The 57,671-nt window shown below is 55.0% G+C and carries 45 protein-coding genes and 2 pseudogenes (2 of these 47 only partly in view); 25 read left to right on the forward strand and 22 right to left on the reverse strand.

Annotated elements, in window-relative coordinates; genetic code table 11:
• The 6 genes from PAE68_RS21195 to PAE68_RS21220 form a co-directional block, all read left to right on the forward strand.
• On the forward strand, positions 1–1,242 hold the 3' portion of the coding sequence (locus tag PAE68_RS21195) for a DEAD/DEAH box helicase (protein WP_281890274.1). It extends 675 nt beyond the left edge of the window; 1,242 of the gene's 1,917 nt are visible here — the last part of the coding sequence; its start codon lies off the left edge, out of view; it ends in the stop codon at positions 1,240–1,242.
• Positions 1,243–1,354: 112 nt separating this feature from the next.
• The gene (locus PAE68_RS21200) at positions 1,355–1,945 is read left to right on the forward strand and encodes a guanylate kinase (RefSeq protein WP_281890276.1); all 591 of its coding nucleotides are present in this window, start codon (positions 1,355–1,357) and stop codon (positions 1,943–1,945) included.
• Positions 1,946–2,054: 109 nt separating this feature from the next.
• Positions 2,055–3,221 (forward strand): virulence factor, encoded by a 1,167-nt coding sequence (locus tag PAE68_RS21205; protein ID WP_281890277.1) that lies wholly within the window; start codon positions 2,055–2,057, stop codon positions 3,219–3,221.
• Positions 3,222–3,465: 244 nt separating this feature from the next.
• Positions 3,466–5,616, forward strand: coding sequence for a stalk domain-containing protein (locus PAE68_RS21210; RefSeq protein WP_281890279.1), 2,151 nt, complete (start codon positions 3,466–3,468; stop codon positions 5,614–5,616).
• A gap of 10 nt (positions 5,617–5,626) precedes the next feature.
• Positions 5,627–7,582 (forward strand): S-layer homology domain-containing protein, encoded by a 1,956-nt coding sequence (locus PAE68_RS21215; protein WP_281890281.1) that lies wholly within the window; start codon positions 5,627–5,629, stop codon positions 7,580–7,582.
• Between the two features lie 265 nt (positions 7,583–7,847).
• Positions 7,848–8,156 (forward strand): helix-turn-helix domain-containing protein, encoded by a 309-nt coding sequence (locus tag PAE68_RS21220; protein ID WP_281890283.1) that lies wholly within the window; start codon positions 7,848–7,850, stop codon positions 8,154–8,156.
• A gap of 156 nt (positions 8,157–8,312) precedes the next feature.
• Here the strand turns inward: PAE68_RS21220 and PAE68_RS21225 are convergent, their stop codons facing one another.
• The 4 genes from PAE68_RS21225 to PAE68_RS21240 all read right to left on the reverse strand — a co-directional run bounded on the left by PAE68_RS21225 (position 8,313) and on the right by PAE68_RS21240 (position 14,147).
• Positions 8,313–10,565 (reverse strand): ABC transporter ATP-binding protein, encoded by a 2,253-nt coding sequence (locus PAE68_RS21225; protein WP_397379200.1) that lies wholly within the window; start codon positions 10,563–10,565, stop codon positions 8,313–8,315.
• Positions 10,566–10,644: 79 nt separating this feature from the next.
• Positions 10,645–12,396 carry an ABC transporter ATP-binding protein gene (locus tag PAE68_RS21230; RefSeq protein WP_281890285.1) on the reverse strand — a complete coding sequence of 584 codons (1,752 nt, stop codon included), beginning with the start codon at positions 12,394–12,396 and terminating at the stop codon, positions 10,645–10,647.
• Positions 12,397–12,572: 176 nt separating this feature from the next.
• A complete protein-coding gene (locus PAE68_RS21235; RefSeq protein ID WP_281890286.1) occupies positions 12,573–13,358 on the reverse strand; it encodes a hypothetical protein in 786 nt (261 codons plus the stop codon).
• Positions 13,359–13,382: 24 nt separating this feature from the next.
• A complete protein-coding gene (locus tag PAE68_RS21240; protein ID WP_281890287.1) occupies positions 13,383–14,147 on the reverse strand; it encodes a DUF554 domain-containing protein in 765 nt (254 codons plus the stop codon).
• Positions 14,148–14,386: 239 nt separating this feature from the next.
• Between PAE68_RS21240 and PAE68_RS21245 the strand changes: the two genes are divergently transcribed.
• Positions 14,387–14,659 carry a hypothetical protein gene (locus PAE68_RS21245; protein WP_281890288.1) on the forward strand — a complete coding sequence of 91 codons (273 nt, stop codon included), beginning with the start codon at positions 14,387–14,389 and terminating at the stop codon, positions 14,657–14,659.
• A gap of 94 nt (positions 14,660–14,753) precedes the next feature.
• On the opposite strand, the gene pyk is transcribed toward PAE68_RS21245, so the two are convergent.
• Complete coding sequence (gene pyk / locus PAE68_RS21250; RefSeq protein ID WP_281890289.1) at positions 14,754–16,172, reverse strand: pyruvate kinase; 1,419 nt, start codon at positions 16,170–16,172, stop codon at positions 14,754–14,756.
• Between the two features lie 131 nt (positions 16,173–16,303).
• Between pyk and PAE68_RS21255 the strand changes: the two genes are divergently transcribed.
• Together PAE68_RS21255 and PAE68_RS21260 are read left to right on the forward strand one after the other, a co-directional pair.
• Positions 16,304–17,086: a helix-turn-helix domain-containing protein gene (locus PAE68_RS21255; RefSeq protein ID WP_281890290.1), complete on the forward strand. Its 783-nt coding sequence runs from the start codon at positions 16,304–16,306 to the stop codon at positions 17,084–17,086.
• Between the two features lie 209 nt (positions 17,087–17,295).
• Positions 17,296–17,910 (forward strand): pyridoxamine 5'-phosphate oxidase family protein, encoded by a 615-nt coding sequence (locus PAE68_RS21260; protein WP_281890291.1) that lies wholly within the window; start codon positions 17,296–17,298, stop codon positions 17,908–17,910.
• Positions 17,911–17,982: 72 nt separating this feature from the next.
• On the opposite strand, the gene PAE68_RS21265 is transcribed toward PAE68_RS21260, so the two are convergent.
• The 3 genes from PAE68_RS21265 to PAE68_RS22870 all read right to left on the reverse strand — a co-directional run bounded on the left by PAE68_RS21265 (position 17,983) and on the right by PAE68_RS22870 (position 18,935).
• Positions 17,983–18,267 carry a putative collagen-binding domain-containing protein gene (locus PAE68_RS21265; RefSeq protein ID WP_281891177.1) on the reverse strand — a complete coding sequence of 95 codons (285 nt, stop codon included), beginning with the start codon at positions 18,265–18,267 and terminating at the stop codon, positions 17,983–17,985.
• A 115-nt stretch (positions 18,268–18,382) separates the two neighbouring features.
• Complete coding sequence (locus PAE68_RS22865) at positions 18,383–18,685, reverse strand: helix-turn-helix transcriptional regulator (RefSeq protein WP_397379538.1); 303 nt, start codon at positions 18,683–18,685, stop codon at positions 18,383–18,385.
• A gap of 1 nt (position 18,686) precedes the next feature.
• Positions 18,687–18,935: a type II toxin-antitoxin system RelE/ParE family toxin gene (locus tag PAE68_RS22870; protein ID WP_397379541.1), complete on the reverse strand. Its 249-nt coding sequence runs from the start codon at positions 18,933–18,935 to the stop codon at positions 18,687–18,689.
• A 271-nt stretch (positions 18,936–19,206) separates the two neighbouring features.
• On the opposite strand from PAE68_RS22870, the gene PAE68_RS21275 reads away from it, so the two are divergent.
• Complete coding sequence (locus PAE68_RS21275; RefSeq protein ID WP_281890293.1) at positions 19,207–20,349, forward strand: Fic family protein; 1,143 nt, start codon at positions 19,207–19,209, stop codon at positions 20,347–20,349.
• Between the two features lie 365 nt (positions 20,350–20,714).
• Positions 20,715–22,022, forward strand: coding sequence for an AAA family ATPase (locus tag PAE68_RS21280; protein WP_281890295.1), 1,308 nt, complete (start codon positions 20,715–20,717; stop codon positions 22,020–22,022).
• Positions 22,023–22,156: 134 nt separating this feature from the next.
• Here PAE68_RS21280 and PAE68_RS21285 read toward each other — a convergent pair whose 3' ends face one another.
• The 4 genes and pseudogenes from PAE68_RS21285 to PAE68_RS21300 all read right to left on the reverse strand — a co-directional run bounded on the left by PAE68_RS21285 (position 22,157) and on the right by PAE68_RS21300 (position 27,454).
• On the reverse strand, positions 22,157–23,029 hold the full coding sequence (locus tag PAE68_RS21285; RefSeq protein ID WP_281890297.1) for a DNA adenine methylase: 873 nt from the start codon (positions 23,027–23,029) through the stop codon (positions 22,157–22,159).
• Between the two features lie 26 nt (positions 23,030–23,055).
• A complete protein-coding gene (locus PAE68_RS21290) occupies positions 23,056–24,747 on the reverse strand; it encodes a hypothetical protein (protein WP_281890299.1) in 1,692 nt (563 codons plus the stop codon).
• A gap of 708 nt (positions 24,748–25,455) precedes the next feature.
• Positions 25,456–27,021 (reverse strand): annotated as a pseudogene (locus PAE68_RS21295) (IS3 family transposase).
• Positions 27,014–27,454 carry a hypothetical protein gene (locus PAE68_RS21300; protein WP_281890300.1) on the reverse strand — a complete coding sequence of 147 codons (441 nt, stop codon included), beginning with the start codon at positions 27,452–27,454 and terminating at the stop codon, positions 27,014–27,016. Before PAE68_RS21300 ends, PAE68_RS21295 begins: the two are co-directional and overlap by 8 nt.
• Before the next feature lie 16 nt (positions 27,455–27,470).
• Here PAE68_RS21300 and PAE68_RS21305 point away from each other — a divergent pair, with 16 nt between their 5' ends.
• The 5 genes and pseudogenes from PAE68_RS21305 (at position 27,471) to PAE68_RS21325 (ending at position 32,505) form a co-directional block, all read left to right on the forward strand.
• Positions 27,471–27,626: a hypothetical protein gene (locus PAE68_RS21305; protein WP_281890301.1), complete on the forward strand. Its 156-nt coding sequence runs from the start codon at positions 27,471–27,473 to the stop codon at positions 27,624–27,626.
• Positions 27,627–27,937: 311 nt separating this feature from the next.
• A pseudogene (locus PAE68_RS21310) lies at positions 27,938–29,094 on the forward strand (IS110 family RNA-guided transposase).
• A 611-nt stretch (positions 29,095–29,705) separates the two neighbouring features.
• Positions 29,706–30,260, forward strand: a complete 555-nt coding sequence (locus tag PAE68_RS21315) for a hypothetical protein (protein WP_281886586.1) — start codon at positions 29,706–29,708, stop codon at positions 30,258–30,260.
• Between the two features lie 71 nt (positions 30,261–30,331).
• Positions 30,332–31,717, forward strand: coding sequence for a DDE-type integrase/transposase/recombinase (locus PAE68_RS21320; protein WP_281889594.1), 1,386 nt, complete (start codon positions 30,332–30,334; stop codon positions 31,715–31,717).
• The gene (locus PAE68_RS21325; protein ID WP_281886590.1) at positions 31,714–32,505 is read left to right on the forward strand and encodes an ExeA family protein; all 792 of its coding nucleotides are present in this window, start codon (positions 31,714–31,716) and stop codon (positions 32,503–32,505) included. Before PAE68_RS21320 ends, PAE68_RS21325 begins: the two co-directional genes overlap by 4 nt.
• Before the next feature lie 498 nt (positions 32,506–33,003).
• Here the strand turns inward: PAE68_RS21325 and rnhA are convergent, their stop codons facing one another.
• The 4 genes from rnhA to PAE68_RS21345 all read right to left on the reverse strand — a co-directional run bounded on the left by rnhA (position 33,004) and on the right by PAE68_RS21345 (position 44,945).
• Positions 33,004–33,675: a ribonuclease H gene (rnhA, locus tag PAE68_RS21330; RefSeq protein WP_281890302.1), complete on the reverse strand. Its 672-nt coding sequence runs from the start codon at positions 33,673–33,675 to the stop codon at positions 33,004–33,006.
• A 42-nt stretch (positions 33,676–33,717) separates the two neighbouring features.
• Positions 33,718–35,499, reverse strand: coding sequence for a DNA helicase RecQ (gene recQ, locus PAE68_RS21335; RefSeq protein ID WP_281891179.1), 1,782 nt, complete (start codon positions 35,497–35,499; stop codon positions 33,718–33,720).
• A gap of 569 nt (positions 35,500–36,068) precedes the next feature.
• Positions 36,069–36,908, reverse strand: coding sequence for a glycosyltransferase family 2 protein (locus tag PAE68_RS21340; protein ID WP_281890303.1), 840 nt, complete (start codon positions 36,906–36,908; stop codon positions 36,069–36,071).
• Between the two features lie 174 nt (positions 36,909–37,082).
• Complete coding sequence (locus PAE68_RS21345) at positions 37,083–44,945, reverse strand: S-layer homology domain-containing protein (RefSeq protein ID WP_281890304.1); 7,863 nt, start codon at positions 44,943–44,945, stop codon at positions 37,083–37,085.
• A gap of 305 nt (positions 44,946–45,250) precedes the next feature.
• On the opposite strand from PAE68_RS21345, the gene PAE68_RS21350 reads away from it, so the two are divergent.
• Positions 45,251–46,240: a hypothetical protein gene (locus tag PAE68_RS21350; RefSeq protein WP_281890306.1), complete on the forward strand. Its 990-nt coding sequence runs from the start codon at positions 45,251–45,253 to the stop codon at positions 46,238–46,240.
• A 171-nt stretch (positions 46,241–46,411) separates the two neighbouring features.
• Here PAE68_RS21350 and PAE68_RS21355 read toward each other — a convergent pair whose 3' ends face one another.
• Positions 46,412–47,092: a GNAT family N-acetyltransferase gene (locus PAE68_RS21355; protein ID WP_281890307.1), complete on the reverse strand. Its 681-nt coding sequence runs from the start codon at positions 47,090–47,092 to the stop codon at positions 46,412–46,414.
• A gap of 175 nt (positions 47,093–47,267) precedes the next feature.
• On the opposite strand from PAE68_RS21355, the gene PAE68_RS21360 reads away from it, so the two are divergent.
• Together PAE68_RS21360 and PAE68_RS21365 are read left to right on the forward strand one after the other, a co-directional pair.
• Complete coding sequence (locus PAE68_RS21360; RefSeq protein ID WP_281890309.1) at positions 47,268–48,548, forward strand: erythromycin esterase family protein; 1,281 nt, start codon at positions 47,268–47,270, stop codon at positions 48,546–48,548.
• Between the two features lie 185 nt (positions 48,549–48,733).
• Complete coding sequence (locus PAE68_RS21365; RefSeq protein ID WP_281890311.1) at positions 48,734–49,231, forward strand: DnaJ family domain-containing protein; 498 nt, start codon at positions 48,734–48,736, stop codon at positions 49,229–49,231.
• A 120-nt stretch (positions 49,232–49,351) separates the two neighbouring features.
• Here PAE68_RS21365 and PAE68_RS21370 read toward each other — a convergent pair whose 3' ends face one another.
• A complete protein-coding gene (locus tag PAE68_RS21370) occupies positions 49,352–49,972 on the reverse strand; it encodes a nitroreductase family protein (RefSeq protein WP_281890312.1) in 621 nt (206 codons plus the stop codon).
• A gap of 338 nt (positions 49,973–50,310) precedes the next feature.
• Between PAE68_RS21370 and yhfH the strand changes: the two genes are divergently transcribed.
• Complete coding sequence (yhfH, locus tag PAE68_RS21375; RefSeq protein ID WP_281890314.1) at positions 50,311–50,496, forward strand: protein YhfH; 186 nt, start codon at positions 50,311–50,313, stop codon at positions 50,494–50,496.
• Between the two features lie 250 nt (positions 50,497–50,746).
• Here the strand turns inward: yhfH and PAE68_RS21380 are convergent, their stop codons facing one another.
• Positions 50,747–51,976, reverse strand: coding sequence for an MGDG synthase family glycosyltransferase (locus PAE68_RS21380; protein ID WP_281890316.1), 1,230 nt, complete (start codon positions 51,974–51,976; stop codon positions 50,747–50,749).
• Between the two features lie 195 nt (positions 51,977–52,171).
• On the opposite strand from PAE68_RS21380, the gene PAE68_RS21385 reads away from it, so the two are divergent.
• Complete coding sequence (locus PAE68_RS21385) at positions 52,172–52,858, forward strand: DUF1361 domain-containing protein (protein WP_281890318.1); 687 nt, start codon at positions 52,172–52,174, stop codon at positions 52,856–52,858.
• 38 nt (positions 52,859–52,896) lie between these two features.
• Here PAE68_RS21385 and PAE68_RS21390 read toward each other — a convergent pair whose 3' ends face one another.
• A complete protein-coding gene (locus tag PAE68_RS21390) occupies positions 52,897–53,871 on the reverse strand; it encodes a protein-glutamine gamma-glutamyltransferase (protein ID WP_281890320.1) in 975 nt (324 codons plus the stop codon).
• Between the two features lie 117 nt (positions 53,872–53,988).
• Entirely contained in the window at positions 53,989–55,308 is a 1,320-nt protein-coding gene (locus tag PAE68_RS21395; RefSeq protein ID WP_281890323.1) for a deoxyguanosinetriphosphate triphosphohydrolase family protein, read from the reverse strand.
• Between the two features lie 202 nt (positions 55,309–55,510).
• Here PAE68_RS21395 and PAE68_RS21400 point away from each other — a divergent pair, with 202 nt between their 5' ends.
• Positions 55,511–55,735 (forward strand): hypothetical protein, encoded by a 225-nt coding sequence (locus PAE68_RS21400; RefSeq protein ID WP_281891181.1) that lies wholly within the window; start codon positions 55,511–55,513, stop codon positions 55,733–55,735.
• Between the two features lie 69 nt (positions 55,736–55,804).
• Positions 55,805–55,996, forward strand: coding sequence for a hypothetical protein (locus PAE68_RS21405; protein WP_281890325.1), 192 nt, complete (start codon positions 55,805–55,807; stop codon positions 55,994–55,996).
• Between the two features lie 32 nt (positions 55,997–56,028).
• Here PAE68_RS21405 and PAE68_RS21410 read toward each other — a convergent pair whose 3' ends face one another.
• The gene (locus PAE68_RS21410; protein ID WP_281890327.1) at positions 56,029–56,883 is read right to left on the reverse strand and encodes a serine/threonine protein kinase; all 855 of its coding nucleotides are present in this window, start codon (positions 56,881–56,883) and stop codon (positions 56,029–56,031) included.
• A gap of 165 nt (positions 56,884–57,048) precedes the next feature.
• Between PAE68_RS21410 and PAE68_RS21415 the strand changes: the two genes are divergently transcribed.
• Together PAE68_RS21415 and PAE68_RS21420 are read left to right on the forward strand one after the other, a co-directional pair.
• The gene (locus PAE68_RS21415) at positions 57,049–57,519 is read left to right on the forward strand and encodes a hypothetical protein (protein ID WP_281890329.1); all 471 of its coding nucleotides are present in this window, start codon (positions 57,049–57,051) and stop codon (positions 57,517–57,519) included.
• An 86-nt stretch (positions 57,520–57,605) separates the two neighbouring features.
• On the forward strand, positions 57,606–57,671 hold the beginning of the coding sequence (locus PAE68_RS21420) for a spore germination protein (protein WP_281890331.1). It continues 1,449 nt past the right edge of the window; only the first 66 of its 1,515 coding nucleotides appear in the window; its start codon is at positions 57,606–57,608; its stop codon lies off the right edge, out of view.

Below are 57,671 nucleotides of genomic sequence, written 5' to 3' on the forward strand. Positions count from 1 at the left end.
GACCGCGGCAAGCTCGATGCGCTGTGCACGCTGATCGATAACGAGCAGCCTTATCTGGCGATGATCTTCTGCCGCACGAAGCTGCGCGCCTCGAAGCTGCGCGAGGAGCTTGCCGAGCGGGGCTACTCGTGTGACGAGCTGCACGGCGACTTGACCCAGGCGAAGCGCGAGCAGGTGATGAAGCGATTCCGCGATGCGAAAATTCAGCTGCTCGTCGCGACCGACGTCGCGGCTCGCGGTCTCGACGTCGAGGGTATTACGCATGTCATTAACTACGACATTCCGCATGACGTTGAGAGCTACATTCACCGCATCGGCCGGACAGGACGCGCTGGACAGACGGGCAAGGCGGTAACCTTCGCTGCGCCGCGTGACGCGAACTATCTCGAGTTGATCGAGAGAGGAATCAAGTCGACGCTGGCGAAGCGTCCTGGGAAGCCGGGAGCGGCGTTGCAGGCGGAGCGTGGTGAGAGTCGCGAGCGTACGGGCCGAGGCGAGAGCCGGGAGCGTGCGGGACGCGATGGTCGTGAGCGGGACGAGCGCTCAGGCGGAGCGCGGAATGAGCGCGGACGCGGCGCGCGTGGAGCCGCTGGCGGGCGCGGACGCAGTGACCGCGGCGCAGCTCCGCAGCGCGGGCGCGATGACCGCGGCGCAGGCGCTGGCCGCGATAGCCGCGGCGGCGCAGCTCCGCAGCGCGGGCGCGATGACCGCGGCCCAGGCGCTGGCCGCGACTCCCGCGGCGGCGCAGCTCCGCAGCGCGGGCGCGATGACCGCGGCCCGGGCGCTGGCCGCGATAGCCGCGGCGGCGCAGCTCCGCAGCGCGGACGCGATGACCGCAGCGCTGGCGCGGGACGCGACAACCGCGGCGGCGCAGCTCCGCAGCGCGGGCGCGATGACCGCGGCCCAGGCGCTGGCCGCGACTCCCGCGGCGGCGCAGCTCCGCAGCGCGGGCGCGATGACCGCGGCCCAGGCGCTGGCCGCGACTCCCGCGGCGGCGCAGCTCCGCAGCGCGGGCGCGATGACCGCGGCCCGAGCGCTGGCCGCGATAGCCGCGGCGGCGCAGCTCCGCAGCGCGGGCGCGATGACCGCGGCCCGAGCGCTGGACGCGACTCCCGCGGCGGCGCAGCTCCGCAGCGCGGGCGCGATGACCGCGGCCCGAGCGCTGGACGCGACTCCCGCGGCGGACGCGGCAATGCAGGTGCGCGGGACACGCGCAGCACCACCCCTCGGCGCGGGCGATAAGCTCGCCTGACGCCGTGCGGCGCAAGGCGCCTTTACCAAAATTACAAACTCATGTAAAATAGAGATAGGCAATCGGCAAGGAACTGCACTTCCCAAACGAAGGAGGGTTTCTATGTACGAACTCAAGGATACAGAAATTATATTCGTCTTCACAGGCCCGAACGGTGCTGGTCGTAGAACGGTAGCTCAGATGTCAGGCAGCACTCTCGGGATTAAGCAGATCGTCTCGTATACGACACGCCCACCACGTGCCATCGAGGTTGAAGGACAAGATTATTACTTCATAACGGCCGAAGCATTCGCTGATGCGGAGTCAAAGGACGAGTTCATCGAGGTGATGGAGATTGACGGCTACCACTACGGCATTAAGGAATCCGATGTTACGACACAGCTTCAGAAGTTCGGCGCAGTCTGTCTCATCCTGAACCGTTACGGTGCCGATGCGCTCAAGAGCGTGTACGGCGACCGCGTCGTGCGCATCTGTATTTATGCCGATCGGGATACCGTGATGAAGCGCGAGCAGCAGCGCGGCGACAGCCCGGAGCAGATCGAACGCTACATGTCCCATTATGATGAAGAGATGGAATACAAGGACTCCTGTGAGCACGCTTTCGAGAATATTGATCTGGCCCACACCGTGTTCGACTTGACGAAGACACTTGACGAGAACTACTTGCACCGTAACCTGCTCGATTTGGACTAATCGAATGTGCAAGTGAACCATAGATCGCACCGAAGAACCGATGGCGCAGGCCGTCGGTTTCTTCTTTGCATAAGAGCTAGGCGTACCTAAGGAGGAGGATTGTACCCGTATGATATTAATTCATATCGAACCGACGCCGAGCCCCAACTCGATGAAAATAACGGTGTCTGAGAAGCTACCAGACTCAATCCGATATACACTCACCAAGGAACAGGAACATACCGCGCCAGAGCCGTACCGCAGCCTGCTCGCGATCGAGGGCGTCCGAAGCCTGTATCGTGCCGGCGACTTCATCGCGCTCGATCGGACAGCGAAGGCGGATTGGCAGACGATCTTGACGACTGTACGAGTCGTACTTGGAGATCGTTCCGCTGCTGCTGCCGGATCGGAGCCAAGCTCGACCGCACCCGCTAGTCCTACCTCCGAAGCGTTCGGCGAGGTCATCGTGAAGCTGCAGCACTTCCGCGGTATTCCGTTACAGATCCGCGTGTCCGCAGGTGGTGAGGAGAAGCGTGCAGCGCTGCCGGAACGCTTCTCGGAGGCGGCCGTGAAGGCAGCCAGCGCCTCCCCGAACTTGATCAAGGAGCGGTCGCTGGACGATTGGGATACGCGCTACGGCGAGCTTAGCGATGTGCTCGAGGAGATCGTGCAGGAGCTAGATGCGGCCTACGACGACGCAAGACTGTCCGAGCTCGTCGTTCGCGCACAGCAAGGGCCGGTGACGGAAGGCGCCCAGGCGATCGCGGAGGCGGCAAGACGCACCTTCACTTACGAGGAGACCGAGCAGAAGCTCCAGTCCGAGGACTGGAAGGAGCGCTATGCGGCGCTCCAGCAGATTCAGCCCTCGGAGGAGACGCTGCCGCTGCTCGTGCAGGCACTTCAGGATGAACAGACGGCCATTCGCCGCCTCGCAACGGTCTATATCGGCGATCTGAAATCTCCCTCCGTCCTTCCGTACTTGTACGATGCGCTACAGGACCGATCTGCCGTCGTTCGGCGTACAGCTGGCGACACGTTATCGGACATCGGCGACCCGCTCGCTCAGGACGCGATGATCCGTGCGCTCGGCGACTCCAATAAGCTCGTCCGCTGGCGGGCTGCGCGTTTTCTATATGAGGCCGGGGACGAGCGCGCCATTCCAGCGCTTCAAGCGGCCGCGAACGACCCTGAATTCGAGGTCAGCATGCAGGCCCGCATGGCGCTTGCGCGCATCGAGGGCGGCCAGGCAGCGGAAGGCTCCGTATGGCAGCAGATGACGCGCCGCAACGACAGCTAGCATGAGTGCGACATAAGCTTCGCCACATAGCCACGAACGAACACAAGCAGGTCTCGCTGTACTTACATGCGGGACCTGCTTTTTTCCTATACTTGCCACGCTCTCTCCTTACTCCGCTATACTCTATTTCTTAGGCAGCTGGTATAATAGAACCAGTTCGACTCTATGCACCACTGCGTTCTGATCAATTCGACATACACAGCATGTTCGATCGCCACACAAGGAGACGAGGAGAGAGGATCTATTGCGACGACATAATTGGAAAATAGGCTCATTAACCGCCCTGCTGCTGTCTGCTTCCTATACCTTACCTGCCTACATCAATAGTCCGGTGCCTGCTATAGCCGCCGTTACCGGCACGCCGAAGCTGGTCGTGGACGGAAGCGTTGTACATACGGAGTCTCCATTGTTCTACGGCGGAGCAGACGGACGCACCGTCTATGCCCCTGCACGACTTGCACTGGAGCTGCTCGGCTATGAGGTGACCTGGAATACGGAGGAGAAAGCGCTGTACGTGGCGCTCGAGGGCACGTCATACAGCCACCATCCGGGCACATCGGTCTGGGTCAGCGAGGGACGTATGCTGCACATGGATTCGGCTTCGATTCTGAAGGATGGCTCCCTGTGGGTACCCGTACAGCCGCTGTTCGAGCTGCTCGGTCATCCAGCTTCATGGAGCACGATGACCTCAACGGTCTATATTAAGAACAGCTTGAGCGCCGATATACGGCGAACAGTCAGCTATGGGTACACCCGGCTAAGCTATGATGGCGAGACGAAGGACGGCTTGCGGCAAGGCTTCGGCAAGCTGTACGTGGACGGCGAGCTGTGGTATGAGGGACATTTTACAGGTAATCGCATGAATGGCTTCGGCAAGCTGTACGACAAGGGACGGCTCGTGTACGAGGGGGCGTTCGAGAACGACCTTCCGCACGGAGGCGGAAGCTACTACTATGCAGACGGGTCTGCTTACAAGGGCAGCATGACGAGAGGACGCCTGACCGGCACAGCCAAGCTGTATAACGCGAATGGCGAACATGTGTACGATGGCAATTGGTTCAACGGCGTGCGCGAAGGACAAGGCGTGCTATGGCTCGAGGATGGGTCCAGCTACAACGGCGAGTTTCACCGCAATGAACGTCAAGGCAGGGGGGCCCTGTTCAGCAAGGATAACGTGCTCGTCTATGACGGTGACTGGAAGGGTGGCAAGCGCTCCGGCTCCGGTAAGGAGTTCGACAAGAGCGGCAAGCTGATCTACCAAGGTCAGTGGGAGTCGGACCAGCGTCATGGAACCGGCTATACGTACAGCTTCAGCAAAATGGATTGGTACCAGACGAACGACCAAGGCAGCATTGTGTCCAAGACGTCAGAGGATACGACGATGATGCGCGAGGTGACGTACCATCGTAATGTGCTCCTCCTCGAAGGCAGCGAGCTCGCGTACATCGGCGACGATTACGAGGACGGCACGCCTCACGGCAAGGGTACGCTGCTGAAGGTCAAGTCCTCTGCTAAGAACAAGAGCTTGGAACAGTACTATACGTATTATGAGGGCGAGTTTGAGGAAGGGCGCATGACGGGGTCGGGTACTTTTTATAACGAGGATAAGAAGAAGCTGTATGAGGGGGACGTGCAGGACGGCAAGCGGAACGGACGCGGCAAGCTGTACGAGAACGGACTGCTCATCTATGATGGCGAATGGTCGCACGATCAGGAGAGCGGCATCGGACGTAAATATGCGTATGGCAAGTCGCACACCGGCGCCGAATTCGAGGGCAGCTCCACCCTGCTCATGTATGAGGGCAAGTATGCGGGCGGCAAGCTAGTCGACCCTACGGCCGTCTACAAATATTACGGAGCGTTCGTGAATGGCGAGCCGAATGGACTCGGCTCTGTCATGCTGATGCACGATTATAAGAGCGATACGGGGCCGAAGACGCTGGACCTCGAGCAAGGCACCGGCTATCTGGTGTATGAGGGCGAATTCAAGAGCGGTCTTCGCGAAGGCGCGGGCAAGCTGTATGCGAACAATATTCTCATCTATGAGGGCAGCTTCAAGAACGGTATTCGTGCTGGCAAGGGCATTGCCTACATCGATGGCTGGCTGTACGAAGGGGAGTTCGTGGACGATCAGCTCGAGGGCCTCGTGAAGGCGACCGACGCCTTCCGCACCGTACGCTTCGAGGGGCTGTACAAGAAGGGCAAGAAGAATGGCTACGGCAAGCTGTATTCGGAGAACGGTCTGCTCGTCTATGAGGGAGAGTACAAGAACGGCCTCCGACACGGCTTCGGCAAGCTGTACAGCGCTGACGGCAAGACGGTGTATTACCAGGGCGAATTCCGTGATGACAAGACGCTTAGCGAATATTTGAACAGCTTGAAGAACAGCCAATAAGGAGGCTCGAATGAGGACATTCCGACACGCAGTACCTGTATGGCTCATGCTTGTCCTGCTGCTTGCAGCGGGCCTCAGCGATATGGCGGGCAGCTCCCGAGCGGAGGCGGCAGTCGACGGAGGCGCAGCATACACGGTGAGCTCGGCCACCTACAGCACGCGACTGTCACAGCTGAACGTGTATCCGGCTGCAGGGGCGATCAGCTTCCACCCGGACACACTCGTCTATTCGACAACGGTCCCCCATGCCACATCGACGATCCGACTGCTGCCTCTGCTCGAGGATGAGACGGCGGTGCTGGAGATTAATGCCCGTATCATGAAGACCGGGGAAAATTACGACGGCTCGCTCAGCGTCGGCCCGAATGTATTCACGCTGACTGTGACAGCGGCGAACAAGCAGTACCGCACCTATACCGTAACCGTACATCGGGAGCAAGGCTCGACGGAGAGTCATCTCCGCTCGCTGACGTTCAGCACGGGCAGATTGTACCCGTCGTTCAGCTCGGACGAGACGAGCTACACGCTCTACGTTGAGCACCCGATTAAGACGGTCTATATGTCTGCGCTACTGGTCGATTCGAAGGCGACCCTGACGTACAACGGGTCAAAATTTCCCGAGGGCGTGTCTGTCTATAACGCGAAGCCTCTCGAGCCGGACAAGCCTGTGCTGTTCGACATCGTCGTTACGGCCGAGCACGGCAATACGAGGACGTACTCCGTTGTAATGAAGCGAGCGGCCTTGACGACGATCCCGACTCCGCGTGGGAGCGGCGGCTTCTATGAGATGATGCCGGTGACACGCGGGGTCACCGAGGTGACGAAGGAACGGTTCGGCCGTTCGGAGCTTACGATCGAGGTACCGCTTGACCCATACCGCGACGAGCTGGAGGACAAGAAGAAGACGGGTGTGATTCAGCTCGATGCCGTCAGTCACACGCCGCAGAGCCGGTATGACGTCAAGCTGCTGCCAGCGCTGTGGAAGAAGACGGCTGATACGGGCAAAACGCTGCAGCTTCAGACGCACGAGTTCGATCTGACGTTATCGCCTAGACCATTGCCTGCTGGAGCGGACGACACCGGCGTATTGCTCTCCATCGAAGCCGTAGCTGCCGAGCAGATGGCCGAGTGGGCGAGCATACCTCCCTCTGTGGACGATGCGGCAGCCGCCTACAGGCTGTCTCTCGATTCGTTCGGCGAGCATGACGCCACATGGAGCAAGCCGCTCGCCTTCTCCTTCAAGCTGTCGCATAAGCAGATAAGTCAAGCTGGACGTCTTGCAGCTTATCGGTACGACGAAGGCGGGCGCAGCTGGACGTTCGTCGGCGGCCAGCTTACGACGGGCAACCGGTTCGAGGTCGAGCTGACCTCGCCGGGGTTAATCGCCATCGTCGAGGACGAGCGTTCGTTCAGCGATACGGCTGGACATTGGGCGGAGGGAATTATCGCCGAGCTGACGACAAGACGCATCGCCAGCGGCGTCGGTGAAGGCCGCTTCGCGCCGGACACGCCTGTGACGCGAGCAGAGTTCGCGTCGATGCTGGCTCGTGCGCTGGAGCTCACGAGCAGCGGTCCGGTGCCGTTCACTGACGTGCCTGCGGATGCGTGGTACCGCGACGATCTGGGCAAAGCTGTCGCGGCGAAGCTGATCGAGGGCGTGAGCGAGTCGAGCTTCCAGCCGGGCGAGACGATCAAGCGCGAGCAGATGGCCGCCATGCTGATGCGGGCGCACAGCCTGCGAACAGGCATTCGGCAGGATGATATTTTGTTGCCTGCGAAGCTTACGTTCGCGGATGAGTCATCGGCTTCCGCATGGGCGGTGCGCAGCATCCGGCTTGTCGAAGCTGTAGGTATCATGAACGGTGCAGCAGGCGGAGCGTTCCTGCCCCAGCATACCGCGACGCGCGCGGAGGCTGTCGCTGTCGTGTACCGACTGATGAACCTGCACGTTCCAGCGAAGTCGTAAGTCGAGGAAGGCCGCTCATCTGGTGATGAGCGGCCTTCTGCTTGTTCACGAGACGAATCATCATGGATCACGATTGTTTCTTGCTGGCTAAAATCTGAACTTCCACTTCCATCTCTTCCCTTTTTTTATATCGCATATGATATATTTATATCACTGAAGATATAAATTCGACTCCTTGAAAACTGAATAAGCAAATAGAGAAAGGTTGTTCGCTATGGAAGCGGTATTCTACGAAACAGCCAAAGGAAAAAAGGAGGTGATAGGTATGGACAACAAAAGGGTGCCAAGGAAATGGGGTGACCTCCCGATCACTTCCCTTACAGCTGTTGAAAAAGAAGCCATATCGAACATGGCAAGATTGGTTAATGAAATCACGAATAGGCGAAAACAACTCGGATTGACGCAACAGCAGGTTTCTGAGCGTGCTGGAATCACCCAAGCGCAGGTTGCGCGACTTGAGAATTCACATTCGGTTCCTTCCATGGAAACGGTGATGAAGGTTGCAATCGCACTAGGTTTGAAGATCGGTTTCGAGGAAGCCGCCGCGGCGCAAACTAATTTGAGTTACGTTTAATGTTAAGTGGTTGCTCTTCCATAGCAAATTCAGAGGGCCATATAGGCCCTCTTTTTTTTCGTTTCCATCCTCTTTCTTGGCGTCCATTTGCCTGTTTGATACGCCGAAGTTCGCAGTCTCTCTCTTAAGCGGATACGTCACCTTACTTAGCCCCTATCAAGCAGGCGCAAGCGGCGGAGTACCGGCTCGCTCGAGCGAACCTTCATCTGCCGCAACAGCCTCATCTCCGCCGCCGACTCCTGTGCTGCCGCCGGACTGCAGCTGATACATCCGGTAATACTTGCCCTGAAGCTTCATCAGCTCCTCGTGATTGCCTCGCTCCGCAATACGTCCCTGATGAAGCACAAGTATGTGATCCGCCTCGCGGATCGTAGACAGCCGGTGAGCGATGACGAACGTCGTTCTACCTGCGCTGACGACGCGCAGCGCCTGTTGGATCAAGCTCTCCGTCTCGCTGTCGATGCTGGCCGTCGCCTCATCTAGGATGAGAATCGCAGGATTAAACGCCAGCGCCCTCGCGAACGAGATGAGCTGCCGCTGCCCTGCGGACAGCGTGCTGCCCCGTTCAATAACAGGCTCGTCATAGCCGCCAGGCAGCCGCTCGATGAACGAGGCGGCACCCACATCGGTAAGTGCCTTACGCACTTGATCCTGCGTAATGCTAGTATTGTACAGGCTGACGTTGAACTTAATGTCACCCGCGAACAGGAACGGGTCCTGTAGCACGATGCCCATATGCTTGCGCAGCGCCTGCTTCGACATCTCACGGATGTCCTGTCCGTCTATCGTAATCGTTCCGTCCGTCGGCTCATAGAAGCCGAGCAGCAGGTTCATGATCGAGCTCTTGCCCGAGCCGGTATGCCCGACAAGCGCAATCGTCTCACCCTGCTTCGCCTCGAACGATATGCTCTGAAGCACAGGCTCCCCCGCCTTGTAGCCGAACGATACGTCGCGGAAGACGATATGCCCTTGCGGTCGATCTACCTGCTGCTCCTCCGCAACGTCGACACCGGGCTCATCCAGCAGGTGAAACACTTTCTCAGCCGATACAACCGCCCGCTGTGCATTCAGCAGCTGATCGAATATGCCGATAATCGGCTGGAAGAACCGTCCGAGATAGTCAATATACGCATAGAACACACCGAACGAGATGGCCGTCTGCAGCGACTGACCCCCGAAGTGCCAGATCGTGACGGCAGTGAACAAGGCTCCGATCAGTCCGGTAAAATTACGGGACGACAGCGAGAACACGCGCATGTTCTTAATATTGCTCGTGTACCGATCCTCGTTCAGCACCTCGAACTCGCGCATCCGACGCTTCTCCTGCCGGAACGCCTGCAGGACGGGCATGACAGCGATCGATTCGCTGATCATCGCATTCATATCGCTGAGTCGCGCCCGCATGACGGATACATATTTCCTCGTATATTTCAGATGGACATACATGACGACCGTGAACAACGGAATGAATACGAGCGTAATAAGCGCAAGCTGCACATCGAGAATGAACAGCGCGACATAGATGCCGAGCAGCTGCACCGCGCTGACGACGAACGTCGCCATGAAGCTCATGAACAGGTCGCGCACCGCCTCTGTATCGTTCGAGATACGCGACACGACCTGTCCGATCGGCGTATTGTCGAAGTAGCGGATCGGAATACGCTGGATGTGCTGCATCAGCTCATTGCGCATCTGCTGAATGATGCGTACCGCCGTCGCCTGAAGCATATACGACTGCGTGTAATGCAGCACACCGCCTACGACCAAGAGGCCGACGAACAGTCCAATCAAGCCCAGCACAGGCTTCATATCGTGCGCATAGAACATCGCGGTCTCCGTCCCTGTCAGCCTGCGGGCAGGAATCTCGCTCTCACCGCTTCCCGGAGCGTTCGTTCTAATAACAACGTCTGCGCCAGACTGCTCGACCGCACCTACACGATCCTCACTGCCTGTAACGCCTGCACTGCCCGCACCTGCAGATACCGTCCAAGACGGCTGCTGCTCCGGAATGTCACCCGTAGTCAGATACAGACCCCGATCCAGCTGAATGATACGGGCCGGCTCCCCTTGCTCGAACGGGTCGCGCTCGAGCACCTTCCCCTTCGTGTAAGCCTCCATCCAATCATCTCGTACAAAACGCATCCCGTTAAAGGCAATAACCGGCACGTCCGCTGGCAGCACCTCAGAAGCGCTGAAGGACTTCCACGGCTTCGAGATGGCGCCAATGTGCCGATCGATCAACGTCTTCATTATGTAGGGTCCTGCGAGGTCGGCCGCAACGGCCAGAGCCAATACGAGAATTGCGGCCACAATCCGCAGCTTGAAGGCTAGCGCATAATGCAGAAGTCTGCGCAATACCGGCACCCTCTGCGACTCGTTCAGTTCTTGTGAAGCGTCACCTTGAGACAATCTTCTTCCCCCTTAAATAACAGGCTCCGAGGTTACTCGGGTTCTGATCTGGCAAGCCTCGAATGAGTCGAAGCACCGTCTACGCAGATGCATCCATTAGATGCGCCTCCAACTGCTGGCGCTCGAACTGCTCCCGATACCAGCCACCCAGCAGCATCAGCTGCTCGTGCGTGCCTTCCTCCACTATGCGGCCGTTGTCCAGAACGACGATCCAGTCGGCATGTGCGATGCCGGACAATCGGTGCGTCGCGATCAGCGTCGTCTTGCCCGCCCGCTCTCTGCGCAGATGGCCGATAATCGCACTCTCCGTGCGCGCATCGACCGCTGACAGCGAATCGTCGAGCAGCAGGACGTCCGGATTCGTCAGCAGCGCTCTCGCGATGCTGACGCGCTGCTTCTGCCCGCCTGACAGCATGACACCGTTCTCCCCAACGATTGTGGCTAAGCCGCTCGGAAGCTGCTGCACGTCCGCCTCGAAGGCCGCCATCTCAATGACACGGCGAATGCTCGCCTCGGAGGCGTCCGGTACGCCGAGCGCGATATTGTCGCGGATCGACTTGGACAGCAGCAGATGCTCCTGAGGCACATAGCCGATCCACCCTCGCACCGCCTCCACCGAGATCGACTCGATCGGAGTACCGGAGATCAACAGCTCGCCGCTCGTAATCGGATAAAAGCGAAGCAGCTGCTTCAGCAGCGTCGACTTCCCGCTGCCGGTCCGCCCGACGATGCCGATCGTCTGTCCCTGCACGATGTGCAGCGTTACTCCGCTCAAGCTATCCGTCTCCGAGCCCGGATAACGGAAGGTCAGCTGGCGCAGCTCGATCGACTCGGGCTTCACTACAGCTACAGGCTGCTCCGGCTCAGACACATCAGCCTGCTGCTCGAAGCTGCGGCTCAGACGGTCTACCGAGGCCGTGCCGCGCTGCAGCACGTTGATGAATTCGCCGAAGGCGATCATCGGCCAGATCAGCATGCCGAGGTATATATTGAACGTAATAAGCTGCCCCAGCGTCAGCTCGTTGTACATCACCTGATACGCGCCGAAGCCGTTGCCAATCGCGAAGCTGAGTCCGACGACCAGCGAGATCGCTGGATGGAACATCGCGTTGATGACGGCGACCTGGCGATTTTTCTCCATCACATCGGCAGTTACCTTCTCGAAGGAAGCAAGGTCATGCGACTCCTGCACATAGGAACGGATCACTCGCATGCCCGAGATCGACTCGAGCGCCTGATCGTTCATCTTGCCGAAGGCCGTCTGCGCGGCGACGAAGCGCTTGCGCATCCGCTTGCCGAGCATGCTGATCGCAAGCGTCACGAACGGCAGTGGGATGAGCGCAAGCACCATCAGCTTCCAGCTAATGAGCGTAATCATCGTCACAATGACGACGACGGTGCCGACGATCGTGTTAACGAGCGTCATGACGCCGTAACCGGCCGTCTGTCCGATCGCCACGATGTCGTTCGTCGCGAGCGCCATCAGCTCGCCTGTGCTGTTGCGATTGAAGAACGACGGCGTCATCCGCATCAGATGCCCGAGCAGCCTGCTTCTCAGCATTCGCTCCAGCAAGGACGAGTTGCCGAACAGCGTCGTAATCCAGATGTACGTCAAGCCATACAGCAGCAGCGCCAGTCCGACGAGCTTCCAGACGCTCTCCCGCAGCTGCGCCTCGGTCAACGCGCCCGTTCGAATCTGATCAATGACCGACCCGATCATCTGAGGCGGTACAATATTGAGCAAGCTTACAGTCGTCATCAACACGATCGCAATGGAGTACATCAGCCACCGCTGCCGGAAATACCAGGACAGCTGTCGAATAAAGCCCATCTTCTACACTTCGCCTCCCACACGATTCACAGCTGTATCGCCAGCCTGAATAGGTACATTTGTTCGCACCCTTCTACAATACCATATTGTGGAACGATTGCCATAGGAAAATTTGATTATAATGGACTTTCTTAAAAAAAGTTTAGAAATGGAAGGTCACCCTGCTCTCCCAGCACTTATATCGCCTGCCCCTCCAAGCCAAGCCTGCAGTCAGGTCGGAGCTCACACCGATCACACTTCGGATCACTGCCGCAAATATGGGCATAATCGACCGCACAATACAGCCACATGAGGTTATCCAAATACGTAAGGCTCACCCCGGCTTCCATCGCTAGAGCGCGCATCACATCGACAGCTTCAGCCTCCGTGGGATGGCCGCTGTGTAGCCTTAATCGCTCCTGACTGATGATGCGCCTAATATGTACATCCGGCTTGATCGCTTGAATGCCGACATTGCGTAAGTACTCGAGTGCGAGCGTGTAGCCGATCTGCTTCAGCTTGTACGTTCGCCCCCTGCCTAATTCCGATGCAATACGTTCCGGTACGTCACTTGTTACATAATGCTCCAAGCTGCCATAAGCAGCCTCGATCTGCTCCAGTATGCGAATATTGTCATCCAGACTCGCCATCTGCTTATCAATCGCGCGGTTCCCGCACTTCAGCTCCTTCACCTTACGGGCCAGCATCGACTTGTCCGCTCGCTTAATCCGCTCGAGGTCGAAGCCATAGAATACGTCCGTCAGCCTGTCCATATTGTCGATAATCGGACCCCAAGGCCTCTGGTTGCTCAGCATGGACAGTATAAGACCGCGGATATGCTCATCTCTAGTGAAGGCTTCCCCGCGATCTCTGCGCTCCGTTCTTACGACTTGCCCCAGCTGCGCGATCGCTGCATCCAGATCGTAGTCGATACGACGCAGCGTCGCCTTCATTCGTTGTACAAGCTCCTTGGCATGAATCATGCTTCGTTGGTGCACCTCCTGTGCCTACGTATGGAGCCCCACCGCGGCGGCCGCCGCGACGAGCAGAGCTGGCAGCAGGTTCGCCACCTGTATGCGGCGCAGCTCCAAGATGTTGATGCCGATGCCGATAATGAGCACTCCGCCGACCGCCGTCACCTGCTGGATGATCGCCTCAAGCAGCGCGTCGTCGAGCATAGCGGCGATACCGGAAGCACCGAGCGCAATCGCCCCTTGGTAGATCAACACAGGTACCGCCGAGAACAGCACGCCGATGCCCATCGTCGTCGCGAATACGACGGACAACAGTCCGTCCATAACGCTTTTCGTATACAAAATGACATGATCCCCGCGCAGCCCGCCGTCCATCGATCCGATAATCGCCATCGCACCGATGCAGTAGATTAGCGTTGCGTTCACGAATGCGGCGGCGATTCTCCCTTGTGAATCGGTGGCTGGCCCCTGAGTCGATTGCCCGACCCGTCTGAGCCGACTGACTCTGATACGTGCAGACATCGCGTTCACGAGCCGCTCCAGCCCTTGTCCGGCCTGCTCCAGTCGACGCTCGATGCCGATCGCCTCACCGAGCAACCCTCCGATAACAAGGCTCAAGACGATGAGCAGGAAGTTGTCCGACTTCAGCGCCATCGACACACCGAGCGCTAACAGCGCGAGGCCGATGCCCTGCATGAGCGTCCGCTTCATGCTCTCGCTCATTCGCCCGATCGCGACGCCGAGCAGACTGCCCGCGACGATCGCGGCTGCATTCACAATAGTTCCCCATAATGCCATGACTGATCGTTCCGCCCTTCAGTAGCTCACTGTAGCTTCATTCGATTCATCATACATCGCCATGCTGCAGGCGTACAACAATATGTTCTTTGCTCCTTGTGCCGCAGCTCGTTCTGCGCGTTCCGCGTCGCTTATTGGTACAGAGGCTACGATGACGCGGCATAGTTCGCCGCCTATCGGGCATACTAACGACCGTATCCTGCTGAGCAACTCAGCTTACAAGGGAGGCAACCGCACTTATGGCAACTGATAAAAGCATGGAGCCCGTAACAGGCGAAGAGGTAGAAACAGACGGCATCTACGCGAACGAGTGGGGCCGCGAGGAGACGCTGAAGCGCGGCGACGAATTCCCGTCCGACCCGGTGCTCGGTCATACCGAGTGGAAGCTGAAGAGCCTTGCGCTCGACAGCCAGGAGGACGACCTGTATCAAGACACGAAGCCGAACACGAAGAAGCGGATGCATCGCGACTTCGGCACGCAGTCGCCGAAGCGCAATGCGCCGCCGAACTAAGGCGAAGGAAGTCTTGGCAAGCAGAGCATATAGCAACAAGCGCCCTCCTGAGTGGAGAGCGCTTGTGTTATTTTCGACCGATCGAACAATACCGTTATTCCGCCTGCACGATCTTGATCAGGTTCGTCGAGCCCGCCTTGCCGACAGGAACTCCTGCCGACACGATGACGAGATCGCCGCTATCGACTAAGCCTGCCTTCTTGCCGCTTACGAGCGCACTGGCAAGCATCTCATCCATCGTGCTCACCGTTTCCGCCTGAACAGGCGTTACACCCCAGACGAGGCATAGACGGCGAACCATCTGCTCATCCGGTGCTGCCGCGATAATCGGAGCCTTCGGACGATACTTCGACACCATCCGCGCGGTGAAGCCGCTCATCGTCGGCGTCACAATCGCCTTCGCCGCAAGCTCCAGCGAAGCACTCACCACCGAACGGCTGATGACCTCCGTGATATTCGTCTTGTGCAGCTGCGCACGGCTTGTGAACCGCTCGACGAAGTCGATCGACGCCTCCGTCCGCGCGGCAATCGCCGCCATCGTCTGTACGGACTCCAGCGGATATTTGCCCGCTGCCGTCTCGCCCGACAGCATGATCGCATCCGAGCCGTCGAGTACGGCGTTCGCGACGTCACTGGATTCCGCCCGTGTCGGACGAGGATTCATCTGCATCGAGTCGAGCATGTGCGTGGCCGTAATGACCGGCTTGCCGGCGAGATTACATTTCTGAATCATCATCTTCTGCAGCAATGGCACTTCCTCAACCGGCACCTCGACACCGAGATCGCCGCGTGCGACCATCAGGCCATCGGACGCCTCAAGAATCGCGTCAAGCTCATCGACGCCTTCCTGGTTCTCGATCTTCGATATAATCTGCACATGTCCGGCCCCGAGCTCCTCCAGCAGGCTGCGAATCTCCAGCACATCCGCCGCCTTGCGCACGAACGACGCCGCCACAATGTCTACGCCTTCCTCCACTCCGAAGCGAATGTGCTCCACATCGCGAGCGGTCACGCCTGGCAGCGACGTGTGCGTGCCCGGCAGGTTCACACCCTTGCGCGGCTTGATCAGTCCGCCGTTCATAATGCGCGTATGGATCTCGGTCCCTTCGACCGACTCTACCTTCAGCTCAATGAGACCGTCGTCGAGCAGAATGCGCGAGCCCGGCTTCACATCGTTCGTCAGCTCCGGATAGTTCACCGCGATCCGCTTGCCGTCGCCCTCGATCTGCTCGGTCGTCAGTGTCAGCACTTCTCCCGTCTCGAGCATGTACGAGCTGTCCTTCAGCTTGCCGATCCGCACCTCAGGCCCCTTAATATCGAGCAGTATCGCCACAGGCATTCCCGTCTCCCGCTCCGCCTGACGCACCTTCTCGATACGCGCGCGCTGCTCGTCCAGATCGCCGTGCGCCATGTTCAATCTCGCCACGTTCATCCCGGCCTTGATCATGTCCTTCAACAGCGGCACCTGATCACAGGCAGGTCCCATCGTACATACAATTTTCGTTCTTGGCATTATGGTAGTCCCCTTTTCGATTCATGGTCACGTTCATCGATTCGGGTTCATTGTACAATTAAAGCTTCCAGCTGACTATGAACTATAGTACACTAGATGAAATATAGTATGACAATAGGAGGTACGGGTACATGCTTGATGTTCTCACGGTGAGTCATCATTCCGGTACGATGCCTTGGTTCGAGGAGCACGAGCAGGGGAGCCGCTCCTACACGTTCATCCTGGTCGGCTACGGCAGGTGCGTCTATTGGATCGAGGAGAGCAAGACGGTGCTGGACAAGGGCGATGTGCTGCTCATCCCGCCGCGCACCCGCTTCTACGGCAAGAGCATCCCTTCCCTCTCGCATGAGAAATATGTCATCACCTTCAACGTCTCGATCGACGTGCCGCTCCCTCTGCTGCATCAGAGCGAGACGCTGCACATGAACCCCGGCATCGCCGACCTGCTGCTCTCTCGCCTGCAGACAATGCACGAGGAATGGGGCGAGCGGCTGCCTTATCGCGAGGTGATGGCCGCGGCGCTACTGCTCGAAGCGCTCACCCGGCTGACGCGGGAATGGGAGCAAGGCCCCCATTCCTCAGCGAAGCATCGCCAGGCCGAGCAGCTGAAGGCGTATATCAAGAACCATTACCGCGAGAAGGTGACGAAGGACGAGCTCGGCGCCGTCATCGACAGAAGCCCGAACTACACAGCCTCCCTGTTCAAGGAGGTCACAGGGCAGACGATCAGCGACTATGTGCACGCGACTAGAGTGAAGACGGCGATCTACATGCTGCGTCATTCCGCGCTCACGGTGAGCGACATCGCCGATTATCTCGGCTACAGCGACCCGTCGTATTTTCACCGGACGTTCCGCAAGCTAACAGGCGCCTCGCCATCGGTGTACATGAAGGAGCGTGTAGAGGTGCAGTAGGAAGCAGCAGAAGGGCGGCTCAGGGACTACTCGAAAGCTGATCAGGGGATTTGCTACACGGAAGCGCCACAGTATTGTCAATACGAGTTGTCGATTCACGTCGAAGAATGTGCTAACCTATTCGTATAGGCGTCTGTGTTAAGCTCTAGCGATGCGGTCTGCCTTGTATACCAACCTGTACATCATCACCAGAAAGGAGCGTGCTCCGCATGCTAGGGTCCCAGGGAGAACGAGAGCTTCAAAGGCTTTACAATACGGAGAATCGCGCGCTCTCCTTCTATAACAATCAGATGCTCACATCGTTGAACCCGATGATGCAGCAATTTATAGCCGAGCAGGAGATGGTATTCGTCTCCACCTCGGATCAGGCAGGCAACTGCGACTCCACCTTCCGTGCCGGCGAGCGCGGCTTCGTCCGCGTCATGAACGAGGAGACGCTCATCTATCCCGAATACCGCGGCAACGGCGTCTTCGCCAGCCTCGGCAACATGCACGAGAACCCGCATATCGGACTGCTGTTCATCGACTTCTTCAAGCATCATATCGGGCTTCATGTGAATGGCAAGGCGTTCGTGATGACGCACGACGAGCTCGCGAGCCAGCCCTTCATCGAGGACAGTCTCGCCGAGAAGCTGCAGGCCGAGGAGAATGGCCGAGCTGAGCGCTGGGTCGTCGTCCAGATCGAGGAGGCGTACATTCATTGCTCCAAGCACATTCCGCACTTCGACAAGCGGGAGAAGGAGATCGACTGGGGTACGGATGACGAGGTCAAGAAGGGCGGCGACTTCTTCAAGGTGAGGGAGCGGCAGCGTGTTGGAAGGTAGACTAGTTAGAGGTTGTGAGGGAGAAGGAGCACCGGCTGCGGGATGCAGAGGGGTGCTCCTTCTTGAGCTTCCTTAATTCCCAAACGGCGTCGGAACATCGGATTGTTGATCCACCCCTTGAATGACAAGGACCCAATCCTGACCTCGCCCAGAGGTCGGAGGCGTATAGGTCTGGAACGTCTGCCCATCCCACGCACGAGGAGACAGTCGGAATTCGTAGCTGACACCATAGCGGGGATCATACCACGATTGACGGACATAGGCGGCTTTTACAACACTTTGGTCTATAGTAAACGGCTCTCCTGTTGGGGTATACACGATGAGCTTCGAGTCGTCCACCGCACGCATGGCTCGTATCTTGGACGCTGACGGTTCCTAATGCGTACGGCTCGCCACCATTGATCGACAACGTCCCATCCTCGCAAATGAAACATCAGCAATCTTAATGTCACCTAGGCTGACGCCCCGCATTTCAACCACCTACACTTACCGCCGCTGCCTCTTCCTGACCATGTATGCTTAGTTTCATTCCTAAAGCAAGGGCCAGTCGAAATACAGTATCTAAGCGAGGGATCGACCCACCATTTTCTATACGTGCAATAGATTCTTGATGAAGACCTACTTTGTCCGCTAGCTCCTTTTGAGTCCATCCTAGTTCAATTCGCCTTTGATGAATGGCATTTACCAACTGAGCGACCGCTTCAAGCTCATTCATTCGCATCGGATCTATGGACTTAAGTTCCTTCTTTTTCTCGCTCCAGCTTTTCATATCCATATCACTCCTTTGCCATTCTGGATAGCCAGTTATCCATACGCCGTTCAGCAATTGCAATCTCCCGCGGCGGTGTTTTCTGCGTCGTTTTAGAAAAATGGTGCAACAATACGAAATGATTTCCGTTCCAACCAAAGAAAAAAATTCGATTATTGCCTGGTCGTAGTTCCCATATGTCGCCAGAGATTCGTTTGGTGAACTTTTCACCTGCTCTCGTTCCTTTATCTTCAAGCCGATTTAAGTAATATATAATTTGCTCTAGTTGATGCTGGAATCGTTCTTAGAAACAGCTTCGTTCATAAATTCTAAAATCCCTCCTTCAAGCGTCTATTCCCGCGCTACTTCATATGCAGGAGTATAAACAGATAACGAACTTACAATTATGATGGCAACTTTCCAAAAGATAAACGAGGGCTAGTTTATTAGCATGAAAAAATGTACATATTAGGTGTAATTGAGTATAATAAAAATAAGATTAATCCATTGATTTCATTGGATTTTTATGTGTAAAAGGTGGTGTAAACATGACTTATATATTTGCATATGAACACTTCGATAATTCGGAAGATCGATTATTCTTTCATCCGAATATAAATCCCTTTGATTATGAAATACAACAACTCATTCTAGAGGCAGAGAGAAATATAGGGGCATTAGCAAGACTCGGTTTGAAAAGCCATCCCTTAACGCCTATTATTTTACGTAACTCTCTGGTTAGAACAGCACATTTTACTACCAAAATTGAGCAGAATAAACTGGAGTTCAAAGAGGTCGTACAACTTTATCAGAATTACAAAAAAAATCCACTGACCATTAAACAAAAAGCACAAATCGAAGTTAAAAACGTCTTTGAAACTTATGAGTATATTTACAGCTTAAATCCAAACAAAGATTTTTCAGACATGGATGAACCTGTACTAAAAAAAATACAATATATTTTAATGAACGACTTGACCGGTTATCCAGAAGGGTATAGAAATATTCCGGTAGCTCTTCAAGATGGTGATGGGCATATCAGTTACCAGCCTCCAGCATTTAATGAAGTTCCACGCCTCATGCGGGCATATTTTTCTTGGCTTTACACTAGTGTAACCGGATACACAAACCCATATGACACAACAAGCTCCAATAACGATAAAAAAATCCACCCTCTCATTATTTCTGGAATTACTCATCATTTAATAGGTTACATCCATCCATTTCCCGATGGTAATGGAAGAACAGCTCGAGCATTTTCTACTTTGGTTGGTTTAATACACAACGACCTAGCCACAATAAAGGATGCATTTAGTGTAGAAGAATTCTTTGATAAAAGAATCGAAGATTATTATGATACGCTAATGGCTGCAACTCAAGGCAACCTAAAACCATTCATTGTTTTTTATCTAGAGTGCGTCAACGCATCACTTACCAAGGTTCTCAAAGAACTGCAACGTTACGATAGAATAAAACATATTCGTGAATTGCTTGGTAGAGGGCATGCAAAAACAATGTTTGAATTGATTAGCAGAATGGATGACGGAGAAGTATTTCATAGACAATTGTTTGACGATACTCTAGAAGCTTCTTCCTCAAGCATTGCCAAAAACATCACAAAACTTAAGGACTTAGGCGTTATCAAGTCAGGAAACGGTCGCGGAGAATATATCGTCTGTATAGTGGATTAACCCCTGCTGCAGAATCAAAGCTATAACAATATTAATGAGCACTGCTCCTCTAAAACATTTGGAGAACAGTGCTCTTAATGTATCTTGCAATAGTAAGCGACACCACTACTCGACTAACAAAATGAGTAGCAAACAGTATAATCGAAGCGTATTGAACCCCTGTCCAACTTTAAAACCTGTGGTTTTACATGGACAAGGGTTTAGAAAAGCGAGCCGTGGCTGAGTAAATCCACAATTCGCCGCCGCGTGATGCTGAGGATGTTTGGGGATGTGGCTTAGAAACGCTTCTGCTATAGCGAATGTTTTAGAAATAGTAAAATGTTATAATTAACGGGAGATTAATAAAAGAAAGGCGATGAGTTTAATTGTCCCATAAAGTCATAGATGTGTTCTCGACCTCCAGACTTTCAAGGTATTCATATGTAAGCCGTAAGTATAAGCACAATCAAACATTCGATGATTTCCTTGAAAACTACCTACATGAGAACGATAAAATAATTTCTATAACAGGACCCACCAAATGCGGAAAAACCACTCTTACTAAGAGTGTCATCGATCCATCTGCATTGGTTCGAATTCACGGGGCTGATATAACCTCGCCTGATAAATTATGGGAACTTGTTTTGGCTAAGTTAAAAACACCGATCGAATCGAAAGAAACGAAAGGACGAGATACAGAAAATGAAGTTGGTGGTGAGGTAAGCAGTTCCGGCCCCTTATCATGGCTTTGGGGTTTAGGAGCAAAAGGCACCTACAAATGGAAAGGAAAAAAAACACATACCCTTCAGTTGGATAAAAAACAGTCTGACCATCAAAATGCCATAAGAAATATGATCGAAAGGAAATCTGTTTTAGTTATAGACGACTTTCACTACATAACACCAGAGGTTCAAAAAGAGATTTGTAGACAATTGAAAGGAGATCTTGAGTCCGATCATCCTCCAATTGTTGTATGTTCTATACCTAGTAGGGAAGATGCAACAACAAGAGCCTTATCGGAGTTACAAGGTCGTGTTGCATCGATAAAATTTAGTAGGTGGAGTAACGATGATCTTTATGAGATTATTGAAAAAGGTTTTCACAGTCTAAATTATCATGTCTCGAATAAAACTGAAATTCAAGAATATTTGCTCCACGAAGCGCTTGGCTCCCCACATGTTGTTCAGGATTGTTGTAAATCTATCTGTAGCCAAAAGGAGATAACACAAGGACGGACAAAATTCTTTGCTAAGGAAAAAATCAACTTTTCACAAGCGGAGATGAAAAAAAGTCTTGAGGATGTAGCAAGTGAGCTTCATTATGAAAGATCTTATAAGATCATCGAAGACGGTTTACCAACAAAGGGCACAAAACGAGTGCTGCACGTTGTCGGTGATGGAGATGAGCAAGATGAAGCAGATGTTTATCAACTTTTATTAAAAGCCCTTGAGTTAGACCCCCCAAAGGATCGATTAACGCGAAATGAAATTGATAATAGAATATCGCAACTTGTGCGCGGTAAACCACCTGCCCGCTCGTCAATTGGTGCTGTTCTGAAAAATTTAAACCGTTTAGTTTTAGATTCTAATATAAGAAATATGGTACTTGATTGGGACGAAGGAACCGGTTCGGGTGAATTAATAATTATGGACCCTTTGTTTTTACTTTATTTAAGGCATGGAAACAAATCTTGAGGGACTAAGTAAAAATCACAAGCTCTTTGAACCCCTGTCCGGCGAATTATTGTGGATTTGCTCGGACAAGGGTTCATAAGTACGAGGCTTGGCTGAGCAAATCCACAATTCCTCTAAGCTTCTATACCATCTCTTTAAAGAGCTTCGGTATCCAGCTCCACTTTCCCTAAAACTGCGTTTGGAATGACAGTATTATTTGAATAAATCATTACTTCGGAACCCTTATATCGGTTAGCAGCACTGTAACTTAAAGAATATTCCTTCTGCCTAAAATCACCATACATATTTTTAATTTGAGACACGTTATCATAAGTGATAATCCATTTTTGCCTTATATTCTCAACTACAGCCTGATAAACATTATAATGATCTTCAGGTTTATAATGATTCTCATACAATTCTTGCCCCTTATTATAGTAAGGTGGGTCTAAATATACCAGAGTATTATGGGGCGATCTTGGTATGACATCTCTAATAAATGTTTCAGCATCTAAATTATAAAGTCTAATTCGATTTCTATAGAGAGCAATTCTTTCTATCCTTTTAATAAGCGCTTCCCTATTGAATCTAGCATCTATCTTCCACTCACCCGTTTGTTCTCTACCACCTATAATTCCCCCTTTTATAATGCCTGATCTGTTACATCTATTCATAATAAAGGTAGAAAAACCCAGTTCCAAGACAGAAAATTCGTGCGGATTATTCTGAATATACCTCTGCTCATCCCAATGCTCTACATCTACTTTGAACTCAGAAATCATCCTACACAGTTCGTCTGTTTCATTTAGAACTGAATTCCAAAATGCATTAATTGATCTATTCAAATCGTTAATAGTAATAGTAGAGACGTACTCATGCATCAGGAGGCAAAACGCTACTCCCGCACCACCTGCATACGGTTCAATGTAATGCCCATCTAAAAGTCCATTACTCTCGATTACAGCTTTCACATACTTTGATAACTTTGACTTCCCTCCAGGATACCTCAAGGGAGAATATTGATACATTCAATTTCCACCACCCAAAATAAACTCTAGGAAAAGAGCGCCCTGATAAATGGAGCAAAGTTATCCCATGTCGTTTTTAAATCATTGGCTATAGGTTGCATATTTCCATTGTGTACATAGGCATTTAATGTTTCTGTAGACAACACACTATCAGAATTAGACACAGCGGTACGAACTGGTTTTAATTCGTATTTAGTAAGAATTCCGTTATCCTCCATATGCTTAGCTATGCCTTGAATCTTTTGCACTAACTTACTGTTCTTATTAACTGCTGTAATGCCTGCTTTTTCAATAAAGTAATCAATACTTAATTCAATAAAAACCCTCAGGGAAACTGACACTGCATTAGGGAATTCCTCAACATTTAGTCTCCGTAGTTCTAAGTATAAATTATTTATCCTCTTATTATCAATTTTCAAGCCTGCATTAGAAGGAATTAAAAATTTTCTTTTGGTGGAATGTGGATTACTTCTATTTCCTCCATTGCCTCCCGCAGCGCCACCGCCACTTCCGGCTCCTCCGCTGCCTCCCGCAGCGCCACCGCCACTTCCGGCTCCTCCGCTGCCTCCCGCAGCGCCACCGCCACTTCCGGCTCCTCCGCTGTCTCCCGCAGCGCCACCGCCACTTTCGGCTCCTCCGCTGCCTCCCGCAGCGCCACCGCCACTTTCGGCTCCTCCGCTGCCTCCCGCAGCGCCTCCGCCACTTCCGGCTCCTCCGCTACCTCCCGCAGCGCCACCGCCACTTCCGGCTCCTCCGCTACCTCCCGCAGCGCCACCATCACTTCCGGCTCCTCCGCTGCCTCCCGCAGCACCATTACCATTTCCGATGTCACTTGTTGAATCATCATCCTCATGATGGTATCCATCTGCCAATTTCCATTCTCTAATTGTTGTTTTTGTGACATCAGGAATTTCAAGCTCGTTAAATGTTGAAATGTAATCCATCCTGTCATTTTTGGCTTTAATATCGGTTACAGTGATGTTCTTTGAACTAATATCAATTATTAATTTTCGCAATCCCTTATTTATTTCACTAGGGAGCAACGAAGCAAATACTTCACCATTTCTTAGTTCTACACCCAAAAAGCTCCTTACATATGGATCTTTAATTAAACGATCTAGGTTAGTAAGAGAGAACTTTTGATGCCATTCCCCTGCTTCATCTTTAAGAATCTGATCATTCTTCATGTAATCTATAATCTGTAGTGATACGGAAGCTTTACCTCGTAGTAACTGGAACCTGTGAGTTGCAGTTGTATCCCATCTAACTGTGCCTTCGCCTTTTCCTTCGCCCGTATGTTTCAACTCTATCCAATGCAACGCATCATTCGGGTCTTCAAATGATACACAATCAATATCAATAATCATTTCATCTGTAAAGCTTTTCTTTAATTCCTCTACCTTCTTAGCTATGCTCTTAAACTCTTTGGGTATGAGTTTGGGTTCAATAAAAATTTTTAGCGCCGTTATTCTACGGTTCCCCTCTAAAACGATAAATCGTTCATCGTCAGAATAATCAGGTGTAACTATTGGTAGGTCTGACGGATTTACACCTTCAGTGAGAATATCTTTCAGCAGATATACTAATTTATCTTTTTGGTCTCCAATAATCTTCGCAATTATTTCGTGTTGGCTAGACACTGAATCAAACCTAGGGTTTTCAGTATTAATTATTAAATCTGAAATATTTATTCTAACTATTTCGTAATTCCTATCCACTTAAATGCCTCCATTTCTAGACAAAATATACATTTATTCTACATCAAAAATCGCACAAAAAACTGCTTTGACTAAATATTATTACTATAGCCTTACCTCACACTTCTTTGGAGTCCAATAATTTACTGGAGGGACTGCACCTTGAAAATCATTCGAACTCATCAAGACATTGAAGCCCTGCGCGATGCTAAGCAATTCTCAGCCGCGCTAATGTAGCACGTCGAATACTACTTCTTTCAATTTAGGGAAGAGTTGGACAGAAAGGATGGAAATCACTTCATTCTCGACCATCATCACCAAATTGTCCTGCTTGAAGCCTGCGACGACTTGGGGGCAGTCGCTTCACAAATTACTGGCAGCCTTATGGTAAGTGCGAACTTTATCTCAGCAGAGTACGTAGAGAAGCACAGACTTAGCGACGGTAGCAACATGTACAAAATCGCACTCATGCCCGACAATGAATGCATGACAATCATTTTCGCACAGGCTAGCATTCTGGAAGCGGGTATAGAAGACTTGCTACGATCTCGCTGCTCATCGACAGCCGACGAGCTCATTCTGCGCAAGCTAAAAGACACGTTCGAGTAAAATTCCGACAGCGAGACTGACAACGTTTGGGTAATGACCGCGACGACATCTCCTTTCGACACCGAAACGGTGTTTGTCAATATAGTTGTCGTGAATCTTTGAAAATTTAAATAGAGTCAATCAGGCTTGTGTCGCCGTTGTTGTAGCTATGGAGTGCTGGACTTTCTCGGGATTAAGATACACTCGTTCGTCTAGACTCCAGTTCCTTATCTTCCCGGACCACCGCCTTGGGTTGTCCTGTCTAGCTTGTTCGTACACTCGCTTTCTCTTCTCAAAAATCTGTTCAGCAAGCCCCTTATGCCTTTGGTTAGGGGTCAGGAAATTAAGCCCGCTGTGGTGATGCTCTGTGTTATACCAATGGACAAACTTCCGTACCCATTCACGGGCTTCTGTCGTCGACTTAAATCCATGTAACGGGTAGCTGGGGCGGTATTTGCAGGTGCGAAACACCGACTCGGCGTAAGGGTTATCGTTGCTGACACGCGGCCTGCTTTTGGAGGGCGTGATTCCTAGGCTGTATAACGTTTCAAGTAGAGTGGCACCCTTCATCGGACTCCCGTTATCCGAATGCAGGACCAGCGGCTCCTTGCGCACAACGCACTGTTCGCTCAGGACCGTTCGACGAACCAATGTGCTGGCATGCTCCGCGGCTTCTTCATTCCATACCTCCCAGCCTACGATTTTTCGGCTGAATAGATCCAGGATGAGATAGAGGTAGTAGAATAAACCTTTCACGGGACCAGGCAGCCAGGTGATGTCCCACATCCATACTTGGTTGGGCGCCACAGCACAATGGCTCGTTAACGGCTTCGAAACAGGCTTCTTACTGCGACCTCGATGGTGCTGCTGTCCATGAGCATGCATTACGCGATAGAATGTCGATTCGGACGCCATGTAGACACCCTCATCAGCCAATCGTGGTACGATTTGGCTAGGTGGAAGGCTCTTGTATGCCGGCTGATTCACGACCTCGATAATCTGTTGTCGTTCCACTTCACTTAGCTTGTGGGATGGGGCAGGCCTTACCGCATGCGGCCGTTGATCCTCTTGCGGTGCGCCCTCTTTGCGCCACCGCTGCAAGGTCCGCTGCGTTAATCCGATCTCTTGGCATGCCGCCTCTTCTTTGGCTCCAGCATCTACTGCTTCTTGGATCAGTTCCATGGCCATTCGTCGATCTGAGGCACTGATCATGCGTCCTCTTGGTCCCCCCAGATCGACTGTGCCTTTTTTCGCAGCACGAGAAGCGCTGCCGTTTCGGCTAGAGCAGCTTCCTTTCGTTTTAACTCCCGAGTGAGCGTCTTCATTTCTCGCTCTTTAGTTCGGAGTTCTTTTTGCAGCTGGGATGCCTGTTGGGCGAGTCCACCATTGGCTTGCATACAAGCATCCCGCCAAGCTTCAATCTGTTCTGCGTAGAGTCCTTTGGCACGACAGTATTCGGCCAGTTCGACTTCGCTCAACGTAGCGGTTTCCAGCACAATCGAAAACTTATCCCGACTACTCCATTTGTCGGGCTCTGCTCCGCCACCTGGAACGACAGCGCCGTTCGCTCGGGCTTCTTTTTTGCCACTTGTACAGCGTCCCTTCGGACAGGCCGCTGTCTCTTGCAATCTGACTCACGGATTCATTATGCGGGGGCATCATTCGTAGTTGTATGTTGCATTTCAATTCCTCACTGTATCTAGCCATCGTCCGTCACCTCTGCCTCTCTGGTTCTACTATACTTTTTATCGAGGGGTACGACAACTATTGTGACACAGGGGGCCACGAAACGGTCACAGAGGAGACGCTGCGAGATCTCTTTGCTAGATTCAGAGATTTCGTCACCAGCAAGAACATCCCAGAGATCAAGAAGTTCATCGCCAGCTACGTAGACAAGGTCATCATCTACAACGAACACGTCGAGGTGCTTTTCAAGCTCGATGCCGCTGGTGTCGCTATTGACGGTACTTTCGCTGAAGAATTTGCCGCCACCGCCGACAAGAGAGAGCTGTTTCGCCTCAACGTGGATGCTGTGTAACGCAATAAGAGGAGCCTGCCACCTTACTTCAGTGGCAGGCTCCTTAGTTTGTATCCATATTTGATCATCCTGTATAATTAATACTGGAAATGTAAATATCAATTTGAGGTGATTACTGTTGCAATATTCATTACTTGATAACGGTGTAGATTCTTTAAAAGCGGCTTATAACTGTATTATCAAAATACCTGAGCTAAGAGAAGGTTTAGAACATAACATAAAAGATGCTGTTCTTTCTTTAAATCACGCGGTAGAGAGATTTTATTTAAACTGATTCTTAGGGAACATAATGATTATCTGATATTCGTTGACCTAGAAAACAATCATGGCTTCCTCGCCACATCCCCGATATGAAAGTTGGGTTTAGCGTGACTGCCTAGTCCCCATACTGAGTAATACTGCGATTGGACAGAAATACGTGGCTCTTTTTGGTGGTTCGACCCTGTCTAGAAAACTGTGAGCATTCGTTATGTGAGCAACCCCGTGCTGGCTTCGGTACAAGAAGACCGAATGACCGCGGACAGAAAAATGGAGACTTCTAACGAATGCGCCAATCGTCAGTATCATTCGATTGGAGGTAGTTAAATGGAGATGTTAATTGCTCGGTGTGCCGGACTGGATGTGCATCAAGAAACCATTGTAGCTTGTGTCTTGACTGGCGAAGCGGATGAAGCACCACGCGCTGAAACACGCACTTTCCCTACGATGACTCGTGATTTGTTCTCCTTGATGACATGGCTCGAGTCCGAAGGTGTGACGCATATTGCCATGGAGAGTACAGGGATCTACTGGAAACCAGTGTACAACATATTGGAAGGGTACTTCGACATCGCCCTTGCCAATGCACAACGGATTAAGAATGTTCCTGGACGCAAAACGGATGTCAGCGATGCGGAGTGGATCGCTAAACTCTTGCGCGTAGGATTAATCGAGAAGAGCTTCGTGCCTACCGAGGATCTCCGAGAATTACGTGATTTAACACGTTTACGTAAGAAACGGGTTGGAAACTTGACCGCAGAGAAAAACCGCATTCAAAAAATGCTGGAAGCCTCCAACATCAAGTTGGGAACGGTTATTTCAGATGTGTTCGGCGTATCCGGACGCAATTTGCTGGAACGACTGGTCATGCAGGGCTACGTCGATCCGGATGATATTGAAGCCCGAGTACATGGCAACGTAAAACGTAATGTCGCTCGGGTGGCCGAGTCGCTCTTCGGAACGTTAAACAAGCACCAAATCTTGATGATTCGCAATTGCTGGGAGCATATTACCTTCCTCGAGCAATCCATCGCGTTGCTAGATGCAGAAATTGAGGTGCATCTTCAGTCCTATCAGGAAGCCTATCAGTTGATTCAAACGATTCCGGGCATAAGTGAGATTACCGCCGCAGCGATCATTGCCGAAATCGGAGTCGATATGGATCAGTTCCCAACGGCTGATCATCTCGCGTCCTGGGCAGGTGTGGCTCCGGGTAACCATGAGAGCGCGGGTAAAAAAAAAGTACACGAACACGTAAGGGCAATCCGCATGTGAAAACAGCTTTATGTGAAGCCGCTTGGGCAGCAACGAAGTGCCGAAAATCACAGTTGTCGGTTCGATTTTGGAAAATAGCTGCACGCCGTGGGAAGAACAAAGCCATTATTGCTCTAGCTCACAAAATGCTCACGATCATCTACATGATGTTAAAGACGAAGTCGACTTATATCGAAGGTGGACCTCCTGTCTCAAAACCTGTAGCTTAACAGTCTAGCCTATTTTAAGACTGATTATACATCACATCTCAAAAACGATGTGCCGGGCATCCTATTGCTATTTTTCAACTTTCTTCCAGAAAAAACGCTATTTCTTAAAGCAACTTCGACGTTCTAATGACACTGCTTTCAATAATCCTTTCACAGAAAAATATATTCGTGCAAAGGAAAAAATGCTTACTGAGGCGAAATCCAATGTCCTCGAAGCAAATCCTGATTTAAAAACAATCACAATGACAGATGCAATAAATCGTCTTGAATATCTCTGCGATATTCAGGTACCACAAGAACTAAAAGCTACAATCCATTATTTAAATAAGATTAGAAATCAGATAATGCACTATGTGTCGCCGCTCACTTCCAATGTCGGAAGATGGGCGGCTATTTCTCATATACGCTGACGGTACAGCAAGGATATAATTGGCGGAGGGGCAGCCTGAATGTGCCGACAATCATAAGGAGTTAAGGCGATTGACAAAAAAAACAGGGAGACGTCAAGGTTTGGCGGCCCCGTCTCCCTGTTCACCACAGCTTTCGCCTCTATTATCGTAGTGGATTGGGACATCGATGTAAAGAGCTATTTATTACGATGCGAGGACGGCTTGCCGGAAGCCGACCGGCCTGTCGGATGCAAGCACTGTCACTCCGAGCGCAAGCCGCATCGGCACGGGAAGTTTACGCGTATGCTGTACACGCTGGAGGAGGCGCTCTCCATCCCTATATTCCGTTTTCGATGTCCAGACTGCGAGCGTGCGATTAGCATCGTGCCTTCTTTCGTGGAGCGGCATCATCAGGCAGCGGTCGATGTCAAGGAGACCGTCGTCCTCGCGGGAGAGGATGGCTTGAGCTTGTCTGAGATCGCAGCAGAAAGCCAGGCGTATGCGGGCGGACCCTACGCCGAGAAGACGCTATGGCGATGGCGTCGATGCTGGGAGCAGCGTCGAATTGCGCAAGAAGCTCGGGTGTGGGCAACGCTTTTTCATGAAGGCATGGATGCGGCCTTACCTCGCGAACGCCGCTCTGCCTGGAAGGCGCTGTGGGCCGCTTGGCGTCAGCTTGAACGCCCGGGCAGGCTCCTTTCTGTCTTCTTGCGAATGGAACGCTCATTTCAGGTGACGGTAGGCCCACTTCATCCCACAAAAGCTGGGTATGGCTGAGGGTGCCTCTTTCCCCTCACAATGGACGGAGGATACCCTGTACCCATGAACATGCTGAAGGAGGATGAACCATGTCTCATCAGATTACAAAGGAACAGATTGCCCTAGCGCGGTATGCGCTTATTGCCCCCATCGTCAGCCGTCAAACCCCGCTTGCGCCGGGGGAGCTGGGAGCGTGGCTTCGCGAAACCGCAAGCCGCATGTACGAGCTTCCCGGAAGTCGTCGTCAGCAGGTCAGCGTTCGGACGCTGGAACGGTACCTAGAAGCGTACCGCAAGGGGGGATGGGAGGCGCTGATGCCGCGCGAGCGAGCAACAGACGGACGTACCCGGCTGGCTCCAAGCTTACTGCAGCAAGCCATTGAGCTGCGACGGCAACGGCCAGCTCGCAGCGTGGAGCAGCTGATCTTCCTGCTCGAAGAGAGCGGAGCAGCCGCCCCGGGCCAAATCGCCGTTAGCACATTAGCCAGGCACCTCAGACGAGCTGGCGTCAGCCGCGGACAAGTCATAGAAGCGAGTTCGGCTCAGACGTTTCGCCGCTTTGAGGCGGAAGATATATTAGAGCTGCTGCAGGCAGACTTCAAGCACTTCGTCTACTTGCCTGATCCGAAGGAGCCGAAGAAGAAGCGAAAGACCATTCTGCTGGCCATCCTCGATGACTACAGCCGATACGTGGTGCAGGCTCAAATCTATTGGGACGAGCAACTGCCTCGGCTAGAGGACAGCTTGAAAAAAGCAATCCTCCGTCACGGCATTCCGGAGATGTTCTATTGTGACAACGGCTCCGCTTTCTCGGCTCACCATTTAGCCCGTATTTGCGGGCGGCTCGGCATTGAGCTTCGGCATAGTAGACCTTACCGGCCTCAAGGTCGTGGGAAGGTAGAGCGTCTGTTCCAGTTTGTCGATAGCAGCTTCCGCCCCGAGGTGCAGGCGCTCATCGACCGGGGAGAAGTGACGACGCTGGAGGACGTAAACCAAGCGCTTCGCAGCTGGCTGGATGGTTACTACCATCTCCGCGTGCACAGCAGCACGAAACAGACGCCGCATGAACGCTTCGAGGCAAGCACGAAGGCGCGCAAGCGCAGGCCGCTTACCGAGTTGAATGAGATGTTCCTATGGGAAGAGGAGCGCACCGTAGACAAAACCGGCTGTATCCAGCTGTCCGGTAACACCTATGAGGTCGACAGCGAGCTTGCCCGTAAGCGAATCGCGCTTCGATACGATCCGTACGACTTGACAGAGCTGCAGGTCTGGTTCGAGGGCAAGCGATACGCCGATGCGGTGCCGATCGATCTGAAAAAGCGTCGCAAGCGCAAGCCGGATGAAGTGAAGCCTGTAGAGGTCGAGACGTCGGCGGAGACATTGTCGTTCGTTGAGCTTGCCGAGAAGAAGCGTCAGGCGCAGTGGGAGCAAGATGAAGTGAGCTATGCACAGCGTCAAGGTGGTGAGGTGCGATGACACGACGTCCCTTTACGCGCGAGGTGGAGCCGTGCTACGAGTTTCAAGGACACCGGGAAGCGTACGCCCGACTAAGCATGGCGGTCGAGAACCGGCTGCTCGGTGTCTTGACCGGTGAAGTGGGCAGCGGAAAATCCGCTCTATTGCGGCGTTTATTCCGATCGCTGGACACGATGCGCACGCATCCGATCTACATCAGCATGGCGGACCTGAAGCCAAGAGACTTTTACGGACAGCTTCTGGCGCACGTCGATGAAGAGGCCCCTTACTCCGTCGCGAAGGCGCGTCGGTTGTGGGGCGAGGTGATGTCTCGGCGGGAGGCGCAGGGAGAGCGCAACATTCTCGTCGTCATCGACGAAGCTCACGAAATGAACGAAGCGATGCTGCTGGAGCTGCGCTTTGTGATGAGTCACCAGATGGATGCGAGGTCGCTATTCCCTGTACTGCTTGCGGGTCAGCCGGAGCTACGGAAGAAGCTACGCTTGAAGAAGTATGAGTCGATTAGCCAGCGCATCGGCATCCAGTACCATCTAAGCGGGATGAGCCGTGAGGAGACGGCGGGCTACGTCCGTCATCATATGGGAGCGGCTGAGCTGCAGCGGCCTGTGTTTTCCGACAGTGCGATCCAGATGCTGCACGCAGCAAGCCAAGGCATCCCACGAGTGGTGAACCAAATTTGCAGCCAAGCGCTCTATGACGTCGAGCGTTCGGACGCCGAAGTAGTCGAGGATGGGCACATTGGGCGTGTGCTGTCTGATATGGACCGACAGCGAGGGACGGCGGGATAACCGCCGTTTTTCCGCTACTGCGATAATTGGCGTTAGCATTCTCAATGGAGTGACGTGGCTGACGCACAAACGCTCACGTCATTGGCGGTGATGATTGCACCGACAAATTACGTGAGCGTTGACACTATGAAGTTAATCTCACAACCGAAGAAGTAGCGGAATTAAACGGAAAATTAATAATCTGCTACGAAACAGCCTTTGAGTTTATAGAAGAACATGTAGAAAATTTTGATGAGCTTGTAACTTCCGCAAGATTTGAAATTACTGAAGAACAATACGAGTCAGAAATGATGGAGCATTACGCAGAGGTTATGCGTGATCAAATGATCTAAATTATAATATTTAGAGACAAAAAGGAGCCTGCCACTATTCTTCAGCAGCAAGCTCCTTTTCGTTTTGTGGATTTGGCATATGGAGACGAACCAAGCCAAACCCCTGTCCATAAAATTCAACCAGAATTCACAGGATGGGGTTGTTGCACTACTGCCCCCTCCCCCACTACTTCCTCCCATAATCCGCCTTAATCTCGCCCCATGCCTTCGTGTTCCACTTCAGCACCTTATTCGGATACGTATTGTTCCGCAGCCATGCCTCCGCTCGGTCTACCAGCTCCCAGATCTCGCGCGTAGACGCGTCACGCGGCAGCGTCGAGGCGCACTTCTTGTTGCGCACCCAGGCGAGGGCGGTAATCGAATCGCTATAGACAGTCATGTGGCTGTCGATCTTCTTCAGATGCGCGAGTCCGTGCACGACAGCGAGGAACTCGCCCATGTTGTTCGTCCCCTTCGAGATCGGCGGGTGCTCGAACACGACCTCGCCCGTGCGCGTAAATACGCCCTTGTACTCGACGACGCCCGGATTGCCGCTGCAGCCGACGTCGACGGACAAGCTATCGAGATCCGCTTCTCCGGCCTCCTCCTTACGCGAAGCGCCAGTGGAGCGTCGGCTCCCACTCGAGGAGCCTCCGCCCGCCGAGGACGCGCTCTTCGCGGCCGAGCTGAACGCCTTCTTCCAGCCGACAGCCAGCATGCGGCGCGCCTCCTCCTCGGTCTCGTACGACTTGAACTTCGCCTGCGGGTAGCCGTTCGTCTGCGCTTGGCACTCGGCCCATGTGCTGTATACGCCCGGCTGCTTGCCTTCCCAGACGACGTAATATTTTGACTTCGCCACGTTGCTCCCCCTCTATTCTATCCTGCAATCCACGGCCCTCTGCTATTGTTGCTCCTGCCGCTGCTTGAAGTATTCGATGAAATACGCCCCATATTTGAAAAATTTCGCCTCGCCCACGCCCTTAATCTTGAGCATCGCCGCCGGGTTCGTCGGCTGCACCCCGCACATATCGCGCAGTGTGCTGTCCGGGAAGACGATATATGGCGGAATGCCCTCGCGCTTCGCAATATCCGAGCGCAGCTTGCGCAGCTCGTCGAACATCTCGGCCTCGACGTCCTGGATGACAGGCGCCACAGGCTTGATGCGAATGCGCTGCACGACGCGCTCCGCCCCGGCGAGCACGCTGCTAGCCTTCGGCGACAGCTTGACGACCGGGAACTTGCCCTCGCTCAGCTGCAAATACCCTTCGGCCACGAGCAGCTGGATCATGTCGACGATCTCCTTCTCCGTCCGCTGCTTCATGAGCCCGTACGTGCTCAGCTGGTCGAAGCGGAAGTCGAGCACCTTCTTGTTGCGCGACCCCTTCAGCACCGACGCGACCAGCGTCACGCCGAACCGCTCACGCATGCGCCGCACGCAGGAGAAGATCTGCTGCGCCTCCAGCGTCATGTCGGTCAGCTCCATGTCCGGACTCGCACAGTTGCTGCACTTGCCGCAGTCCTCCTCCAGCTCGCCGCCGAAGTAGCGGACGATGTATCGCTGCAAGCATTGCGGCGTATGACAGTAGTCGGCCATCTGCTGCAAGCGACGGTATTCCTGCGCCTGCCGCTGCGGATCTGAGATCGACTGCTCGATCAGGAACTTCTGGATCAATATATCTTGCGGGCTGAACAGCAGGAAGCAGTCACTCGGCTCGCCGTCACGACCTGCGCGTCCGGCTTCCTGGTAGTAGGCTTCCATATTTTTCGGCATATTGTAGTGGAAGACGTACCTGACGTTGGACTTGTCAATGCCCATACCGAACGCATTGCTCGCCACCATGACGCGCACCTCGTCGAACAGGAACTGCTCCTGCATCTCGGCGCGCTCCTTATCCGTCATACCTGCATGGTACTTGCCTGCCGCCACCTTCTGCTTCTTCAAAAACTCGCACAGCTGGTCGACCTCCTTGCGCGTCGCCGCATATACGATCCCAGCCTCACCCTTATGCTCGCGAATGTAGCTGAGCAGCACGTCCCGCTTGTTCTCGCCCTTCACGACGTTAAACGACAGGTTCTCCCGGGCGAAGCCGGTAACGAAGACGCCCGCCTGCTTCAGCTTCAGATGCTTGACGATGTCGTCGCGCACCTGATCGGTCGCCGTCGCCGTGAACGCCGCCATGAGCGGCCGCTGCGGCAAGTACGAGACGAGCTCGTTAATACGCATGTAGCTCGGGCGGAAGTCGTGTCCCCACTGGGACACGCAGTGCGCCTCGTCGACCGCCACCATCGGCACGGTCAGTCCGCTCAGCAGCTCGAGGAACCGCTCGGACTCCAGCCGCTCGGGAGCGACGTAGAGCAGCTTGTATTCGCCGCGCGCCGCCTTGCGGATGCGTGTCTCGACCTGGCTGTAGGACAGCGAGCTGTTAATATACGTAGCCGGGACGCCGATGCTGTCCAAGCTGTCGACCTGATCCTTCATGAGCGAGATGAGCGGCGAGACGACGATCGTCGTACCGCTCATGAGCAGCGCGGGCACCTGGTAGCAGATCGATTTACCCCCACCGGTCGGCATAATGCCGAGCGTGTCTCGTCCTTCGAGAATGCTGGCGATAACACCCTTCTGTCCGTCGCGAAAATCCGGATAGCCGTAATACTTACGCAGTAGCTCCACCGCCGCCTCCATCGTGCGCGGTCCGTCCACGTCAGGCAGCTGGTGCTGCACAGCACGCGGGGCCGGGCGCGAGGCACGAGTCGGGGCATCGCCTATGCCCCACTCCAGCTGCGCCTCATCCAGCGGCGACTGCGTCCCGCGCTGCGCTGTGCGCCCGGCGCGGGGCGCTTCGCCCACGCCCCACTCCAGCTGCGCCTCATCCAGCGGCGCCTGCGTCCCGCGCTGCGCCGTACGCCCGGCGCGGGGCGCTTCGCCCACGCCCCACTCCAGCTGCGCCTCATCCAGCGGCGCCTGCGTCCCGCGCTGCGCTGTGCGCCCGGCGCGGGGCGCTTCGCCCACGCCCCACTCCAGCTGCGCCTCGCCCGCGCGCGCACCCGGGCGCTGCCCGTCGCGCATACCACGCGACGCCGCAGCGCCTGCTCCGCCCGCCTCCGTCCGAGGCGGCGCCTTCCTTCCCTGCGGCGGCCCGTCCGCAGGCTCGTCCCACGCCTCCGGCGGCGAGAGCGTCTCCGCGCCTCGCTGCTCATTTTCCCCCTCGGGCGGCGCCTCGAGGTCATCAAATCCGTTCCAATCGTACACGTCTAGTCCTCCTTCCGATCATAGGCCAAGGCCAGCCTCGACACGAACGGCTCACCGTCCCACAGCACCGTCGTCTCGGCGCGACGAGCCCGCATATCCGGCTCCTCCAGCAGCGTGAAGAAATTCGCCGAGGGCAGCTCGCCGAGCCCGTGCTTCTCGCACAGCTTGTCCAAGTAGTGACGCCGCGGCGGCGCGTCCACCTCACGGGAAATATTATCCCCCGTCTCCCCGTATGCGTAGAGCGCGCTGGCAACAGGCACCCGTCGCACCCGATCATGCTGTGCTACTCTCAGGTAGAAATCCCAATCCCAATAGTTGTACAGCTCCGCATCGAACGGCCCGAGCCGCTCATGAAGGCTAGCCCGATACAGACAGCCCGAGCTGACGAACGTCGAGAACGTGCGCATCGCCGCCAGATCGGACTCATACGCGAACACGAACCGCTTCGTCGCCCGACGTGTGCCGTTCACCACTTCATAGTCGAATATTTCCACATCCGAATAGACCAGATCGTAGTCCGCAATCGCCTCGAGCATCGTCTCCAGATGAGTCGGCAGCAGCAGGTCGTCATCGTCGCACAGCATAATGTATTCGCTCTTCACCTCGGCCAGCGCCCGATTGCGGGCATGCACATGCCTTGCGTTACGCTCCATATTCAGCACCGTCACCGTCAGCTCCGGGTACAGCTCGACCACAGCATCGACGGGCTCGCCTGCATCGTTAACAATATAGATATGCATATGCGAATACGTCTGACGGCTTAACGCCTCCAGCAATTCGCACAGTGCCCCAGGCCGATTATACGTCGGCACGATCACGGATACGAGCAGCTGCTCCTTCATTCGGCTTCCCCCTGCCTGTTCATTCCAACTGAATCCTACCCACAACTATACCGAAAAATAGGCTCGAGGAAAACTCATACCTTCGCCACCGCTCAAGCACAGAAGGCTACCTCTGCTCTCAACAGCCAAGCTGTCGAAAGACAATAGGTAGCCTTCTACTAGGTATCCATTCAATTATGGCTTGAAATGCGTATCCGTTTCTCTCAGCGCTTCAATTAAGCCGATTGCCCGCATCGCCCGGAAGAGTATGGCAGCTCCTTCCGCTCGAGTAGCATTGGAGGCCGGCATGAAACGGTGCATGGAATCTCCATGCATCAGCTCTAGCTCCCGGGCCAGCTCGGCATATCCAATGGCCCAACCGGAAATGTCATCCCCGTCCGCGAAATCAGGCTCAGCCCCTCTATCCGTAAGCTCATCCGCGTGAGCCTGCGCCTTCTTCTCTAACCCTAACGATCGGATGAACATAGCGGCAAGCTCTTCCCGGCTGACTGAATCGTTCGGACGGAACCTTCCCTCATCCCCTTGAATCCAACCTGCAGCGGTCGCTTGACGAACATAGTCGAAGTACCAGTCCTTCTCCGTCACATCCTCGAAGGGCGGAACCGCCGCCGAGTTGGCGGAAGCCTGCGCTGCGATCTTCGCCTTCAGTTCGGCTGTCCCCATCGTCTCGACCAGCAGCTTAACCGCTTCTGCACGCGTCAACGACTCGGAAGGCATGAACAAGCCGCCCCCTCTGCCGTGAATCATCGTCCGAGCTGCCAGCACCTCGACCGTCTCTCTCGACCAGTGCCCGTCAAGATCCGCGAATCGTACGTCAACAGTCAGAAGCGCGTACACACCAGGCTCGGTAATCGCAGTGGTCACTCCGCCGTCTTCAAGGTCAAGCACACCTCCCGAGTACGTCCAGCTCTTCAGGCTGTCGTCCCACTTGAAGATGCCGAGCTTGCGCAGGTCGAAGCCTTTACCCGCGTCCGGCGCATAGCGCAGCGTGAGTGACATTGGCTTGCTGAACGTGTCTGCCTCATCATCCGTATCGATTCGGAACAGATCACCGAAGCTTCTTAGCGGCGCTTTCACGGCCGCTCTCTCAGGCGCTTCCCCCTCCAGCTTACGGACGGTAATGACACTGCCTGGCTTCAGAACACCTTCAGGCAACGCCAGCGACACAGCTCCTTCGAAGCCGGTCCACTTGAGCGGACCACTGCCGACCTCTGCGGTTTGCTTGTTGTCATCAGGTGAAGCCGTACCTATACTTCCCCCAGACCCAGACCCAGGCTCATCCTCAGGCTCGTTAGCTGGCTCCTTCGTACTGCTCTCGACCAGAACGCCAGTAGATTCATTCCAGTACGTGTCCACGGTGGACACCTGAATCTGGTAATCAGTATTGATTTCGAGCTGTTCCACCACAATTTGCTGCTCGCCAGGCGCTACAAACTTCGGCTCGCTGAATGCCTGCTCTCCACGCTTGCGCCATGCGACCATTACGCTGCGCAGGTCCGCATCAGAAGGATCGCGCCACGCCACAGCCAGCGATTGCCCGGCCACACGCCGAGCTGTCACAGCGGTCACCTCCGCTGTCGGCGTAGTATCCATAATCAATTCCTGCTCAGCCAGAGTAGCCGCTCGAACGACGAGGCCTTCAGACTCCATATCATTGGCTCCAACCGTCGTCAGCTTCAATTCGTAAGCCACTCCCGCTTCCAGCCGCTCTAGCCCGTAAGAGAGCTCCCCTGGGGCAAGCTCTATCGGCTGACCATACTCCGCCGCACCTTCCTTACGCCAATACAACCTGAACGCCTTCACCCATGGCGAAGCATCCGCCTTCCACATGGCGACCATTGAACGGGAGGCTCCAACCGCCTCCAGCTCTCGAGCCGCTTCCTTCGGAGGAGCATCACCTGCAACAATCGTTACAGGCAGCCACTCCGAATCCAATACAGACACACCCGAATAGCTCAATGCGCCGGGAGCTGCCATGAAGCGGTAATCAGCACCCTCTGTTAAGCTTACGTTCGGCACATAGCGATAATACTTAGAGACCAGCGTACCGTCCGACATCGCTTCAGCGCCAACTGCCTCGACGCGGCCCGCGACCGGCTCGCCAAGCCCTGTCTCCAGAAGCAAGGTATCGTCCGTAATCGTACTTACCTTCATAGGCTTGCTGAACGCAATCCTCAAGCCTAATACATCGTCACCCTCCACCTTCTCCACTTCCGGAGGCAAATAGGTCACCAATGGGATATTGACATCGAAGTGCGGAGGAAGGACAACCAGCTCTTCACTGTATGCCGTCTCGTAGCCCGGCTTCTCATATTGCACCCGCCACTTGCCCTCCGGCACATCCCAGCCGTAACGGCCCTGCGAATTGGTGACCAGCGGATTCGTCTGCATATACCACTCCGCGTCCCAGAACAGCCACTCTCCCGACACAGGGTCCTGCTGATACAATGATGCCACAACGCCTTCCAGCCGATTGCTCGGCACTGCCTCATATACATAACCGCTAGGATCGTAAATCCAGTTTGGATCGGCGACCAGGTTTTCCTTGTCGTGCCGCTCCATTTCCTCCTTCTCCTCTGGCGTTCTGCAGCGATCGATAGCTCCTGCCGCTGACATACGATCCCGCCACTCTTGATCCTTCTTGAACTCCTCCTTCAGCTCATCGAGCCGGTCCTTCCAGTTGTTCTTTACGGAATTACCAAGCGCTAGAAGACCTTCGGAAACTCCGAAGCCCAGGATCGGCGGAATCGGAAGATGCGTAGCGACAAGAGCAAACCCAGTAATCGTATTTTTGGCTATCAAGTCGGTGCTCGCTTGATCGAACAACAGATTGGTCATGTTGATATAATGACTCCGGGTCGGTCCATGACATTCATTCGCGATGACATAATCCTGGAAGGCGAGCAGTTCATCCGCATAATCGGTGAAATCCATCGCATCTGTCACATAGCTTCTCAAATTGTTGGCGATGTCCAACACCTTGGCATTTAAACTATCCGGGAAAGCCGTCGTCAAGCCGATGACGATCTGGTCGACATCGTCCTTGCTATGCCCCTGGACCAAAGAAGCAAGCACTGCCTTCTCCCTAGGCGTCAGCAAGCTTTCCGAGATCGTAGCTTCAGTCCGAAGCTCCACACCTGTGCTCGTCGTCTTGAGCTCGCTCTTCACATTGCGGTATGGCTTGCCGCTGCCGTCTCCCTTCACTCGTCTTGCTGTGATGCGCATGTAACCAGCATACTCCTCGCTGTTGCCCATCTTGAACTTGATCAAGGGAGAATTGTACGCGCCGTCGGTCGGATCGCGCAGAGCCTGAGCGCCGAGATGCACGGCCCCCTCAGCTTCCTCTGCGATCTCATATTCCGCCAGCCTCCAGGCATCAGGCATTGCAGCTACAGCCGCCTCCAGATCAGCTGTGTCCGGCTTAGGCAATGGCGCTGGCTCCAGAGGCGCCACATCGTACGTTACATAAACCCCTCCGAGCTTCGAAGCCCCCATCGGGGTAACGACCTGAAACTTATCTTTAGCCGGCACGTACACCGCAGGCACTTCGTTCTTCTCGAATTGAACGCGCACATTAGACACCCGAGAGTTGTCATTGAATTGGATTTCGAATAGGAGATGGCGTCCCATATCAGCGACAAACGGGAATCGCGCCACACCGTTCCGGGGATCAAAGCTATACGTGCTGCCTTGAGACACCATCTTGATGCTGGTCACTACCGGATGATTCTTGTCGTAGGAGACGACGACTGGCTCGGAGGTAACCGATTTCTCGCCATCCTCCATAACCGCCGTTAGATGATGCCGTTCACCATCGCCCCATATCCGTTGTTCGGGCTTCGGAGGAAGCTTCACCTTGGCCGACCATAGACCGCCGCTCGTTGCCTTCGCCTCACCGATCAGATTCTGTCCGGAATAAATCAGCACGCGGCTGCCCGCAATGGCACGCCCACTCACCGGCACATGCTCATCAGCCACTCGGCCCGGAGCAATCATGGTAACTTCAACCGGGTAGATATAGGCGCGTCCCACGACTTCTTCCCTCTGCTCTGCTGAGCTCGCCGATTGATACGCAATGGCGAATTGAACAGCGCTGCGCTCCTTCTGAGTCAATGACAGCTTCAGTCTATATACGACCGCACCTGATGCTCCGGGCTGCAGATTGCCGATGGGTATTTCATAAGCGCCGTCCTCCCGTTGAATCGGTTCGACTGGTGTACCGTTCCATACAACGCTGCCCGCAATTAATTCAGCACCGAAGGGCACCGGCACAATCAGCTTGGCATTCGTGACGGAGCTGCTCTTCGTATCGAGACGGTAGCTGCCGCGCAGCGTCACGCTTTCGCCCGACATAGCCTCACTTCGCACGAGCAGCCCATTGCCCGGTACGCCATAGAACAAGTCTGCCTGATCCCGCAGCACGATAGGCGGCAGCTCCAGAAGCTGTCCGTCCGTCATCTCTACCTCGTAATATTGCACGATCGCTGTTGGATAATAAGGTGGTACGTTGTAGTTCCGTAGTGTCTTTTGTATGCGAAGGCGCAGTTGACCCGTCTCGGGGAGAGACATGTCAATCCGCCCCCCTGTTGTAACAGGAGCTCCGATCAACGTTTTGTATTTTCCGTCTACCAGCTTCTCGACGACAACGTTCACAAAATCAATATTGTTGTAATTGACGATTGAGCTCGTAATTCTGCCCTTCTCTTCAATCTCCAGCCGCACGCTCCCTCTCCGATAGCTATCGAGCACAGTCTCTTCGCAGTCGGAGGTTAAGCCGTTCCTCGCTCCGTTCATGCACACGGTGATCCGATCACCTGCAACACCTCGGAAGCTCCATACATTATTATAAATGATGGATTGGCTCAAATAAGATGAGTTGCTGCTCTTCAAGCTCATGCCATAATCCTGAGCCGTCCTGCGCTCCCAAATATCGATATCATCCCATGTCCCATTTACACGCTTTACCTGGGCATCGACCTCGACTCGTGCAGCTCCTAATGTTGTTACCTCCATATTATGAGGAGTAGCTTTGCCCGATTCTACATTGACGGTTGCTCTGCTGCCCTGATACAGGGGCGGAATAGTCCGTTCGACATGGACTTGATATTGGCCGGCAGGGGCCGACAAGGCATACACGCCATTCTGATCGCTTTCGACAGCCGCCACAATCCCGCCCAGCAAGTAGTTAATCAGCTTGACCGTTACCCCTTGTACCGGGTTGCCCTCCGAATCGGTCACAACCCCCTCCACGATGCCGTCCGGCACTAGAGCTACCGGCACCGTCAACAGCTGACTCCCCGGCGACAGCACCACGTCGCGCGGCTCGGAAGGGAGATACAGCTGCGGCACAATAACCTCAATGCGCCAGGCTTCACCTGCCCGACGTGTACCCGGCAGCTTGAATATACCTTCCCATGTAGATGGCGGCAGCTGCACTTCCCCCGTTGTCTCATTCAAGAAACGCACCTTAGCCCCTGGAATTGGCTGTCCGGATGATCCCTCAACCTTAACCTCTAACGAGGCAAAAGGGACAGGGGATAAAGTAACTGCCGTACGCTGCCCCTCAACAACCGCAGTCCCTGCTTGCTCCAGAAGGAGCGCACCCCTGGCATCGCGCAGAGACAGCGTATACGCATCGGCAGCAGGCAGCGCCAGCTTATAGATGGCAGCCTTATCGATGCGAACACTTGCACCTTGGTGGTTTGCGTTAACAGCAGTAAGGAATGCATTCTGAAGATGAGACAAGTAGGTCGCATCCAGTGTTACCTCCAGCTCCCCTGCCACGCGCAACGGCAGCTTCTCCCCGTCTATGTCCCGGAATACGCGATCGTCTTCAAGATCCTTAACCCGAACGCCGGTCAGCAGCTGAGCGCCTTCCGGTAATGTCCATGTCCCTTGATACACGCCGGGGGCATCAAGGCGTTCGCTCAGTGCCAGCTCGCTTACCCGTTGACCTTGTGCTGCCACGTACGTGACCGAAGCCCCTAACTCCCTCCCCGGACCGGCGGTGGCTGTGATGGTTACGCTGCTACCCATACGAATGGCACCTCCCGAAGGAGCTTGCACGGATAGAAGCGCCCTCGTAATGCCATTCGGTGGAGGAGGCGGCTCCTGGTCGCAGTTGTCTGACAAACAAACAGAGTACAGCTGCGCATCATCCCCCAGTACGAACACCGCTTTCTCCCCGTCACCGCTTAGCATCGCACTCCTTGTCATCTGGCTGCGGTGTCCCAAATAAGTGTAGGCTTCTGAACGCCAATCAAATCGGATGGCGCCCCAAGGTGAATTGAAGGGACCCGTCGAAGAGCCTTCGACAGGATTACGGTTGTAATACGTAAGTGCGATGTAGCGGCCGTCTGCGCTCAAGCTAGGATTTCCTAAAGATATCGTGCTAGAGAGCTGCGTCGATCGGTACATGGCAACAGTCTCACCGCTCTCTCTATCGTGGATATAAATCCGCTGATGCTGGAATCGAAGTCCCCCCGTAAACGCCACGTATCTCCCATCGTGGGAGACACTAAGTTGTCGAACCTCAAAGGGCTCACCCTGATCATTTTGCACACGTATCCGCTCCGTCGTACCGCTTGTCACGTCATACATGAATAGCTCCGATACCGGGTAAGGACCTGCTTCAGGGGCTTCTGTAGAAGTCGCTATGAAATAGATATAACGCCCATCCCCGCTGAGTACAGGACTTCCGTATGCTTCAAACATCTCGGAGCCGTCCATCACCGGCGTAATCCGTTTCATCGTCTTGGAAGCTGCGTAATACAAGAACACGTCGTTCTTCTCGTCCGTATCGCCTTCCACAATGCCGTCCGCATCAGACAGGAACGCGAGCAGTCCTCCGTCGGCGCTTAAGGACAAGTCATTCATCGAGGCTCTTGCCACATCTGTCACGGAGTCAGTTATACCGGACTTCCGGTCCAACCATACAATATTACTGCTTGTATCCACAAAGGCCACCTTGCTGCCATCCGCGCTGACAGCCAGCTTCCCTCTTCCACTGCGGTACCTGGACTCCGCATCCGCGAGTCTGTCCACCTTCTCTTCTCGTTCATCATAGACATAGATTCCAACCTGTTCTTCCGCATCGGGAAGATTCGGTGAGTTCGAGAAGAATAGAACCGTGCGCCCGTCCTTGCTAAGCACCGGACTCGCGACCACGTACTCGTACCCATTCTCTGAGGGAACAGAGGCAATCTTCACGGCTCTGCTATGGAAGGTTGCGCTTGATACGGGATAAGGCTCCGAGCGGTTACCCGCTTCATCGACGGCAATGATTCCATAATGGAACAGCTCCATCTCGGGCAGGCCCGCATCCACATACACGAGCTCCTCTGTCTCAGCGATCGCCTCTCCATTGCGATTCACAATGTAATATGCGATCGACGGATCAGTCACTACCTCACCGGAAGGCCCCTCCATCAGCGGCGGCTCCCACTCCAGTACAATATGATCGGCCTCTCCGGGATTCGCTGTAACTCCAGCCGGTGCATTGGGCGGAATGGAGTCGTATATGATCGTCTGGGTGGGGGTTGCTTCGCTTCGCTCTCCATTCCTTTCGGCGTATGCCGTAATTTGATAGCTGCCTTGAGACACGAATCCGATCCCAATGCTGAAGGTCGACATGCCGGGCTCCTCCGAAGGTCCCGTCGCCACTCCCTTATACGACTCTGGGTACCCATTGCCGGAATCGACAGCTACCATTACTTCGGCATCCGTTATGGCTGTCCCAGTCACTTGTATGCTGTGCTCCCTTACATATGCCGGAATCGGGTTAAGTATAGGAGGCGTAAGTACCGCTTCGGCTAATTTCGCACCTTCGTTCTCATCCATAATGAGCTCAGTAAAGGTACCATGCGCTTGCTCTGCTTCCTTCAAATCCCCTTCTATACTGGTGTCGGCATAGCTTCCGGTGGGCAGCATGCCTGTTAGCAGACCTGCAATTAATAACAGGCTGATTACACGTCTGCCTGCCCTCCTCGCCCAGCCCTTTCCTCGGCCGGTCCTTCCTCGCTCCAACGCCTCACTCATCATAACCATCTCCTCTATTGCACATTTCAAAGAAATCTACATCCTCCAACTTGTAGCTGCACCCACAGTATAAGAAATTGGAGATCATGCATATAGTTACAACTTGTCATTCTTATTGTCATTTCACTACCGCTATTGCCAACTTATGCTGTTATGCTACAATGAATCATACATCATCGAATGACAGACTTATCAACAGCTATGTATAGGTGTTCAATACATGTAAGCGCTTCACAATTGAGCGATTTATAGCCCTTCATGCCTGCAGAAGCTCACCCACACTCAACTCTAAGGAGGATGCGACTATGCCGCCTAGAAAGAAAATTGTCATTGCCAGCTCTAACTCTGCGAATGCGACTGAGGATGCACCTGCAGCATCAGTCGCTGAGCATGTGACCGTCAGCGATGCCAAGACAATAACCACGACCAAGCGGTCGCCGCGACGCAAAGCCGCAGCGAGCGCTCTTGAAGTGCAAGCCGAGGGGAACGCAAGGCTAGAGAAGGAGCTCACCAGCAGCACACCTGCCTCGCAGCGTACTCGTAGCGGAACCGGAATGAGACGTAAGAGGACTGCGACGAGTACAGAGCTTGTCGTAGAGCCAATCGTAGAGCCTGCCGTAGCGCCTACCGGAGAGCCTGCCATAGCGCCTGCCGAGTTGCCAGTTGTAGAGCCAGCGGCAGAGTCAAGTGCTCAGCCAGTTGGGGAGCCCTCCTTACAGAGCGCTCCCCCTGCCGAGGCGCAGACGATGACACCTCCCGCCACACTCGCTCGCAAGCGCGGGCGCAAGCCCCGCGCCGCTGTCGTCACAGACCCAGCCTCTCAGCCTCACCATTCAAGCGAGGCTTCAGGTGCGGACGCAACTGATCGACCCGATAGCTTGAACGCTGAGCACGTTAATGAGGATGCCGACCATTCGAATACGTTCGTTCTAGAGGCTCGGGACAGCCAGACGAACGACAGCATCGCCCTCCCCTCCGACATCGACTCGGACGGCCTCAGCCTCATGCTGGGCGGCCCGCTGAAGAAGAAGCAGCGCAAGGATACGCACGAGAAGAGCCGCATGCACATCCGTAAGGATCTCATGGAGCGTCTGGAGAAGCTCGCCGAGGGCCGGAGCAAGGGCTTCAAGACGCTGCTGCTCAACTACGGCCTTGAGAAGGCGCTAGACGAGCTGGAGCAGGCCGAGGCGGCTCGGCGAGGCAGCACAGATGGCGATATCGATACTAACGATAGCAACGACAGCGGCAGTGGTAGCAATAGCGAGATCAGCCACTCAGACAGTAGCAACAGCTAGACCAGTAGCGAAGGCACTAGCGACAGCTACACCAGCAGCGCAGACAGCAGCTCAAGCAACAGCTAGACCTCGCCCGCACGACCTATCGCCCTTCCGCACACATCAGCACCACAGCAAACAGGTGACGCCAGCACTCGGCGTCACCTGTTCTTTTTCCCAACTATATCACCCTTAGATCGCCAGCAGTCGCAGCTTGTCCTGACCGCGAAGCTGCTCGACCATCTCGTACCATTCCTTAGGCTTCGCCTCCAGCACCGCGTAGTACGTCTCGAGGAAGGTCGCGATCAGGCTCGCTGGCACCTCATTCGTCTGTGCGGCCTCCCCGTCGATTGGCATGTAGCACAGGTCGAGACCGTGCACCGCTTCACCGTCAATTTGCCACGATGGATGCACGTAATCGAGCTCCAGCTTCCGGTACCCGAGATGAGCCAGCACCTCTCTGCGCACATACGGATTCATCGACTTCACGCCGCCGAAGGCAAGCTCGCCCGTCTCCTCCGGGTTGTAGATCTCCGCGAGCATCCCATCCAGACGCCGTCCAGCCGTACGCGCCACCTCGCGCAGGTCCGCCATACGCCGACTAGCGAGGAATGGGCCGATGCCGAGACCGTCTCGACCTATAATGGTGAAGTCCGTCATCGCGATCTCCATATCCGGATAGTATCGGTATTCGGTCGCGCCGACGACCTCACCCTCCAGCACAGCCACGAACACGCGAATGCTTGGGTCCTGAAGCGGCTCTGCCCACAGCTCATAAGCGAGCACCTCCTCCTTCGGAAATACACGCTTCATCAGCTCATGCATTTGGCGAAAATACGGGTCCTCAATATGAGTAATACGATGATAGTCCACGGTTATGCCCCTTTCTTCCACTATTTTACTAAAATTAGATTAACGTACGGTCCGCTGCGAAGTCAATCCATGGTCAGCAGGCTCCATCTTGAGCCAGCTACCCTGCGGCATGAAGCTGAGATGCCTGCGACATACTACCATTACTATACAACGATAAGGGAGACAACCATTAACGATGACCCCTCAACGATCGCAACCCACCGCCGAGGCGGTGCGCCGACTATCTCATCCGTTCCATCGCCAAGAAGACCTCAATGTGCTCATACCAAGCTGTGCAGCGTCCCGCTTCGTCCTGCTAGGCGAAGCCTCGCATGGCACCTCGGAGTTCTACTCCGTCCGCGCCGAGCTCACACGCCGTCTCATCAGCGAGCAGGGCTTCCGCTTCATCGCCGTGGAGGGCGATTGGCCGGCCTGCTTCGAGGTGAACCGCTATGTGAAGGGACTGCCCGGCGCCGCCACCACGGCCAAGGATGCGCTGCTGCAGGCATTCAACCGATGGCCGATCTGGATGTGGGCCAACGAGGAGACCGAGTCGCTCATCGAGTGGCTGAAATTCTACAACGAGTCGCAACCGCCACACCTTCGGGTAGGCTTCTACGGCATCGACGTATACAGCCTATGGGAATCGATGGAGGCCGTAATTGCATACCTGGAGCGCACCAATTCCGAGCATGTGGATGCCGCGAAAAAGGCGTTCGCCTGCTTCGGTCCTTTCGGCCGCGAAGCGCAATCGTACGGCCTGTCGGCCTCGATCTTCGGCGAAGGCTGCGAGAAGGAGGTCGTCGAGCTGCTGACGAAGCTGCGCATCGAACGCGGTCGCACAGCGGCTGCGCAGGAGGACGCGCTGGACGCGGAGATGAACGCGCTCGTCGCCTTGCACGCCGAGCACTATTACCGGACTATGATCACAGACGACGTGGAATCGTGGAACATTCGGGATCGACATATGACAGAGGCGGTGCTACGCATTGCCGACTACTATGGCCATGGGGCCAAGGGACTCGTCTGGGAGCATAACACGCACATCGGCGATGCCCGGGCTACGGACATGGCTGCCGATGGGATGGTGAACGTCGGACAGCTGCTCCGCGAGCAGACGCCCGAGGGCAGCGTATATGCGGTCGGCTTCGGCACGCATCGCGGTACGGTCATGGCCGCTTACGGCTGGGGCGAGACGCCGAGTGTGATGGAGGTGCCGCCCGCACGGGACGGCAGCAGGGAGGAGCTGCTGCATCAGCTCGGCAGTGGCAACCGAATCATCCTGTTCGACGCCGAGAGTGAGAACGGACCGCTGCAGGAGCCCATAGGCCATCGCGCCATCGGCGTCGTGTACCATCCGCAGAACGAGCGCGGCAACTATGTCCCTTCGCGGATGCCCACCCGCTACAACGCCTTCGTCTACATCGAGGAGACGAAGGCGGTGCGCCCGCTGGCTGCCGTGTACGCGCTCGTGTAGAGCAGCTGTACAGGGAGGCGCTCGCAGGCAGCGCTCACGCTCACGACGTCGTCCGCATCAGGCCCCACCCGCCGGGCCCAGCCTTCGGTTCACCATCTCTTTCGCCTCGAGATTAGCTTGACTTTGGTATCGCTCCTTATTTACGCTTAGAGCATTACACGTCCTCGAATGAAAGGAGCGCCCTGGTGAACAACCGAACAGGTCCCGCCTCTGCAAGCAGTCGTGACAAGCGCGACAAGGACGAGCCGTCCGAGGCGCGTCCTGCACCGCTTCCGCGCGAAGCGCTGGAGGATCGGGACATATTGCTTGCGCATGAGATGGAGAAGCAAGGCTGGGTGGACGACGCCTACCAGCAGTTCGTCAGCAAGGGCGGACTCGAGCGTCTGCCCGGCTTCGGCAAGCCGCTCGTCGTTCCGACGAGTGACATTCTGGAGACGGTGCTGCGCAATGCGAACGTCGATCCGCCCTGGATCATGCTGCGCAAGGAGATCGGCGCGAAGATGGAGCTCGCGCTTCGCCTCATGGATAAGTCCGCAGCGCATCCCGAGCTCGACGGACTGCTGGCCGACCTGAACAAGCATATCGTCGAGCTTAACAGCCTCGCTCCTAGCAGCACGCTGCACCGTACGCTGCTCAGCCGTGACAGCCTCCGGGCGCAGTACGAGCGCTGGTACGTGCGTTAAGCTCCCTCGGTACGAGATGGTCGTCAGTCCACGAGCCAGCACCAAATACCCCGCCTCCACTCATCCAATACAGATGAGAGAAGCGGGGCTTATATCAGCTTACGCAGATTAATTTCAAAATTAGAAGCTCTCGTGAAACACCTGATGCGCCAGCGGCAAACGTCCTGTCTCACGACCAGGCTGAGCAGCCTTGCCAATCGGGATCATGACGACCGGAATGTAGCGCTCCGGCACCTTGAACTCGCGTACGAATGCGTTCTGGTCGTATCCGCCCATCGGCACCGTATCATAGCCCTTCGCTCTTGCGGCCAGCATCAGCTGCATAGCGGCTAGCGAGCCGTTGCGCACCGCTTCGTCGCGAGCGAGAGCTGGGTTATTCGCATAAGCGCCCTCAATCTGCTGAATCATCATATCGCGAATGCGCGGCTCTGCTTCAGCGAACACGTCAGGCGCGACCTTATTCGCCTCGAGATCGCCGAGCACGACGACAACGGCGGATGCATCCACTACCTGCTGCTGTCCGTAAGCAATCGGCAGAAGACGCTCCTTATTCGCCTGATCGCGAATAACGAAGTAACGCCAATGCTGCAGGTTCCATGAGGACGGCGCGCGCGAGGCCAGCTCGAGCAGCTCATTCAGCTCTTCATCCGACAGCACGTGCCCCTTTTCATATTGACGAACCGATCGACGCGATACCAAAAACTCCTCAGCTGTAAATACGGCTTCTTTTTGCTCATTCATTATGGATCCACTCCTCTAATCTATATCGTTGTATGGTGCGTATGGCTTACTCACTAATAACTATACTATCACATGTTACTTACTTTTGTAAAGTGATAAGCAAGCCGTTACCCGCCGTTCAACATCTAACTTCTAACTTCTAACTTCTAACTTCTAACTTCTAACTTCTAACTCTTAACTTCTAACTTCTAACGTCCAACTTCCAACTTTCATCATCTAATATCGACAACCTACGCCCAAATTAAATTTCGTCGTAATTTTCTGACAAAAAGCGCTTACATTATTGCCCGGTTCGTAGTATGATAAAAGTACCTAAAAGCTGAAGGAGTGATTGTGTCATGATGCGCACATCCGAGTTCTATGAGCAGCTGCCCACTAGGCGCTGCGATACGTGCAGCGAGCCGCTCGAGGAAATGGCAGACTGCCATAGCTGCACCTGTACCAAATGCCGCGGAGTCACGTTCTACCCACTCAGTCCCTTACAGCCTTCCTTGCCTCTTATGCACCAGCAGCCGTCCGCCTAGCCATAACTCCCTATCATGGAAAACGAAACAAATAAAGGGACCGCCCCTGCAGCAGCTGTACGAGGGCCGTCCCTTATTTGTCATAGAGCCCGACTCATCCTCCGACCTCCGCTAATGTGGGCAACAGGGAGAGCTGCCTCCAGCCGACTGTTCCAAGTCCATTCACCTGGGCGATCACCAGCCATACGCGCTAGCTAAGCCTAACCAGCAGCTTCACAGGGCAGTGGCCTCACCGCCAGCCAGCAGGCCGCTACGCCTCTAGCACCTGCTCCCGCACGCCTGCTGCCGTCCAGCCCGGATGCTCAGCGCTCTTGGCGCTGCGACCTTGCAGCAGCTCCAGCGCAGCCTCCCACGCCAGCTCCGCGGACAATCCGCAGCAGAACGCCTCCGCATGGCGGCTCATCTCCTCCAGCCTGCGCGGGGATTCCAGCAGCTCCAGCAACTGATCGAGCAGTCTGCGATCCGGTCGGGCGCATACGGCGACGCCAGACTTCTCCAGCACTGCCGCATTCTCCTCCTCCTGTCCCGGAATCGGACGATAGAGAAGCATCGGCAGCTTCATCGCCGCCGCCTCTGACGTCGTCAGGCCGCCTGGCTTCGTCACGAGCAGCGTAGCTGCGCCCATCCATTGCTCGATGTTGTCTACGAAGCCTTCCACCCGCACGCTGGAAGCGTAGGCTGGCTGAAGCTCAGCCGTGAGCTCCTGCCTCACAGCCTCATTGCTGCCGCACAGGAAGGCGAGCTGTGCTCGCTCCAGCAGCACCTCAGACTGCACGAGTCGACGTGCCTCGTCACTCAACAGACCGCCTCCCCCGCCCATCACGAGCACGAGCGGCTTCAGCGGGTCAAGACCGAGCCGCTGCTTCAGCTCTGCAGGAGGCGGCGACGGATTATAGAATCTCGAGCGAATCGGTATGCCCGTAACCTGTATGCGCTCCTCCGCAATGCCCCGCTCCCGCAGGGCATGGGCAACATGAGCGGAGCCGACCACGTACAGATCGGTGTGAGGCTGAATCCACAGCGCATGATCGGCATAGTCGGTAATGACCGTGACGAGCGGAGCGTGGACCAGTCTCTGCTCCTTCAAGAGCGAGACCGCCGCCGACGCAAGCGGGAATGTCGAGACGATCAGCTCGGACCTATGCATGTGTAGCAGCTCCAGCAGCTTGGACGATCCGAGTCTGAGGAACGTCCGCGAGAACGTGGACAGCTCCTCCTTCATCCGTGACCTCCGGTACAAGTAGCCGTACAACGAGGGGGCCTTCTCCACTCCCTTCAAGAAGCAATACTTCATGAACGGATGCGCAAGCGCATAGACCTCCCTCATATAATCGGCAATCTCCGCGTGTACCGAGCTATCCGAGTGCCCACACGCCTCGGCGAGTGCCATCGCCGCTTGTCGATGCCCGTCCCCAAGGTCTCCAGTCAAGATCAGCGCCCGCACTGGACGCACGCCTTGCGCCTTCTTCATTGTATACATCGATGCGCCTCCTGCATCCTTGGCGTTCCTGTCGTCCGTTTGATCCAGAGGATGATTGAGCATGGAAGTTAGAAGTTTCCACTTAAAATTGCGTTGTATGTATGATACCATAATTAACCAGAGGAAGAAATATGCACACGCTACTACGCCTTCTACGCCTACTAGCCGTGCAGCCCGAAAGGATGCGGAACATTCATGAGAAAGCTGTCCACCGGCAAGCTGTTCGCTGCACTTGCCTTGTCCACTGTCTTATGCCTGATCGTCTATGCTATGCGCGACGAGCTGGACCCGAAGACGTATTATGATTTCCTGCTGTGGAATCTGTTCCTTGCCTGGATTCCCTATGCGCTGTCAACAGTGGGACTATGGCTGCACGAGCGCTCGCTATACACGCGCGCCTACAGCCTCATCCCGATCGGAATCGTCTGGCTGCTCTTTCTGCCCAATTCACCTTACATCGTGACCGATCTCATTCATCTGACCATATTGAAGAACAATTACATCACCGAAGGCTGGTACAAATTCACGTATTGGTACGACATGATCTCGATTCTGCTGTTCGCTTGGAACGGCTTGCTGCTCGCCTTCGTCTCGATGTATCAATGGCAGTCCATCGTCACAAGACGCTTCACACCTCTCATCTCGTGGCTCTTCATCGGAGCGGTCAGCTTCCTCAGCGCCTACGGCGTGCTGCTCGGTCGGGAATATCGGTTCAACAGCTGGGACGTGCTCTCGCAGATGGAGCCGCTCACACGCACCGTGCTCTCGAGCCTGCAATTCGAGCCGATGATGTTCTGCGCACTGTTCGGTGTGCTCCTCCTTGCCATCTACTCCATGCTCTACGTGCTGCTGCATAGCGGAGAGGACGCAACACGGCTGTAGCCTGCTGCGCCACCCCGCTCCTCTCCGTCATTGTCCATCTACGCGTACCGGTATTCACGCGAGCCGATGACCGCTCGCATCCGGTACGTGTCCTCTGTCCGTTCAAGACCCGGCCACGTCGCTGCCGCTCCATCCACCCCCGGCACCGCCGCCCCCTCGGCAGAGCCGCTCGAGGCTGCATACGGCGGCATTGCGACCGGGCCAGCTTCCGCCCACACTCCCGGCGCTGACCCGTACGGTATAGCCGGAGCCTCTGGCATAATCGGCGCACCCGACACGCGCTCCAGCGCCTCCTGCAAGGCGGGGAAGTTCGGGAACGTCGCCTCATCCAGCATATAGGCGCTCACCATCGAGCCGGGTATCCGATGCGTATTGAGCCGCTCAATAATGTACTCCGCCCGCGTCACAGCGACGCCATGACCGAAGTACAGCCCCTCGGGCATGACGATGACGTTCTCACCTTGCCAGTGGATGTAGGCGGGGTGAACGTCCGGATTTTTAATATATTGCACATCACCGGGGAACGCCTCTCCCTTGCCATATACGCTAACGAGCTTCAAGTCCGAATCATGATTCCATGAGTACAAATACAGATCCCCGAACAGCCGGTCGAACGCCTCCGGTCCTGCCGTATCGAGCACCGCCTTGTACAGCACGATGACGATTGCCATGGCGCATTCGAACGCATACCATTGCCCGTTCACGAATATATCGGTAATTGCATCCGACGGACGAGCACCCGGCCGCAGCAGGAAGCCGCCCTTCTCCGTCCGAATCCAATACAGCTCATGACAGCGCGAGCCCTCGAACGTCTCGAAGGCCGCCCCGCTGCGGGCGAGCCCCTCCGCTGCACGAACGATGCTCGCCCGCAGCTTCAGCTCGAACCGCAGCGCGGCCTCCGAGCTGTAATGAAACGGCGTCGGACTCAGCTGCTTCGCCCGGTAAATGCTGCGCTCAAGCCCGCTCCAGGCGAGCAGGAACGGAGGCGCAGTCGTACCCTGTATGTAGATCAAGCCGATCCCTCCCTCAGCATGGGGTCCCGCACATGGCGCATGGCCGTAGCAGACGGCCTCACCCTAACGGTACATCCTATGCAGCACTGGGAAGGAAAAGGCCTTCATCCGCACAAATTAATCCATCTCGTAGATCGAGCCGCTCTTGCTCGCGAACAGCTCCGAGTACACCTTCTCCGCATACGCATCCGTCATGCCCGAGATGTAATCAGCAACAAGGCGCGGCCATGTCCACTCGTGCCCGTGGCGACGGTAGCTCTCGACCCAGTCCGGCGGTAAGATGAGTCTTCCCTGCTCCGGTACGATGAAGCTGTCCCACAGCTGTCTGAGCATAATCTCACTGCGCTTCTGCAGCCGCTGCACGCGAAAATCTTTGATCAGCGTCACCCAAGCGAGCTTCTTCAATATTTCCATCGTCCGCAGCAGCTCGAGGTCCTGCTCGCCGTCCTTGACGAACGTCACCTTCCGCCAGCTCCTCGCCGTATCGTCAATGATCCCGACCCGCGCCGCGAACGTACTGACCCAGCGCGCCTTCATCTCACGTCTCGTACGGGACTCCTCACGCCCGTTCACCGCATAGATCGCTTCCCACTGGGCCAAATATTCGCCAAGCACCCGCTGCACCATCGCCTTAATGTCGATCTGATCCCAGCCGACGTCGGAGTTGCCGTGGTCGTTCACAATTTCCTCCACGAGATTGTCGACGAGCCGGTCGCTTTCGAAGAACGTGCGGTTCATTTGAATTTTGCCAGCGCGGATGCCGTCTTCAATGTCATGGGTCGAGTAGGCGATATCGTCGCACAGGTCCATCAGCTGCGCCTCGAGCGTCGAGCACCCGGCCTGCATGCCCCACCGCTCGCGGATCATGCCGATGCCCTGCTCCCACTCCATGCCGTAGACGCCCTTCAGCCGCCCCTCCTCCTCGAGCGAGTACGGGTACTTGTTAATGGCCAGCAGCACCGCCGCCGTCAGGTCCAGACCGCTGCCGCTGCCCGCGCGCTTCTCCAGAAACATAAGGATACGGAAGTTCTGAGCGTTCCCCTCATACTTCAGCCCGTACTGCTCAGCGAGCAGATGGTTCAGCACCTCCTCGCCCTTATGCCCGAAGGGCGGATGGCCTAGATCGTGCGCGAGCGACGCGCACTCGACGACATCGGCATCGAGCACGAGCCCCGGATGCTCCCTCGCCGCCAGAAACGGATATTGCTTGTTCATGCGACGCGCCGTCTCCCTCGCGATCTGTGACACCTCCAGCGAATGCGTCAGCCGCGTCCGGTAATAATCGCCCGAGCCTGCTCCGAACACCTGCGACTTCCCCTGCAGACGCCGGAAGGCCGGAGATTGTATGAGCCGCGCATAATCGCGCTCGTATTCCTCTCTCTCCTCGCTGAACGTCCCCTGTGCTTGCTCATCCAGTCGAAAATGCCGCAAGTCCATTGTCTCATCCCCCTTATGCCGACCCTTGCTGCACCATACCCGAGCGGACGGGAGGGGTGCAGCTTTTTTTCAGCAAATTGTACCATACCCCATTGTACTTGCGAAACAACCGACATAGCCCAGCAATCCACATAGCGGGTGAGGAGCATATATCGTATACTGAGGCTGTAGAACGTAAGGAGAGGAGGCGTGGAGTGTGTCGATGGAGCAATACCAGACGCTGATCGGCGTCGTCATTGAGAAGCTGGGCGCGACGCACAAGGAGCTGCAGCACAACTGCAACGGTCTCGGCTCCATCCTGAGCCAGCATTCCGAGGAGGAGCGGCTGAACACGCCAGAGCTGCTAACGATTCAGGAGCTGCATGACGGGTACAAGGAGCTGCTGGAGACGCTGGAGCGGCGGTATCCCGGTCTGAAGCAGTCGTAAGAGCAACCAAAACCTTAGTCCCCACGTACTGTAAGGTCTAACCGAAGCATACCAAGGGAGGAATTCATCGTGATCAAGCATCTTATTCAAAAATTGCTGCACAGCCTGCTCGGCGCGAAGCATTCGCACAGACGATACGGCAGCAGCTCGAACGTCATGCGCCGACCTGGACCGCGCCGCGGCTCCTCATCGTATTCCTCGGGCTACGGTCGCCCGAAGGGGCATAGCTATTATAAGAAGAGCTCCCGCTCGAGCTCGTAACGACCTGTTCGGCAGCCACCATCCATTAACCATTACCACTCACAGTGAAGCAACTGCTCGATATCTTCCCGCAGCTGCCCCACGGAGCGATAAGGCTCCGCAAGCAGCAGCAGACGCCGCAGCACGCAACGCGTGCCCTCGGACAAGGACAGCTCCTCGTGCCATTCGCGCGGGGGCTGTCCTTCTTGTGCTTCGTACGACGAGTACAGCAGGAAGAGCAGGAAGTGACCGAGCGCGTACAGGTCGCTCTGCACCTCGGGCGCACGCCTTCTCGCTTCCTCTTCATCCGTGAAGGCGACTAGGCTCGTCCAGTCGCCGATGCGCCGGGCAAGGCCGAAGTCAATGAGCGCAAGCGAGCCGTCCGCCTGCAGCAGCACGTTCGGGATGCGCAGGTCCAGATGCACCCAGCCGCGCTCATGCACGAAGCCAACGATCGGCAGCAGCCTAGCGATAATAGCCAAGCTCTCCACCTCGGTGAACCCGCGCTGCTGCTCGAAGATGAGCGCCTCCAGCGTCCGCCCCTCCGCCTTGTCTATGGCGGCGAACAGCCTCCCGCCCTCCTCGAACAGCCCTCGGCAGCGCGGAATCGACGGATGACCGAGCGCTAGCAGCGCCTCCCGCTCCCGGCTCAGCAGCTCACGCCCGAGCGCTCCCTTACTCGGCCTCGCCTGCTTGACGACCAGCTCGCCGCCCTCCACTAGATCACATGCCAAATAAGCGAGCCCGTAGCTGCCCTCACCGATGAGCTTGATGAGCTCATAACGGCGAAGGAGCACCGTGCCCGCCCGCAGCGGATAATCGCGCCAGCTTTCGACGAAGCGCTTGATGGGACTTGCCATGTGACCAATCCAACCGAACGAACCGAGCATTCCGATCACCCTTTGCATACGGCTTCTTGCTGCTACTATACCGCAAGCTGTGGAGGAAGGACAGCGTGTTCCTTTTATTACCTCTATGTGTAATAATGAAATAAATAATGTAAAATATTCCAATAACGAAAGGAGCGGTGTCGTATTAAGCTCAATCGAACGATCATGGGTGGGCTCTGTATCATGGCTGCTCTGTATTCGTTATACGTTCTGCTATTATCATTCGGGCCTAGACAATTCCAATATGACTTCGTATCACATACTTCACTAACCAATGAGAAGGTCGGGGCGATGTACTTGGGCCAGCCACTCGATCAAGCCTGCCGTACGATTATGGAGGAGCAGGTGATCGAGGAGTACCGTTACTACGAGTGTAGGGATGGACACCGCGTCCTTACGAAGCAGCATTCCCCGGAGGTGATATCCATCAGGTACAGCCTGAACGATCACGACCTCAAGACTTCACGTGGCATCGGCATCGGTTCTTCGAAGACAGATGTCCTTCAGCATTATGGCCTATCGTACTATACGAGAGCGGAGCAAGGAGAAGACATCGTAGGGTACGTGGACAAAAAGAATAACTACACGCTGGAGTTCTGGTTCTCCGGCGATATGGTATCGAGTATTCGACTTGATCGCAGCTACCTGCCATAATATAGGATTGCTTCTTCGCCTGCCCTCCATATATATGAGTAATATTGGCACTTCTGGTAACTCTAATGCTTAGCAGGAGGTGTGCCATGGGAACTGAGCTCGGAAGAAGCTTGTCTGTCAACCTGCAGCACATCCGAAGCAGGCTGGGAGCA

The organism is Paenibacillus sp. YYML68 (assembly GCF_027923405.1).
Taxonomy (GTDB): Bacteria; Bacillota; Bacilli; order Paenibacillales; family NBRC-103111; genus Paenibacillus_G.

Excerpts from the sequence above, each read along its gene's own strand:
- PAE68_RS21350 (WP_281890306.1), top strand. The coding sequence starts at position 45,251 with ATGCCGCCTAGAAAGAAAATTGTCATTGCCAGCTCTAACTCTGCGAAT.
- PAE68_RS21340 (WP_281890303.1), bottom strand. The coding sequence starts at position 36,908 with ATGAAGGAGCAGCTGCTCGTATCCGTGATCGTGCCGACGTATAATCGG.
- PAE68_RS21205 (WP_281890277.1), top strand. The coding sequence starts at position 2,055 with ATGATATTAATTCATATCGAACCGACGCCGAGCCCCAACTCGATGAAA.
- PAE68_RS21400 (WP_281891181.1), top strand. The coding sequence starts at position 55,511 with ATGGAGCAATACCAGACGCTGATCGGCGTCGTCATTGAGAAGCTGGGC.
- PAE68_RS21200 (WP_281890276.1), top strand. The coding sequence starts at position 1,355 with ATGTACGAACTCAAGGATACAGAAATTATATTCGTCTTCACAGGCCCG.
- PAE68_RS22865 (WP_397379538.1), bottom strand. The coding sequence starts at position 18,685 with ATGGATATGAAAAGCTGGAGCGAGAAAAAGAAGGAACTTAAGTCCATA.
- PAE68_RS21240 (WP_281890287.1), bottom strand. The coding sequence starts at position 14,147 with ATGGCATTATGGGGAACTATTGTGAATGCAGCCGCGATCGTCGCGGGC.
- PAE68_RS21410 (WP_281890327.1), bottom strand. The coding sequence starts at position 56,883 with ATGCAAAGGGTGATCGGAATGCTCGGTTCGTTCGGTTGGATTGGTCAC.
- PAE68_RS21380 (WP_281890316.1), bottom strand. The coding sequence starts at position 51,976 with ATGTATACAATGAAGAAGGCGCAAGGCGTGCGTCCAGTGCGGGCGCTG.
- PAE68_RS21215 (WP_281890281.1), top strand. The coding sequence starts at position 5,627 with ATGAGGACATTCCGACACGCAGTACCTGTATGGCTCATGCTTGTCCTG.
- PAE68_RS21275 (WP_281890293.1), top strand. The coding sequence starts at position 19,207 with ATGACTTATATATTTGCATATGAACACTTCGATAATTCGGAAGATCGA.
- PAE68_RS21395 (WP_281890323.1), bottom strand. The coding sequence starts at position 55,308 with ATGGACTTGCGGCATTTTCGACTGGATGAGCAAGCACAGGGGACGTTC.
- yhfH (WP_281890314.1), top strand. The coding sequence starts at position 50,311 with ATGATGCGCACATCCGAGTTCTATGAGCAGCTGCCCACTAGGCGCTGC.
- PAE68_RS21255 (WP_281890290.1), top strand. The coding sequence starts at position 16,304 with ATGCTTGATGTTCTCACGGTGAGTCATCATTCCGGTACGATGCCTTGG.
- PAE68_RS21235 (WP_281890286.1), bottom strand. The coding sequence starts at position 13,358 with ATGATTCATGCCAAGGAGCTTGTACAACGAATGAAGGCGACGCTGCGT.
- recQ (WP_281891179.1), bottom strand. The coding sequence starts at position 35,499 with ATGGAGGCGGCGGTGGAGCTACTGCGTAAGTATTACGGCTATCCGGAT.
- PAE68_RS21220 (WP_281890283.1), top strand. The coding sequence starts at position 7,848 with ATGGACAACAAAAGGGTGCCAAGGAAATGGGGTGACCTCCCGATCACT.
- PAE68_RS21260 (WP_281890291.1), top strand. The coding sequence starts at position 17,296 with ATGCTAGGGTCCCAGGGAGAACGAGAGCTTCAAAGGCTTTACAATACG.
- PAE68_RS21415 (WP_281890329.1), top strand. The coding sequence starts at position 57,049 with ATGGCTGCTCTGTATTCGTTATACGTTCTGCTATTATCATTCGGGCCT.
- pyk (WP_281890289.1), bottom strand. The coding sequence starts at position 16,172 with ATGCCAAGAACGAAAATTGTATGTACGATGGGACCTGCCTGTGATCAG.
- PAE68_RS21285 (WP_281890297.1), bottom strand. The coding sequence starts at position 23,029 with ATGTATCAATATTCTCCCTTGAGGTATCCTGGAGGGAAGTCAAAGTTA.
- PAE68_RS21325 (WP_281886590.1), top strand. The coding sequence starts at position 31,714 with ATGACACGACGTCCCTTTACGCGCGAGGTGGAGCCGTGCTACGAGTTT.
- PAE68_RS21360 (WP_281890309.1), top strand. The coding sequence starts at position 47,268 with ATGACCCCTCAACGATCGCAACCCACCGCCGAGGCGGTGCGCCGACTA.
- PAE68_RS21230 (WP_281890285.1), bottom strand. The coding sequence starts at position 12,396 with ATGGGCTTTATTCGACAGCTGTCCTGGTATTTCCGGCAGCGGTGGCTG.
- PAE68_RS21385 (WP_281890318.1), top strand. The coding sequence starts at position 52,172 with ATGAGAAAGCTGTCCACCGGCAAGCTGTTCGCTGCACTTGCCTTGTCC.
- PAE68_RS21345 (WP_281890304.1), bottom strand. The coding sequence starts at position 44,945 with ATGAGTGAGGCGTTGGAGCGAGGAAGGACCGGCCGAGGAAAGGGCTGG.
- PAE68_RS21370 (WP_281890312.1), bottom strand. The coding sequence starts at position 49,972 with ATGAATGAGCAAAAAGAAGCCGTATTTACAGCTGAGGAGTTTTTGGTA.
- PAE68_RS21320 (WP_281889594.1), top strand. The coding sequence starts at position 30,332 with ATGTCTCATCAGATTACAAAGGAACAGATTGCCCTAGCGCGGTATGCG.
- PAE68_RS21245 (WP_281890288.1), top strand. The coding sequence starts at position 14,387 with ATGGCAACTGATAAAAGCATGGAGCCCGTAACAGGCGAAGAGGTAGAA.